This is a genomic window from Pseudoalteromonas sp. A41-2 (assembly GCF_015767615.1).
Taxonomy (GTDB): Bacteria; Pseudomonadota; Gammaproteobacteria; order Enterobacterales; family Alteromonadaceae; genus Pseudoalteromonas; species Pseudoalteromonas lipolytica.
In genome coordinates this window covers 3,293,529-3,351,199 of record NZ_CP065231.1, presented here as the reverse complement: position 1 = coordinate 3,351,199, position 57,671 = coordinate 3,293,529, and the positions used below count along the sequence as shown (strand labels likewise).

Genomic DNA, 57,671 nt, shown 5'->3' with positions numbered 1-57,671 from the left:
ACACTACTCGATTGTTGGTGGGCATTTAATTGCGACCCTAAAAGAGTTATTGCCAGAGCAATTTACCCCTGAGGTTGAATATGCGTGGCGTGAAGCATATGCATTGCTTGCAGATGTATGCATTACAGAAGAAATGGCGCTATATCAAAAAACTAAACAAGCTAAAGGGGGCTGGTTTGGTACTCGTTTGTTTACGATCACTAAAAAACACGTTGAGTCAGATTCTATTACCAGCTTTACCCTCACTCCTTGTGATGGAAAGTCCGTTGTGTCGCACTTACCTGGTCAATACTTAGGCATAAAAGTCCACCCTAAAAAGACTGAGAATACTCAAATTCGCCAGTATTCTATCTCACAAAAAAGTAACGGTGAAAACTATCGGATCAGTGTGAAGCGAGAAGGACTGGTTTCTAATTATTTACATAGTTTAGATGAGGGCGAGCACATAGAGGTCTACCCACCCGCGGGTGATTTTGTTTTACGTGAAAGTAACAGCCCTGTGGTATTCATTTCTGCAGGGGTTGGTCAAACACCCTTGTTGGCCATGCTGCAAAGCTTACTTGACAAGCAACCTAGCCAGCCTATTCATTATTTACATGCCTGTGATAACGCTGCGCAATATGCATTTAAAGATTATTTGCTGTCAGAAGTTAATACACACCAAGGGCTGAGTTGTTTTACATGGTTTAAAGAAGGAGCCGGAGCCGATTTTACTGGTTTGATGGATGTTGCTTTACTGGCTGAAAAGTTACCGCTTAGCGATGGCGCGTTTTATATCTGTGGACCCATTGCTTTTATGGCTTTGATTAAACAGCAACTTGTTAATTTAGGTGTGGCAGCCGAGCGTATTCATTACGAAGTGTTTGGTCCTCATCAAAGCCTATAATAGCGATATCTGACAAGGGTTAATTATTGACAATTGCATGGATAGCAACGCTATTCATCAGAAGCACTAGAAAATGAAAGGCGCAGTAACATACTGCGCCTTTTTTGCTATTTGACTTCGCATTCCACATTGGGCAGTGGAATACGCAACTCTTTTTTAGGGTAGTAAAGTACGCATTGATCAGCGGCTTTTTGCAATATGAACTTTTCAGATGGAATGCTATGTGCCCCCATAATTGGCATACCATCTGGACCTTTACTGGTGCCGTGATCAATCAATAGTTCTGCGCTTTTTGTAAACACATCATCAGCGAGCGTTACTAAGCTCCCACCTTTGGCTGATTGAATCGCTTGTTGCAACTGAGTGATGACACCTGGGTTGACTCGCGTTAGTGTGGCATTTTGTGGTTGTTCGGCTTGGGTACTTTTACACGCCACTAAGCTTGTTAACATAGCGACAGCCAGCACATGTTTTTTACTCATTGCTCTTTCCTTTCGCTGAAACTGGACGAGTTAAATCCATGTTTTCTCTGTAAATAGGACGATTTGGTGAAAGCGATAACCCAGTCTCTTGTTCTGCTTGTGATGCAAAGTTTAGCTGTTTAGTTGCTGATGCTTGCGCCACAACAGGACAGCTATCATTTTCAATATGATAAAGAGCGGCCGCGAGGAGTCCTTCTTGTTGGTCGCCTAAAGAGTGATCAAAGTCATCAGCAACGACACATCCTTTCACATCAGCTGCAAATTGTGGTGTTGGTGTTGGGTTTAAGCCATCGGCGTATTCACCAAAACCTTTAAAGTTGGCACCGGTAAACTGAATTGTGTAATACGTCGTGGCGCAGTTATGCGTTGGGGTAAAGCCATAGGGTTTACCACAGGTTTTACCACCAATTAAAATAACTTCAGCATCAATGCCTTTTAAGCCATTTATAAAAGCTTCTGAGGCAGAACAAGTGCTTTCAGTGCTCAGTACATAGACTTTTGCTAAGTTAAGATCTGGCAGGGTATTATTAGTTACCTCAAAAGTTGAGTAGTCCACTTCAATATCAACGAACGGAAATGGGTTTTCAACAGGTTGTTTGTCGTTTTTAATGGTTTGATAGTAATAGTAACCTTGAGTATTAGCAGGGCCTGCGACCATATAAGCAAGCTGCGATGACAGCGCTAACAAGCCGCCACGGTTATATCTAAAGTCGATTACGAGTTCATCAATATTGTCGGCTTTAAACTGATTGACCGCATCAATAAGTCCTTGCTGAGCAATACTAATATGGCTATTAAATTGCATGTAGCCAACTTTGAAACCGTTTTCGGTAGTGATGGTGCCAACGTTTTGCACCGGCGTTTGGGTGATATTTCCGGCGACGATATTAATCGACTTTTCAGTGCCATCATTGCTGCGCAACTTAAAGTTGTGAGATTCGCCAGCTGTTGGACTAAAAAGTACTTCGTTTAATGTATCGACGCCTGCTGCGGTATTGCTATCAATGCTTACATTGTCAACCGATAGAATAGTATCGCCGCGCTGTAAACCTGCTTTAGCGGCTGGCGAATCATCTTCTAGATAAGCAACGCGCAACTCACGCGGAGGAGTATTCTTAATAAATGCCCAGTTAATTCCGTAGCCAGATACGACACCTGATTGCGCTTCTTTAAAGTAATCTTCGGTCGGTTCGCTAAAGTGGAAGTTATCTTTGTTAGCACCTGAGTCTGTTTTTTGGAACGTTTTTAACTGTGCAAAATAAGCGGCCACTGAATTAAAGTTATCTGGGTTATTATCTTCAATTTCATCGTACCAAAGGTAAGTTTCATTGCTCCAAGAGCGTAACCACATTTTCTCTGTAAATTCAGAGCCTGCTTTATCTGGGTATGGTTGGTTATTGTTGTAAGGATCAGTGCCCGTGCGTGGTATTGCACATTGGTCTTTAAATTCACTCGATGAGGCAAAAGTACCCGCAGTCCATGTTGGTCCAGAATTTGTTGGGGGTGGTGTAGGCGTGCTTGTATCTGGGTTGGTTGGCGTTGATGAACCTCCGCCACCACAGCCAGATAAAGAGAGGCCTGACACTGCAAAAAAGATTGCTACTGCGAGTTTGTTATTTTTAAACATTTGTCTACTTTCCTGTAAATAATTGTTTAAAAAGTATCAACAAGAAAGAGGCAAGGCAATAGAGTAAGGTTGTAGTTTTGTAAACAGGTGTACAAATTTTACAGTGCTTTTCTATTGCTTATTTCGGCTATCTCGAGTTTTTGCCATGACTCAAACAAGGTGCGTTGCTTATCTGATATTTTTAAGTCATAGGTTTTTTGCATATAAAAATAGGTGTCTGCTATACGTTTTCTTGCATAAAGTGGAGGTTCGAATACGCGCTGTTTAAAATCTATTTTCACAGGGCATGCGCCGTAGTTGGCGCTACTCGTTGCAACCATTCCATAGCGAAAATTTGAGCGGTCGGCATTTATTTCACCAATTGCAGGGGCTAGATTATGGATGTCAGCCTCCATTTTACGAAACTTTTCACTGACTTTTCGGCAGTTTTTACGCCCGCCATTTTGCCAACATTGTAATTGGTGCCCAAACTCCCACGCAGGGACTATATGTTCCCATTCAATTCGTTTCGCGCGTGCATTTTCTTTACCAGAGCGAGTGATTTCGTTACGTGGTATGTACCCGCAGACGCTCGGGTCGGGCACCAGTTTTTTTCCTTGGCGTTTAATATCACACCCGCAATATAAGCTTTTAGCGTTTTCGGGTAAGGTTTTAATAAGGTATTTTTTGGCGCTAGAAAAGTTTGAAAACTGTTCCGCAGACGCCGTAAAGCATAACAACAGGCATAAAGTTGCTGATAAAAGTAAACGCATATCCATCACATAAGTGAACTACTGGAAACACTATTGTAAAACGCAGAGCTGAAAAGAAAAAGAGCACGCGCCAAAAGTAAACTATAGTCATTAATAAATACAGTCTATGGGAGTTGAACAATGCGGTTAGGTGCGTTTTCTGTGAGTTTAAATGTACAAGATATCCATGCTTCAAAGCTATTTTACGAGAAGTTGGGGTTTACTCAGTTTGCGGGTGAGATAGAGCATAATTGGTTGATTATGAAAAACGGTGAACATTTAATAGGTTTGTTTCAGGGGATGTTTGATAAAACCATGCTGACTTTTAACCCTGGCTGGGACCAAAGTGCGAGACCTTTAAGTGAGTTTAGTGCTTATGATGAACTAGAGGCGCACTTTAAACAACAGGGGCTGGCGGTACAAAAGGTCGGTGATGCCAGTTTTATTGTCACCGACCCTGATGGTAACCCTATTTTGATTGATCAGCACGTGTAATCGGTTTACGGCGTCTGATACGGACATTTTGTAGTAATAAAATAATGCCCGTAATACAAAATAATACGCTACTTGCGGCAAAGCTAATTAGTAATGGGTTGTTGAAATTTTCTCGTTCATCATAATCCATGATATGCAGCATCCAGAAAAAGTCAAAAATGCGCCACAAGGTGCTACGAACACTAATGACTTTACCGGAGTCGCCTTCTAAATAAACGGTTGTATTTAACCAATCGTTATAGCTCACTTGCCACACATTGGAGCGGTGACCGACTTCTCTCGCTCCTTTTTCTAGTAACTGCGCACCCGCGACATCCGCCTTGATGAGTAAGTGTGCATTTGCATTGGCAATAATTTCAGTTTTAGTTGGTGTGCTCATAGCACGACCTGATTGACCGTCAAAGTTAAACACGCCTTTATTAGTCGTCACTTCGATGATGGGAGTGGTTAAAAAATGACGGTATTGAATGCTATCAATTTGCTGAAATTGTTTGGTTATTTGGTCAAGAGAAGCGGGGTAATCATGCAAGGTAAATGGATTATCTAAGCTACGATTGGCTAAATGTTTACCATGTACTTTTTGAAGGGGTATTGAGCTCATTACTAAGCCCCCTAATAACCAAAAAAAGAGTTGTATGGCGAGTAAGTAACCCAGCCACTTATGCCCTTTACGGGCATATTTAAATACGCGCTTATTCATTGATTACCTCTTATTATTTTTTTATTGGGCAGCGGTATAGACAGAGCGACTCAACGCTCTTGCAGCATTTACTGTATTCTAAATTTGGTTTATGTACAAAACTGAGTTAAAGTTTCAGAGATATCAATAGAGGGTAAAAACGAGAGTATGTCGGAAATTCAATTTTTAAATGTAGATCTGGAACTTGAATCAAAACACGATATGAGTGCGCTGGTAGCTGATTTAAAGAAAAACGCCATGGTTTTACATTACGACCAAGATGAATACCGTCAATTAGCACGTATTGAAGCCGCGGCTGATATCAGCACACCAGATAAAGCTATCAACCAATTATGTGAACTTATAGAGTCGTGCTCACGCAATGCATTAAAGCAATGGTTGTCTTGCTCAAAGCGTACTTTCGATATTGGGTTTGAGTCGGGTGACTCACCTAAATGTTTTAATCAAGCCCTGCACGCAGACACCTTATTACGTATTTCAGCGATTGGCGCAGGGCTCGAAATTACTATTTATCCTGTTGAGCGTTAATCACTAACGCTTGACTACCGCTGCGGTCATTCGTGATACGCAGCATAGTTCACCTGCCGCATTCGTTATTTTAATTTCCCATACAGATGTTCGCTTACCTAAGTGCAGTGGCTTTGCCGTGGCTGTTAAGAGGCCTTTTCGAGAGGCTTTAATGTGATTGGCATTTATTTCTTGGCCAACAGCATAATATGCGGTGAAGTCGACCACAAAATTGGCTGCATAACTTGCTACAGTCTCTGCTAAAACAACATTAGCACCACCATGGACCATCCCCATAGGGTTATGATGCTCTGGAATAGCGGGCATAGTGGCCACTAAATAATCGTCGCCGATTTCGGTTATTTCAATGCCCATTGTTTTCATTAATGTGCCTTGCCCAGTAATACCCTGTTCGAGTTCTTTACATAATTCGAGGGTGAATGGTTGATACCAAATGCTCATTGTGTTTCCTTCGCAAACTAACTTCTTAAGTGAAATATCGGTATACAATATGGTATCTATCCCCACCGTTCAATGCTTGTTTTTTATCATGAGAGGAAGGGGAATTTAAATTTGCGATTTTCAGATAACTGTATATACTCACAGTTAAATGTACTGTATGGAAAACCAGTTGTATGCGCCCATTAACAAAACGCCAATCGCAAATTTTAGAACTTATTAAAGTATTTATTAAAGACACTGGTATGCCACCTACGCGTGCTGAAATAGCGCAAACATTGGGATTTAAAAGTGCCAATGCCGCTGAAGAGCATCTAAAAGCACTGGCAAAAAAAGGCATGATTAAAATGAAGCCTGGAGCAAGCCGAGGCATTCAATTAGTCGAAGAAGACGAGCCAGAACAGCTTGGCTTACCACTGATTGGGCGTGTTGCCGCGGGTGAACCTATTTTGGCGCAAGAGCATGTAGAAAGCCATTGTCAGGTTGACCCTGCATTGTTTAAACCCGCTGCAGACTTCTTATTGCGAGTTAACGGCATGAGTATGAAAGACATTGGTATCATGGATGGTGACTTACTGGCAGTACACAAAACGCAAGTTGCAGAAAATGGCCAAGTTGTTGTGGCACGTGTCGATGACGATGTGACTGTAAAACGTTTAGAAAAAGCAGGACGTAAAGTATTTTTGCATGCTGAAAATGAAGAGTTTGCCCCGATTGAAGTGGACTTAGAGCATGAGTCATTTAATATTGAAGGCTTAGCGGTTGGGGTTATTCGCAACGCTGATTGGATGTAGCTTTTTATATTACGCGTTAATCGTTACAAGCAGAGTAATTCCTTTATCTGCTTTGCTAAACTTTTTTGAAACAACGCACCAAATTGATTCAATTTGGTGCGTTGTTTGTTTTTGACCGTTTACCTAAGATTTGTTAACCCTTACTTTCTACATAAAGCCTTATACGGCGCAGTTTTCCTTTCTTTTTAAGTTTTTATACTTGCCTTAAGTATTAATTAACGCGCTGATTATAGTTGTTATTTTTGCACCAAAATAAACATTTATTACCACGAAAACTTGCTTATTGCTCATTTTTTAACTAATTGGTTAAGTACATTGTATTAACACCTATTTACGAAAAAGACACACAACAAATGTGTAAGGGGGTTAAACAATGAGTGTGTCGTTCACTGCGTCGTGATGATACACAGACCCAAGCTGTTTGCAGATGACACATCAACCATCGATTGGTTTGGGTATTTAAACAATAAAAAAAACGAATGGGCACCAGCTGTAACGCCTTTTCGCTTTGCGTCTTGCAATAGCATTAAAAGGAGCTGTCACATGGGTAAACTGCGTTACACCTTGTGGCTTATATTGGTAGCACTTCCGCAACTTGCTTTGGCAAATAGCCAATTCAATATGCGTAAAGGTGTCACTGATATAAGTAATAATGTTTATGAATTACATATGACGATATTTATTATTTGTTGTGTGATTGGCATCATCGTATTTGCGGTGATGTTTTGGGCTTTGATACATCATCGTAAGTCTAAAGGGGCAAAGCCTGCCCAATTCCATGAAAGCACGAAGGTTGAGATACTTTGGACTGCAATTCCATTTGTGATCTTAATCGCTATGGCGATCCCTGCCACCAAAACGCTTATTGCCATGGAAGATGCTTCAAAAGCAGATATTACAATCAAAGTAACAGGGTCGCAGTGGAAGTGGCACTATGAATACATGGGAGAAGATATTGCTTTCTATTCGATTTTAGCGACACCGAAAGATCAAATAGATAATCAAGCCGAAAAAACAGAGCACTACCTACTCGAAGTCGACAAACCTCTGGTGTTACCAATCAACAAAAAAGTACGTTTTTTAATGACCTCTGATGATGTAATACATTCTTGGTGGGTTCCTGATTTTGCCGTGAAAAAAGATGCCAATCCCGGCTTTATTAATGAAGCATGGACACGCATTAACGAGCCCGGTATGTACCGCGGCCAATGCGCAGAGTTATGTGGCAAAGACCATGGTTTTATGCCGGTGGTTGTTGAGGCATTGCCAGAAGATGAGTTTGCGACTTGGCTTGCAGACGCAAAACAAGCGAAAGAACAAGCCGCTGCTGCAGATGCCGCATTACTTGATCAAACTCTTTCGAAAGATGAATTAGTTGTTTTAGGCGAGCAAGTCTATATGGCCAGCTGCGCAGCCTGCCATCAGCCCACTGGCATGGGATTGCCGGGTGTATTTCCAGCCTTAAAAGGCAGCCCAATCGTGTTGGGCGATGTGAACGATCATATTGATATTGTTTTACATGGTAAGCCAGGTACAGCGATGCAAGCGTTTGATAAACAGCTTTCAATAAAACAACTTGCAGCAGTCATCACTTATAAACGCAATGCGTGGGGTAACAATACCGGTGATGTCATTCAACCGAGTCAGATTCAAGCAGCAATTGATGCAGCAGCGGAGGCGAACTAATGAGTAACGTTATTAATGAGCAAGCCACTGAGCATGCGCATCACGACCACCATCATCCAGCGAAAGGTTTCAAGCGTTGGTTATATACAACCAACCATAAAGACATCGGTAGTTTGTACCTGATCTTCTCGTTGACGATGTTTTTAATTGGCGGCGCCATGGCGATGGTGATCCGTGCTGAATTATTCCAACCAGGTTTACAATTGGTTGATCCTCACTTTTTTAACCAAATGACCACAGTACATGGGTTGATCATGGTATTTGGGGCTGTGATGCCCGCCTTTACAGGGCTTGCGAACTGGATGGTACCTATGATGATAGGTGCGCCAGATATGGCCTTACCACGAATGAACAACTGGAGCTTTTGGATTTTACCTTTTGCCTTCCTTATTTTATTGGCATCGCTGCTTATGCCCGGTGGTGGTCCCGCTTTTGGTTGGACGTTCTATGCACCGCTTTCAACGACTTACAGTAACGATAATACCGCGCTGTTTGTGTTTGCAGTGCATATTATGGGTATTAGCTCAATTATGGGCGCTATCAATGTCATTGTGACAATTGTAAACCTTAGAGCGCCGGGTATGACATGGATGAAACTGCCTCTATTTGTATGGACGTGGCTGATCACGGCTTTCTTACTGATTGCTGTTATGCCCGTGCTGGCAGGTGCCGTGACAATGGTATTGACCGATAAGTACTTTGCGACCAGTTTTTTTGATGCTGCTGGTGGCGGAGATCCGGTGATGTTCCAGCATATTTTCTGGTTCTTTGGTCACCCTGAAGTCTACATTATGATCTTACCGGCGTTCGGTATTATCTCAACGATTGTGCCGACCTTTTCGCGCAAAAAATTATTCGGCTATGCGTCCATGGTGTATGCAACCTCATCAATAGCACTCTTAAGCTTTATTGTTTGGGCACACCACATGTTTACGACAGGTATGCCGGTTGCTGGCGAATTGTTCTTTATGTACGCGACGATGCTGATTTCGGTGCCAACTGGGGTAAAAGTGTTTAACTGGGTGGCAACAATGTGGCGAGGCTCTATTAGCTTTGAAATACCCATGATGTTTGCAATCGCCTTTATTGTGTTATTTACGTTAGGTGGTTTTTCGGGGCTTATGCTTGCTATTACACCGGCCGATTTTCAGTATCATGACACCTACTTTGTGGTTGCCCACTTCCATTATGTATTAGTTACAGGTGCTGTGTTCTCCATTATGGCTGGGGCCTATTATTGGCTGCCGAAGTGGACGGGCAATATGTATAACGAGACCTTGGCTAAATGGCACTTTTGGTTATCGCTTGTTAGCGTTAACGTGCTGTTTTTCCCAATGCACTTTGTGGGGCTTGCAGGTATGCCCCGCCGTATTCCAGATTACGCACTTCAATTTGCTGATTTCAATGCCATCATCAGTATCGGTGGGTTTGCGTTTGGTTTATCGCAACTGCTGTTTGTTTTAGTGGTCTTTAAGTGTGCCAGAGGCGGCGAAAAAGCCCCCGCTAAAGTATGGGATGGCGCTGAAGGATTAGAGTGGGAAGTTGACTCACCAGCACCGTATCACACCTTTGAGACGCCACCGGAGATTAAGTAATGAATCACGCACCTTTGCTTAAAAAGCTGTTGTTAGCATGTTTAGCTATGTTTGCATTTGCCTTCGCATTGGTGCCGCTTTATGACGTGTTTTGTGATGTTACGGGCCTCAATGGTAAACCCTCACTTGAACAAGCCAAAGTCAGTGAGCATGTAAATACTGAACGTCAGGTTGATGTGAGTTTTACAACTCATGCGCAAAGTGGCGCCCCATTCAAAGTGGAGTCTGAGCAGTACAGCGTCGCTGTGCAGCCAGGCGCCATGCGAGAAGTTAAGTTTAGTGCTAAAAATACCAGTAATACTGACAAGGTAATGCAAGCTATCCCAAGTGTTTCACCCGGTAAAGCAGCAAAGTATCTACATAAAATTGCTTGTTTTTGTTTTGATCAACAGCTGTTAAAAGCAGGAGAAGAAGTGGAATTCACTTTACTGTTTTATGTTGATACTGAACTACCCGATGACGTGGAAGAGCTAACATTGTCGTACACCGTGTTTGATATTAGCGGGCAAGTTGTGGCCAAGAACGATTAAGCCGCCAAGCTAATTGCTAATTAGGAGCAAACAAAATGAATCAAAATTACGAAAAATATTATGTGCCAGCCGAGAGTCCTTGGCCAATTGTTGGGGCTGTCGCAATGTTTTTAATTGCAGTAGGCGCAGGCCTCACTGTAATGCAAGTAAACGGCGAAGGAAACAGTGGTCAGTTCGTCTTATATCTTGGTATTGCGATCCTCATATATATGGTTTTTAGTTGGTTTAAAAACGTGATTGAAGAGTCGCACAAAGGGTTATATTCAGCACAAATGGATCGCTCATTCAGACAAGGTATGAGTTGGTTTATTTTTTCTGAAGTGATGTTTTTTATGGCGTTCTTTGGGGCATTATTTTACGCCCGCATGATCTCGGTACCTTGGTTAGGTGGTGCGGGGAATAATGCCATGACCAACGAGGTACTTTGGCCTTCATTTGAGGCCGTATGGCCATTGTTGACAACCCCTGCGGGAGAGACAACACAAGCAATGGGTTGGCAAGGCTTACCGCTGATTAATACCCTTATTCTATTAACTTCATCGGTCACTATCCACTTTGCGCATGTTGCCATAGAAAACAATAAGCGGGGGGCACTCAAAACGTTCTTATCACTCACTGTGTTGCTTGGTGTGGTGTTTTTGGCTCTGCAAGTTTATGAGTATATGCATGCATACCAAGACTTGGGTCTAACCCTTGATGCGGGAGTGTATGGCAATACCTTCTTTTTGCTGACCGGCTTTCACGGCATGCATGTGACCTTAGGGACGATTATTTTATTTGTGGTACTGCTGCGAATTTTTAAAGGTCACTTTACCAGTGAAAAGCATTTTGCCTTTCAAGCTGCGGCTTGGTACTGGCACTTTGTTGATGTGGTGTGGTTGTGTTTATTTGTATTTGTGTACGTGCTGTAGCGTTATGAATTGGCGATGGGTTAGTGTGAATAAAGCCCAGTTTTAATGCCGCAATAATGATGATCAGTACCATGGCAGAGAAAAACACTCGTCGACCTAAATAGTGAGACATAGGTCGCGAGTGTTGCTTAGTAGACATCATCACAAATAGCGCCCGAAACAGATTAAACACGATATATAACAATAACAGTGTAATGATGATTTTTATCATTTTAGGTTTCCTAGATGCAGTTGATTTTAAGGCGTAAACAAAAGCTTAGCTCAATTATTGCAATTTGCGTTGTGTCACTTGCGGTGCTGGTGTGTTTACGGCTGAGTGTGTGGCAGTATCAACGTGGTGAGCAAAAACAACAGCAATTAAGCCAGCTTGAGCAGTCAGAACAGCAAGGTGTAATGGACTGGCAGGCATTTCAATTATTACCTAATCAGGTTGATAAAACAGGTTTAAAGCTGACTTTGAATGGGCTCATCAATACGCAGCGTTATTGGCTGTTAGATAATCAGATTTACCAAGGACAAGTAGGATACGACCTACTTGCTGCTGTAAAAATTAATGATGATATAGCGCCTGTCATTGTTAATTTCGGCTGGTTGAAGGCACCGGTTGATCGTAGTCAACTCCCCACCGTAAATTGGCCTCAACCTTCACACATATCTACCACAGTGCAACTCAAACAAGGTCAGCTGCAAGGCTTTACGCTAGCAGATGAAATTGGCGCTGAAGCTGGCTGGCCTAAGCGTATTCAAGCAATTGATTTAGACATTTTTAGTCGTCAACTAGCGCAACCTCTGCAACCGTTTTTAGCCTACCGCCTTGCAGCTGATGACATAGCGACTCCTCATTACGAAAGTGTGGTGATGGGGCCAGACAAGCATTATGCCTACGCTGTGCAGTGGCTGCTCATTGGTGCGGCCTGTGTTGTTATAGCTTATTTTGCGATGAGAAGGAGACGTAATGAAAGTTAATCCACTTAGTTTATTTGCTCTATGTTGCTTTGTGCCACTGGCGTTAGCGTATACAGCATTGAAACTTGATTGGCTGCCCAGCGGTTCAAGTAATTACGGGGAGCTGTTAGAAACAGAAGTAAAGCTTGCAAATTGGCAGCAGGGCGATCCGAAACCATGGACGATTGCGCTTAACTACCCAAAAAGCTGTTACTCGGTTTGTGAAGCCCAGTTAGCTAGCTTAGACAACCTTCATATTGCCTTGGGTAAGAATCAGCAAAAGGTTGATGTTGCCGTTCTTACAAATCAGCAAGATATAGCCACTAGTTGGCGACAATTAGATGAAAACTCAGCGCTTAAAGCGGGAGATTTATATTTGGTCGATCATATGGGCTTGGTGGTACTGCACTATCCTTACACTGATGAGCCAGAACAAAACAGATTAATTCAAAAAGGGTTACTGAAAGATCTAAAAAAACTACTTAATTATGCGCGTTCAAGTTAAAGCTCAGTAAGGATGCAAAAGATGTATAAAAATTATAAATATTTAGTCTTAATTACGTGTTTTATGTCGGTGTTAGTCGTTGGACTGGGGGCTTATACACGGCTCAGTGATGCAGGTTTAGGCTGCCCGGACTGGCCCGGTTGCTATGGGTTTTTAACGGTGCCAAAGCACGAAACAGCATTACTACATGTTGAACAAAACTACCCAGATATGATGTTTGAAGCGGCAAAAGCGTGGAAAGAAATGATCCATCGTTATTTTGCCGGTGCGCTTGGGTTATTTATTTTGGCTTTGTTTGCTTTGGCTTGGTTAAAACGCCAATACCCAACTACCCCAGTTAAGTTAACGTTACTGCTCCTTTTATTAGTGGTATTTCAAGCCGCGCTAGGTATGTGGACCGTTACCATGAACTTACAACCTTTAGTGGTGATGGGGCATTTGCTTGGGGGGTTCAGTATTTTGTCTTTAGTGTTCTTGTTGTACTTGAGGCTAACCACAAAACCCATTGTGGGTGGGGATGCGGGAGCTCGGCCATATTACCGATTAGCCTTGATTGGCTTAGTCGTTTTGATACTTCAGATTGCCTTAGGAGGGTGGCTTGCGGCTAATTATGCGGCACCGCACTGCAATGGGTTGCCATTGTGCAGTTATGCTCAACCTTTCTCGTTAAAGAGCGTTTTTCAACTGCCACTTGAACACAGTACTTATGAGTATGGTGTTTTATCGCAGCAGGCACGTATGTCTATTCACTTATTACACCGTATTTGGGCCCTTGTTACCTGTGTTGTATTGGCACTCATTATGTGGCGTATCTATTCGCACTCTTATTCTCGAAAAATAAAGCATTGCACGGTCACCGTGTTAATAGCCTTACTGTGTCAAATCTGTTTAGGCCTTGCGGTTGTTCATTGGCATTTCCCTTTAAGCGTAGCGCTTGCTCATAACTTAATGGCAGCCATGTTGTTATTAACAATGGTTAGACTATGTTTCCACTTAAAAGCAAGAACTTAGGAGGCGATAATGGCCTTAACATTACGTACTGAAAAATCAATATTTTCTCATGGTCATGCGTTGTTAAAAGACTATCTTGCGATTAGCAAATTTAAAGTCGTTGCGATGCTTGTTCTCACCGCATGGGTTGGTTTAGCACTTGCTCCTGATATGGGGCGAGGTCTTTTTGTTCAATTGGCAAGTTTGTTGGGTATAGGTTTACTCTCAGCCGCTGCTGCGGTGATTAATCATGTTGTTGATAGTGAAATTGATAGCAAGATGGCGCGTACTCGCCACCGTCCTGTCGCTAAGGGGCGTTTGAGCAAGCAACATGCTTTAAGTTTTGCAGCTGCTATTGGTACTGCAGGCTTTATGATGTTGATCATTTGGGCAAACACCTTAACGGCGATACTGACACTTTTTGCGTTAGTGGGTTATGCATTTATTTACACTTCTTTTTTAAAGCGTGCCACACCGCAAAATATTGTTATAGGGGGGCTGGCCGGTGCTATGCCACCCTTATTAGGGTGGGTGTCTGAAACGGGTCATATGGCGGCAGCGCCTTGGCTACTTGTTATGATTATTTTTACCTGGACTCCGCCTCACTTCTGGGCGTTAGCGATTGCGCGTAAAAGTGACTATGAGCGAGCAAAAATTCCGATGTTACCCGTTACCCATGGTATCGAATTTTGCAAAACATGTGTGGTTGCTTACTCTGTTTTACTGGCATTGGTGTGTGTATTACCTTATTTAATTGGTATGTCAGGGGGCATATACTTAATGGCGGCAAGTGCGTTAAATGCCATTTTCGTTTATAAAGCATTAAAGCTAAAACTGGGTGGGAAAGATGATACCGCGATGGACTTATTTCGTTTTTCAATTGTGCATTTAATGCTACTCTTTATCGCCTTATTTATTGATAAATGGTTGCTTTTATGACGCGTTTTTTAGTGGCACTTTGTTTGGGAGTGGTGTTTTTTTTAACGGGCTGTAGCCCCGAAAAATCACCTCCCGATGTGGATGCGCTGGTGTATCAGCAAGCCAAGCCTGTTAAGTCATTTACATTGATTGATCAGCATGGCGACGCCGCCGATAATAGTCGCTTCAAAGGTCATTGGAATTTAGTCTTTTTAGGTTACACAAGTTGCCCTGATATTTGCCCAATGACGTTGGCTAAATTGACCAGTGTGCAACAGCAGCTGAGCCAAGATTACACGGTACAAGTGTGGTTTGTAGCGGTTGATCCAAAACGAGATACCACCGCAAAACGCAAAGCCTATATTGATTATTTTAACCCTGATTTTTTAGCCGTATCAGGCCCTCATAAACAGCTCTTTCCCTTTGTTAGAGATTTAGGGCTCATTTACGCGATTAATGACAGTGATGAGCAAGAATATGCTGTTGATCACAGTGCGTCAGTCGTGATGGTTGACCCCGATGGCGCGGTACGCGCAATTTTCAAGCCCGAGTTTAAACAGGGCAATGTTCCGCTTATTAACGCCAGTACGTTAACAGAAGAGTTTAAAAAAATTGCAGATTATTATCACTAAGTATCTGTATAGACAAGTGTGATTATTTTCGAGGGAGCGATTGCTCCCTTTTTTGATTTCAACATGTAAGCTACTAAAAAATTTTACAATTTTTTAATTCAATTAATGGCAATTTTAATAACTCGGTCTAAGCTTTTGTTATGAATTGTTTTAAGCAGGGAAAGTGCCAGTAATGTTGAAGCTTCCTACTGAATTAGCCATCACTCAAGTCGAATCACTACATCAAGATTTGTTGCAAGAGTTGTCAGCAAACGATGATATTTGCCTTGATATTAGTGAGGTGACTCGTGCCGATACGGCCTCAATTCAGCTGTTATGTTCATTACAAAAGCATTTGCTTTCAGTCCAACACAAAATTATTTGGGTAGGCGAAAGCAAGCCGTTGCAAGAGGCAATAAATAGTTTGGGCTTAAGTCATTATCTTGTACTTGAGAATACCAATTAAGAGGTTTTTATGAAAAGAATTTTAGCTGTTGATGACTCTGCATCTATGCGACAAATGGTAGGTTTTACGCTAAAAAAAGCAGGCTTTGAAGTCACGGAAGCAAAAGATGGCAGTGAGGCGTTGAACATAGCTAAACAGCAAGGTTTCGATGCCGTTATATCCGATGTGAATATGCCAGTGATGGATGGTATTACGCTCATACGTGAATTACGTAGTTTACCAAACTATAAATTTACCCCTTTATTGATGCTAACGACCGAGTCTGGCCTTGATAAAAAATCCGAAGGAAAAGCAGCGGGGGCAACGGGATGGATTGTTAAACCATTTAATCCTGAGCAATTGTTAGCGGTTTTAAAAAAAGTGATTCGCTAACAATAGGAGCGGGGCATGAGTATAGATCTAAGCCAATTTTATGAAGTGTTTTTCGAAGAAAGCTTTGAAGGACTGGATGCTATGGAGGCTGAGTTATTAAACTTAGTTCCGGGCGAAGAAGACTCAGAAACAATCAACACTATTTTTCGCGCCGCGCATTCTATTAAAGGGGGCAGTGGTACATTTGGCTTTAATTCTGTTGCTGATTTTACCCATGTTTTAGAAACGCTGTTAGACCAAATTCGGGAAGGTTCACGAGATTTAACGGCCGAACATGTAAACTTATTACTAAAATCAGTGGATTGTTTACGAGCTTTACTTAGAGCATTGCAAGCAGAACAGCAACCCGACTTAACCGAAGCGGATGAACTGCGAATCAAATTCGAAGAAATACTCGGTATGCGTGCGGCAAGTAAAGTGGCAGAGCCTGTGCAGGAGCCACTCAGCGAAAACAGTATTAATACTTTCCAAATCGATTTTAAACCACATCATCACCTATTTAAAACCGGCAATGAACCGCTGTATATGATCAGTGAATTAGCTGAGTTAGGTGACTTAGAAACTCAAGCGTTTCAAGATGCTGTTCCTGATGTTACCGACCTCGCCCCCGAAGATTGCTTTTTGTCGTGGCGTTTTTTCTTAACCACAGAAAAAGACCAGAGTTGTATCGAAGAAATTTTCGAATGGGTTGAGGATGACGCCGATATTACGATTACCTTATGCGGCGGTTTATTTGGTGATGAAGTCGCTGTGAGCGCGGCGCCATCAACGCAGGTCGAGACTGACAACAAAAATGAAAAAGCAGCCACCAAGCCCGATGCCGAAGTAAAGAAAGTCCCTGCTGTAAAATCAACAACAACCAACACCGAATCCACCTCAATCCGTGTTGGTATTGATAAAGTTGACTCCTTAATCAACATGGTTGGTGAGTTAGTCATTACGCAAGCTATGCTGACTCAATTAGGTGAGCAAGAAATTACTGAAGCCACGATTGCATCGTTGCAAGAGGGGCTTGCTCAACTTGCACATAACACCCGCGATTTACAAGAAAGTGTTATGCGTATCAGAATGTTGCCTATTAGTTTTGTGTTCAGTCGTTTTCCTCGTTTAGTCCGCGATATTTCGCAAAAACTAGACAAACAAGTCGAACTGAAACTACTTGGTGAGCAAACTGAGTTAGATAAAACGGTGATGGAGAAGATTTCTGACCCGATGGTGCATTTGGTTAGAAACTCGCTTGATCATGGCCTTGAAACGGTCGATAAACGTGTTGCTGCCGGTAAAAATCCGGTTGGTACCGTGACGCTTAATGCCTTTCATCAAGGTGGTAATATTGTCATTGAAATTATGGATGACGGACAAGGCCTCAATACCACCAAAATACGCGAAAAAGCCATTAAAAATGGCTTGATATCAGAAGCAGACGATCTATCTGATAATGAAGTTAACGAACTAATTTTCTTACCCGGCTTTTCAACGGCTGACCAAGTGAGCGACTTGTCGGGTCGCGGTGTTGGTATGGATGTGGTTAGACGAAATATTGAAGCCTTGAGTGGTTCCGTTGAAGTGTCGTCTGCCCCAGGTGTTGGTTCAACGTTCACCATTCGCTTACCACTCACGCTGGCTATATTAGATGGTCAACTTGTTCGTGTGGCTGAGCATACCTACATTATTCCACTTATTTCGATTATTGAATCGTTGCAAATCGATATCACGAAGGTCAGTCGAGTTGGAAAAGATTTGGATGTGTTGCGGCTACGCGATGAATACATCCCGATTTTACGTCTATACAGTATTTTTAATCATCAAGGTGCGATTGAAACACTGGATAAAACCTTACTGGTGGTGGTGGAAAGTGATAACCAAAAAATTGGTTTATTGGTTGATGACTTATTATCCCAGCAACAGGTTGTTATTAAGAGCTTAGAGGCGAATTATCAAAAGGTCGATGGCGTCTCAGGGGCAACAATCTTAGGGGATGGCCGCGTTTCACTGATTGTTGATATTAGTGGCTTAATTAAGTTATCAGGGCTTAGAAAGCCCGGCAGTCAAGAGCTAATAATAGAGTCAAAAGCTAACTTGGAGGCGTCATGATTGCAGCACACGATGACCTACATAATAAGCTGAATATTGAGCAAGACCAAGATGTTAAACAGTTTCTAACCTTCTTTATGGCTGAAGAAGAGTACGGTGTAGATATTTTAACTGTGCAAGAAATACGCAGTTGGGAAGAAATAACGGTTATTCCAAACTCACCCGATTTCGTCAAGGGGGTGATCAACTTACGTGGCACGATAGTGCCTATTGTTGATTTGCGGTTGCGATTTGGTATTCCGGCTATTGAGTATGGGCCACTCACAGTGGTGATTGTACTGAAAGTAGAGTTAGAGAACGCAAGTAAAATTATGGGCATCGTTGTTGATGCTGTTTCGGATGTCTATAGCATTGCTGAGCATGAGGCAAAAGCAGTGCCACATCTATCTGACTCAGATAACGCACAGTACGTTGCGGGGTTAGTAAATGTGGGTGAAAAAATGGTCGCGTTACTCGACCTACAAAAAACAATGGACATTTAATTGGGTAGATTAACAAGAAGGTGAAGGGTATGGGATGGTTTAGCAGTCCTAAAAATGTTGAGTCAAATAATGATTTGGTTGTTGCAGCATTAAATAAATCGCTTGCAGTGATTGAGTTTCAACCGTCTGGGTCGATCATTACTGCCAATGCAAATTTTTTAAATGCCATGGGCTATCGGCTAGAAGAAGTTCAGGGTCAACATCATTCAATGTTTATTGCAGAAGAAGATGCACAAAGTCCCGAATACCAACAGTTTTGGCAGCGCTTGCGCAGCGGTGAATTTATTTCGGATGAATTTAAACGGTTCGGTAAAAACGGCAAAGAAATTTGGATCCAAGCAACCTATAACCCAATTATTGATAGCAATGGTAGCGTAGTCAAAGTGATTAAATTCGCCAGCGATATCACTGCACAGAAGGAGCTTGAAAAACAATCTAAACGTGATGCTGACCTGTCAAATGCACTGCGTGTATGCCAAGCAAATGTGATGATGGCTAACAATGATTTAGAAATAGTGTTTGTAAATGAGCAAGTGAAGCAAATGCTCAAAGCACGTGAAGCCGCATTGAAAACAGTGCTGCCTAGCTTTTCTGTTGAAAATTTAATTGGCACCTGTGTTGATGATTTTCATAAGCATCCTTCACATCAACGTGAATTACTAAAGAATTTATCTGAACCCTATAAAACGACACTGCGCTTAGCGGGTCTTATTTTTAGCTTGATTGCAACCCCTTGGGTTAATTCGTCGGGTAAGCGTTTAGGGACAATTGTTGAATGGCAAGATATCACTGACAGTGTCAATAAAGCAGAAGCCGAAAAGCGTGAAGCTGAAGAGAATCTACGGGTACGTCGCGCGCTTGACCGCGTAGGCACTAACACCATGATTGCCGATGCGAATAACGACATCATCTATATGAACGAAGCGGTGCTCAATATGATGAAAGTGGCAGAGAGCGATCTTCGAAAAGACCTGCCTAACTTTAACAGCAGTAATTTACTCGGTCAGAATATTGATGTGTTCCATAAAAACCCTGCACATCAACGTAATTTATTATCAAAACTGAGTGATACCTACAGCACTGAGATTCAAGTAGGTGGACGTACTTTTGGTTTGGTAGCTAACCCTATTTTTACCCCTGAAAACGAACGAATTGGAACGGTTGTTGAGTGGGAAGATAGAACCGCAGAAGTTGCTATCGAGAAAGAAATCGCTGGTCTGGTAACCGCTGCAGGTAAAGGTGATTTAGAGGCACGAGTTGAAATTGCGGGTAAAACAGGCTTCTTCTTACGTTTAGCACAGGGCCTAAATAGCTTAGTGGGTATTGTAGATGATGCCGTAAAAGACACTGCTAATATGCTTGATGCTATGGCTAATGGTGATTTATCTAAGCGTATTGAACAAGAGTACCAAGGTTCATTTGATAAATTAAAACGCGATGCGAATGCCACGGCTGATAAGTTAACGGAGGTTATTAACCGCATAAATACATCAGCGACATTGGTGGCCAGTGGTGCAGAAGAAATCTCGCAAGGCAATGCAGACTTAAGTCAACGTACTGAAGAGCAGGCATCTTCGCTTGAAGAAACAGCATCAAGTATGGAAGAGATGACCAGTACAGTTCGTCAAAATGCCGATAATGCAAAAGAGGTTAACGAGCTTGCCGAAGAGACTCGTAGCAAGGCACAAAAAGGAGGCGAGGTTGTCAACCGTGCCGTAACGAGTATGTCGGCTATTAATGAATCGAGTAAGAAGATAGCAGATATCATCAGTGTAATTGATGAAATTGCCTTCCAAACTAATCTACTTGCATTAAATGCCGCGGTAGAGGCTGCACGTGCTGGTGAACAAGGGCGTGGCTTTGCGGTTGTTGCGGGTGAAGTGCGTAATCTTGCACAGCGCTCAGCTGCTGCGGCAAAAGAAATTAAAGAGCTTATTCGCGACAGTGTCGGCAAAGTTGAAGATGGCACATTATTGGTGAATGAATCAGGTTCAACGTTACAAGAAATTGTCACAGCGGTACAACGCGTAACGGCCATGATTTCGGATATTGCGCAGGCATCGGAAGAGCAAAGCTCAGGTATTGAGCAAGTAAATAAAGCCATTGCACAAATGGATGAAATGACACAGCAAAATGCGGCGCTTGTTGAGCAGGCATCTGCAGCAGGTGAATCAATGGCAGAACAAGCCAATGATATGCGCCGCTTGCTTAACTTCTTCTCGCTATCGAATCAAGAGGAAACAGACATCACAAGCAGAGTGACAGCGTCACCGATTAAACAATCGAGCCCGTCTGGGCGCTCAGCTCCCAAAGGAAATAACTTTGTTGACCCAGGCGATGAGTGGGAAGAGTTTTAATACGCTTGCCGTTTCACCATAGTGAATGTCAATGGTGTGAACTAACAAAGCTTATTGAGCAAAAAGACACGGCAAGGTGACCAAAGTAAGGGGATCATGAGTAACCGCTTACCTGCAGTGGGTTACCTTACGTATCGGTGCAATCATGCTTAACACGCTTATGATCGTCTCGCTGTTTTTACCCGCGGGACTGATTAACCACTTAAGTTAATGGTTTGACTATAATGCGCGCACTCTTTGAGGCTAGTGGGTCCAGACATGAAAGAGTTTTTACTGACAGACAGTGATTTCAAAAACATTTCGTCACAGGTATATGATGCTTGCGGTATTGTGCTTGCTGAACATAAACGAGAAATGGTGTATTCACGCCTAGCAAGGCGTATACGGCTTCATAAGCTTAAAAGCTTTAAAGAGTACTTAGATTACTTAGAAGAGCATAAAGAGCATGAGTTTAGCGAGTTTATAAATGCAATTACCACCAACTTAACCTCTTTCTTTCGTGAGCCTCATCACTTTAGTTACCTAAAAAATACCATTGTACCTAAGCTGCTCGTTTCTAATGCGAAGAGCAAGCGAGTACGTGTTTGGTCGGCTGGGTGCTCTACAGGTGAAGAGCCTTACACAATTGCAATGACCCTAAGTGATTTATTTCCAAAAGATTGGGATGTGAAAATACTGGCCACCGATCTTGACTCTAATGTGCTTGCGAAAGCACAAGCAGGCACTTACACGGCTGCGAATGTAAATGGCTTAGAAGACAGTCAGCTTAAACGTTGGTTTCTAAAAAGCCACGATGGACAGCTTTATAAAGTGAAACCAGCGCTACAAAAAAACATTTTTTTTAAACGCTTAAACTTACTGCAAAGTTGGCCAATGAAAGGTCCTTTTGATGTGATTTTTTGTCGCAATGTGGTGATTTACTTTGATAAGTCGACCAAAGATACACTCTTTCGACGCTATTATGAGTTACTTAGTAACTCAGGCCATTTATTTTTGGGGCACTCAGAGACACTCGGTAAAGATCACAGAGAATTTAAGAATTTAGGCCAAACGATCTACCAAAAGGTGGTCTATGAACACTCATTATAAAGCAGTTTTACCAGGGTTTGAGCATGTAAAACGCTTTTGGGATAACCGCAGGCAAAAGGTGATAGCGAAAGTATTGCCGGGTGAATTCTATGTTTCAAAATCGGATGAACTCATCACCACGGTGTTAGGGTCTTGTATTGCAGCGTGTATCTACGATGATGGGTTAGGCATTGGTGGCATGAATCACTTTATGTTACCGATTGAAAAAGGCGTTGATCCCGCCAATGCGCATAGCCTTAATTGCCGTTATGGCAACTGGGCTATGGAGTACTTGATCAATGAAATTCTGAAAAATGGAGCCTCAAAACGAAACTTAAAAGTAAAGTTATTCGGCGGGGGTAAAATTATTCGCTCAATGACAGATATCGGGGTGGGTAATATTCGTTTTGCAAATGCTTATGTACTTGAAGAGGGTTTAGATTTAGTATCTCACGATGTAGGTGGACCTTGGCCTCGTAAGATCATCTTTGATCCGCAAACGGGAAAAGCACAGGTGAAAAAGCTACGTGAACTACATACAGATAAACTTGAAGAACGTGAAGTTAAATACTTACACGAAATTGAGCAACAAGATGCAAAAACGGATATTGAGCTATTTTAGGAGAGCATATGATCAAAGTCCTTATTGTTGATGATTCTCCTTTGATACGCGGATTGCTTAAAGAGATTCTTGAGCAAGCAGATGATATTCACGTTGTGGGGTCTGCAGAAGACCCCTACGAAGCGAGAGAACAAATAAAACGCCTCAACCCTGACGTGTTAACGCTTGATATTGAAATGCCCAAAATGGATGGTTTAAGTTTTCTTAAAAACTTAATGCGTCTACGGCCTATGCCGGTGGTAATGATATCAACATTAACACAAAAGGGATCGCCCATTACCCTCGAAGCGCTTGAAACGGGAGCGGTTGATTTTATAGCAAAACCGACCGCTAACGTGTCTCAAAGTTTGCAACGGTATGCGCATTTATTACATCAAAAAATACGTACAGCGGCTGGTGCTCGGGTTCGCACATTCAAGGAGCAGAGCCTAGAAGCCGATAGCGCCTTATCAACCTTACAATTTAAAGCAAATAGTGTGCTGGCGATTGGTGCTTCGACAGGTGGCACCGAGGCAATTAAAGAGGTTTTGGTGCGTATGCCTGAGCAATGTCCACCTATTGTCATTACGCAGCACATTCCGCCAGTATTTAGCACTTCGTTTGCTATGCGTATGGATCGTACCTGTAAAATTAATGTCAAAGAGGCAGAGCACGGTGATAAATTACGCCCCGGTTGGGCTTACATTGCACCGGGCGATCAACATTTAAGTATTGTAAAACAAGGTTCTGCTTTGTATTGCCAACTCGATAGATCTGAATTAGTTAATCGCCATCGACCTGCAGTGGATGTATTGTTTAATTCGTTATTGGTTGCGTGTCCAAAAGCCACGATTGCTGCGTTACTCACAGGCATGGGGAGTGATGGCGCGAAAGGGTTACTGGCATTAAAACAAGCGGGGGCTTATACAATTGCACAAGACGAGTTATCGTCAGTGGTGTGGGGCATGCCAAAAGCCGCTATCGAACTGGATGCGGCTCATGAAATTGTGCGTCTTGATAAAATTACCGCGCAAATGCTTAAGCAGGCCGTTAAGGTGTGATCACCCAAGGTTGTGAAAACCAATAATAGCTGCCTTTTTTCTCAATCGAAGGGGCCGTACAATTAAAACGTGAACGGCCACTTTTCAATTTAGCTGGCGAGATAATTTGCACCGTGTCTTTGCTTGTCCAATTTAAGTCTGCTTGACCAATCCCCGAGACATAGCACGCAAATTGGCTTTTATGAAAGTCTTGCATATCAAATTGAATGCTTAAGCTAGGTGGATTCTCGTTAGTAACACTGTCTGAGTAATTTAACGCTTTGATAGTGAAAGCCTGTGACGCTAATTTTGTCGATAATGTATCAAGTTTGGAGTAAAAGCCTGATGCAGGGAAGCGTGGTAAACGGGTAAAGTCAGAATGAATACCCACCGCACCTGAGTGTTGACCAATACCAACAAAGCCAATTGACTTAACCAGTGCTTGAAGTGAATTATTAAATTCGCCATAGGGATAGGCTACGTATTTATAGTCATGACCAATCTCTTCTTTGATACGCTTTTGTGCTGCGAGAATGTCGTTTTTAGTCCGTGCTTGCCATTGTGCGTCAGTTTCACCCTGTTGCTTTAAATGCATGTAATTATGCGCTTGGGTGTGATTACTAATAAGTGCCCCTTTTTTAGAAAGCGCTTTTAATTGCTGCCATGTCATGACATAGCTTTTACCTTCATCAATCAGTTTTGGATTAACAAAAATAGTGTAGGGGTAGCCGAACTTCTCAAGAATTGGCGCGGCTTGTTCATAATTGTTTTTATAACCATCGTCAAAGGTAATTGCGACGGTTTTATCGGTTAATTCTTTGCCAGATTGCAGTGAACTAATTAGCTCATTTAATGGCACTACAGTAAAGTGATGATCTTTTAAATACTGCATGTGTTTTATAAATGTTTCACTGCTGACACTGGTGACCGCAGGAAGGGTTTCACTCACATGATGATACTGTAAAATAACGGCGCCGTGGGCACGCATTGATAAACCTAACAGGACTGCAAAAATTACATGAAACATTTTCTTAAACGTCATAAGGCACACCATAAAAGTTTGCTGTTATTAGCCGGTCCAATGATCTTATCAAATATTACTGTCCCACTGTTAGGATTAGTTGATACTGCCGTGATTGGTCACTTAGGAAGTGCTCACTACTTGGCGGGGATAGCGTTAGGCTCTACGGTTATTTCGTTACTATTTTGGCTGGCAGGCTTTTTAAGAATGAGTACGACGGGGCTGGTGGCACAAGCTTACGGTAAAAATGACCTTACTTTGCTAGGTGAACTGTTAAAGCGTAGTTTGTTGCTTGCAACTGGGGTTGCGTTGTTATTAATCGCGCTCAGCACACCAATTCAATCCTTAATGGCTTACTTGTCAAATGCCAATCAAGCTGTTTTAGAACAGGCGTATAGCTATTTTTCTGTTCGTATTTTTAGTGCGCCAGCGGCCCTTTGTAATTTGGTGCTATTAGGGTGGATGCTCGGTGTACATTATGGACGAGGTCCATTTTATTTATTATTAATTACCAATATCACAAATATTGTGCTCGATATTTACTTTGTGGTTTTTCTTAATTGGGGAGTGGCGGGCGCGGCTTGGGCCTCGCTTATTGCCGATTATATCGCATTCGGTTTTGCTGTTTTTCTGGTGTTACAACTTGCTAAAAAGCAAGGTATTAATTTGGCCGTTAAAGCATGGTTAAGCGTAGCTAAAATAGGCGAGCTGCTTAATTTAAACCGCGATATTTTCATTCGTTCACTGGCACTGCAATTGTGCTTTAGCTTTATGACTTTTTATGGCGCTAGAATCGGTGAAACAACATTAGCAGCTAATGCCGTATTGCTGAACTTTCTGATGTTGGTGAGTTTTGCTTTAGATGGTATTGCTTATGCGAGCGAAGCAAAAGTAGGCAAAGCCAAAGGGGAGCAGAGTGTTGAACAGATCAAACTTTGGGTGAATTTAAGCTTGTTCTGGGGAGGACTCTTTGCGCTCTTTTATAGCCTGATTTTTTTAGTGTTTGGTGGCGCTATTATTCGCCTTTTAACCGATGTGCCTGAGGTTGTCAGTCTGGCTACACACTACTTACCTTGGGTCATTATATTGCCCATTGCGGCCATGGGGTGCTTTTTATTCGATGGTGTATTTGTTGGTTTAACACGCGCAAAAGACATGCGAAATACCATGCTAATAAGCGCGACATTTGGTTTCTTTGGGTTATTTTGGTTGGTAAGCGACTGGCAAAATCATGGATTATGGTTCGCTATGACAAGCTTTATGTTATTGCGTGGCGTTACGTTATGGCTACGTTATCGCGCAATGGTTAAGCAACAACAGTTGTTAATTTGAGTGGTTATTTCCACAGGTCAAGATCATCATCTTTAGGGGATGTACGCTTAAGCACTTGTGCGAAACGGTTCGCAAAAATACCTAAGTAGCCCCAAAATGCAAAAAACAATGCAACAGCTAAAATGACAAGCCCCACAAGCTGGAAAATTGCGGGTCCATAATAGCCGATAGCAATGAATATCACGGCTAGCACAAACAGTGCTAAGCCGCGAAGAAAGCGTTTTAGGCTTAATTTGGGGTCGCTACCTAAGCGAAAAACCCACTGCTTAAGCATCTTAAGCGCTAATTAGTAGTATGAGTGCTCACCCGGGTTGTGATCAGTAATATCTCTCACCCCTGTGATCTCATCAAATTTAGCGATCATTTCTTTTTCGATGCCTTCTTTTAACGTCACATCGATCATTGAACAACCATTACAGCCACCACCAAATTGCAGTACTGCAATACCATCGGCTGTAATTTCCACAAGGCTTACTTGGCCACCGTGGTTAGCAAGTTGCGGGTTAACTTCGGTTTCAAGCATATGTTGAACACGTTCTTGAAGCGTCGCATCGTCGGTCAGCTTACGTGCTTTTGCATTCGGTGCTTTAAGCGTTAGCTGAGTACCCATTTTGTCAGTCACAAAATCGATTTCAGCTTCTTGTAAGAAAGGAGCACTTTCTGCATCAACAATGGCATCAAAACCATTAAATGGTAAACGAATGTCGCTTGCTTCAACTGCGTCTTCAGGGCAGTAAGAAACACCACACTCAGCTTGCGAAGTACCTGGGTTTACAACAAACACACGAATGTTAGTTTGTTCAGCTTGGTCTGCTAAAAGTTTAGCAAAATGAGATTGTGCAGATTCAGAAATAGAAATCATAAAACGAACTATACTTGACTAAATTACTCGGATACTGCCTATCATACTCCGCTCATCGTGTTGTCGCCAGTGTTGAGCGTAAAAAGTTGCATCTATTTTATCGAATGGTAGCGTGAAAACATCAAACAATAACAGGTGCTATCTATGCGTTTAATAATAACAATATTAACCATGCTAGTGAGTTTTTCAGCATTAGCAAAACCACTTTCCTATTATTTTGAAGAAGATGTGAAATTTGATCCGCTTATTCCAACCCCGCAAGAGGTTTTAGGCTACGAAGTGGGCGAGTGGCATGTACGCCATGATCAACTTGTTCAGTATATGCAAATATTGGCAGACAAAAGTGAGCGTATTAACATTGAAGTAATTGGCCGGACGCACGAGCAGCGACCCTTGGTCATGTTAACGATTACTGCGCCAGATAAATTAGGCCAAGTAGAGCAAATTCGTAAAGCACATTTAGCTCGCTTAAGCGGTGGAAATACTGACTCAAGCAAGCAACCTGCGGTTGTGTGGATGGGTTACAGTGTGCATGGCAATGAGTCTTCAGGTAGCAACGCATCGCTATTAGTTGCTTATTATCTTGCTGCGGCACAAGGGCCTGAAATTGACACCTTATTAAACAACACCGTTATTTTATTAGACCCCTCTTTGAATCCTGATGGCTTAGCGCGTTTTGCGAATTGGGCAAATAGCAATCGAGGCATGAACTTATCATCGGACCCTGAAACACGTGAGCACCGTGAAAGCTGGCCGAGCAGTCGTACTAACCATTATCTTTTTGATTTAAATCGTGACTGGTTGTTACTACAACACCCTGAGTCACGTGCGCGTATTGCCCAGTTCCATCACTGGAAGCCTAATATTTTAACTGACTTTCATGAAATGGGCCCAAATAGCACATTCTTCTTTCAACCGGGAATACCAACGCGTAAACACCCAATTACACCAGAAGAAAATGTGACATTAACGAAAGCAATTGCAAATTATCATGCAAAGACGCTTGATGAGCATAATGCGCTGTATTTTACTGAAGAAAGCTTTGACGATTTTTACTATGGCAAGGGGTCAACCTACCCAGATGTAAATGGTGGCGTGGGTATTTTATTTGAACAAGCCAGTTCTCGTGGGCACTTACAAGAAACAATTAACGGCCCGTTGAGTTTTCCATTTACTATTAAAAATCAACTGTTAACGAGCTTATCTACATTCCAAGCAGCGATTGATAATCGCCAAGACTTACTAGACTATCAAGCTGAGTTTTACACTAAAGCTACGGATCTTGCTGGCGATGAAGATTTTAAAGGCTATGTGGTAAAAGGCGGCGCTGATAATAGCCGTATGGCGTATTTTTTAGACGTGTTAAAGCAACACCAAATCAATGCGTATTTGCTTGAAGAGCCCTTAAAAGTGAATGGTCAGAGCTTTTCTGAAAAAAGCTACTACGTGCCATTAGCACAGCCACAATTTCGTTTAGTAAAAGCGATTTTTAGCGAGCAACAACGCTTTGTTGACAATACTTTTTATGATGTTTCGGGCTGGACATTGGCCCATGCATTTAATTTAGAGTTTGCCAAAGTGAGCAGCAATTGGGGCTTAAACATTGCAAAAATGCCGTGGCAGAAAACGGTTAAATCAAGCTTCGCTGCGTTACCACAAAGCTATGCTTATGCATTTAAGTGGGATGACTACCTTGCTCCTAAAATGTTAAATAACTTACTTAAGCAAGGTGTTCAAGCGCGTGTTGCGCTTAGTTCACTTACAGCAAAAACACCCGCAGGTGAGGTTGCTTTTGAGCCAGGCAGTATTTTATTACCAGCCGGTATTCAAACAGACCCTAATTGGGTGCGTTATTTAAACCAAGCACAAACAGATTTCGGTATTGAAATTGTTCCCATCAGCTCTGGTTTAACAGTGAAAGGGGCTGATTTAGGGTCTCGTTCTATGGCTGTTGTTAAAGCACCTAAGGTACTGCTTATTGGTGGCGAAGGAACCAGCCAGTATGAGTTAGGCGAAGTGTGGTATTACCTTGATCGCTTTGTTGATATTGCCCCGAGTATTATTGAAATGGAGCGTTTAGATAATATTAACCTCGATAAGTACAGCCATATTGTGCTTGCGCATGGTAATTATAATCGCCTTGATGATGCGACTAAAATTGCAATAAAAGCGTGGGTTCGTAAAGGCGGGGTAATCTGGGGCCATAAAGGCGGTGCAAAATTCTTAGCGGATCAGCAACTATTAAAAGCGAATTATTTGTCACGCCGTGATGTTGCAAGTGCATTTGATACAAAAGGCCTTACTTATGCCGATAAAGATGACTTAGCAGGGCGCCAACGCATTGCTGGTGCCATCTTTAATACTCACGTTGACTTATCGCATCCACTGACTTTCTCGCTTGAGCGCAATACCTTACCTGTATTTAAAAATAGCACTTGGTTACTTGAAAAATCGGAGGCACCATTTGTTAATGTACTTACTTATACAGACACGCCATTACTTGCAGGCTTTACCGATGATGTCAATGTGGAGCAGGTAGCCGGTGCTGCAGGTTTAATTGCGCACTCTTACGGAAAAGGCAGTGTGATTGGTATGACTGATAATCCCGTTTTTCGTGGTTACTGGTATGGAACAAGCCGATTACTAAGTAATGCATTGTTCTTTGGTCATGCATTTAGTGCATCGGGTGACTAATTAAGGGGAGTCAAACATGTAAGGATTGCCCATACTTGTTTGGCCCCTGCCTGTTTTAATGCCTCTGTTGCTGCGTTTAATGTAGCACCAGAGGTCATCACATCATCAACAATAGCCACCGATTTCCCTGTCAGATCTTGCTGACATACAAACGCATTTTTTACATTCTTTACCCGTTTTGTTTTACTTAGTTTTGATTGTGGCTGGGTGGCTTTTTGTTTATGAAGAGGCGTAATAACGTCTTGCTGTAAGCCCTCTAGAACCGGTAACCACGTTTGGCTTACTTGGTTATAGCCACGCGATAAAAAACGCCTTTTATGTAACGGCATTATGATAAATACATCAGGCCAGTGTGTGTTTGCTGCAAGGGCATGTTGCAGCTGTTTGGTTATGATTTGCTGTAAAGCCACTTTATAATGCTGTTGATTGTTAAATTTTAACTGTATGAGCCATTGTTTATAGGGTGCTTGATACCACGCACAGGCAATGAGATGATCAAAATGACAGTCAGGAAAAGCGTCACAAATATCGGGGCGATGTAAAAGGTTTGGATGACGTGCTAAGTCAAAAAGTGCAAGGTCATCCATACAGTGTGGGCAGAGTGACTGATTACTTTCAATGTGGCCCCTGCAACCCAAACAAAAATTTGGGAACAGCGCATCTAAAGCGACTTTAAACGCCTGAATTAAGCCCGCCATTGCATTCATTCCTTTAAACGCTATTATGAGCGCTAAGTGTGGTTGAGAGTTTATAAATATGCAAAATGAAATGGTGTTGTTACATGGCTGGGGAATGAATCAAGGTGTGTGGCAAGTCATTATGCCTGAACTTACGTTTTTTCATGATGGCGCAGTTCGCTGCTTAGATTTACCTGGGTTTGGTAACGCACAGTCAATACCAACACCTTACACTTTGCATGCTGCGGCAGAGCAGCTCAGTAGCGAATTAAATGAAGGATCAATACTTGTCGGCTGGTCACTGGGAGGGCTGTTTGCTTTGTATATTGCTGCGCACTGGCCTGACAAAGTGGCCAAAGTTGTGCTGGTAGCATCAACCCCATTTTTTGCCCAGCACGATGATTGGCCTGGTATTAAGCCGGACGTCCTGAATGCGTTTAAAGATCAGTTAGTGAGCCATAGAGAAAAAACCATAGAACGCTTTCTCGCTATTCAAGCTATGGGCAGTGAGTCTGCTCGTGATGATATAAAACAGCTAAAATTATTATTGAATGAATACCCCGCTCCCAAAGAGCAGGCGCTAAGTGCAGGACTCGATATACTACAGCACGATGATTTACGCGCTATGTTTGCACAGTTAACGGTGCCTATAGTCGGCATTTTTGGTCGCTTAGATGCGTTAGTGCCTTATCGTGCTCTTAAGAAAATGCAGGCGCTGCAGCCTAATTTTGACTACGAGGTAATTGATAAAGCATCCCATGCCCCGTTTATTTCTCACAAAGAGGCATTTATAACAGCTCTTAAATCAGTGTGTTAAACAAAACCTAGCTTGAGGCCATAAAAATAGCGGGATTATACTTTATTTTGTTCGTTTTGTGAGCGATAATTACGGTTAGATCTCACTGTTGGAGACCATCATGGCAATCGGTTCTGTTTTTAATAATGCGGTAGAAGGTTATAACCGTGCTAGCCAAGGTATTGAAAAGGCAAGCGCAGAGATTAGCCGTGCCTCAATAGATCAACAAGATGATGCTCAGCTTGCGCAGCAGCGCCAATTACAAGCCGCTCGCCCCGATGAAGCAGTCACGCCTCCAGTATCACAACCCGCGCGTATTGATGAGTCGTTGGTCAACTTAAAAGTAGAAGAGTTTAATGCCAAGGCGAATATCAATAGCATTCAAACCGCGGATGAGGTACTGGGCACTTTAATCGATATTAAAGTATAAATATCATGAACATCGTTACTCCTTATCCGGCCATTAACTTAAACACTGCGAATGTGCATACAGAAAGTGCGCGCCGTGATAACCAGTTGCGCGAGGTAATCCCCGCACCTACGGCAACCAAACCCAGTAACGCTGAAAATAAAACTTTAAACGATGGCGAAAAAGCCAGACAACCAGGCACTGACGCTGGCACTTATGATGCGAAAGGCCGTCTTGATGACAACACCGTAGTTCAAGAACGCCAACAAGGCGATTCTGAGCAATCGGAACAAGAGCAACAAGAAACAAAGCAAGAACAAAAAAAAGAGCAACAAGTTGCTGAACAAGAGCAGCAAGATGCGGAACAAATAAAGGAATTAAAAGCCCGTGATACTGAAGTGCGCATTCACGAGCAAGCACATGCATCTGTCGGTGGGCAATATGCGGGTGCGCCAAGTTATGAGTATCAGCGCGGTCCCGATGGTACTAATTACGCTGTTGGTGGAGAGGTTCAAATCGATGTTGCACAAATCGAGGGGGATCCAAAAGCCACCATTGAAAAAATGCAAACTGTACGAGCAGCAGCGCTTGCTCCACAAGAACCCTCAGGTGCTGACCGTGCTATAGCGGCAGATGCAACGCAAAAACTTGCGGCGGCTCAAGCTGAGTTAGCGACTCAGTCTGATGACGATAAGCAGCAAAATGGGCAAGCGTCATTTAGAATTAACCGTGAATTTGCTAATGATGATAGTTCGCAAGTGAGTGCATCGGAGACTAAAACAGCAAAGCGTGACGTGGAAGTAGATCAACGCGCTCAACGAATTGCTAATTTCTATCAAGCGGCAACCTCTGCTGCGGCTCAAAACCAATTTTCTGCGGTTATTTAACCTCATATTTTCTTACACATCACTTACTATAAATAGGGTTGTTCCTATTGTGGTAAAAAATTAGCTCTGTTAGATTGTCCACGATTTTAAATAAGGATGATTTAACATGAAATATGCTGTACTTATCGGTGCACTTTCACTTGTATCAACAGCTGTTATGGCACAAAACACCACACCTCTTAGCTATGATTATGTTGATGCTGGCTATCAGAAAATGAAAATTGATGATGCTGATGATCTTTCTCTCACGGGCTATGGTATCAACGTCAGTAAACAATTTGCACAAAACTGGTATGTGCAAGGCCACTACTCAAAAGTATCTGATGACTTTACAGAGTTAGATATCTACGACAATGTGACTGTTTATGATATGAACAACAACCCAGTCGGTACGGGGCAGACCGAATATCTTTATCGTACAGAGTTAGATATCACGCGTTATGAGTTAGCTTTAGGCTATATTTACTCTCTGTCTGATGTGACTAAAATTGATTATTCAGCGAAGCTGGGCCAGCTAAAATTTGAAGGTGACGTACTGTACAAGCAAGATATCACTTATCAAGAACAAGTACTCGATACCAACTCTGAGAGATATTCTGATTCAGATACAGCTGATATTTTATCTGTAAATGCACAAATTAGGCACTTATTAACCGATTCAATAGAGCTAAATGCGGGTATCGGTTACGAGCGTCTGCATGATGAAGAAAGCGAAAATAATACCGTGCTTCATGTCGGTGCAAATTATGCGATTACAGCTGATTGGTTAGTGACCGCAGCGTATCGAGATGTAAACGACTATTCAGATCTTACCTTCTCAATTCGTTATAATTTTTAGTTAATTAGCAAGCTAGCGAACCTTTCGCTAGCTTCTTTTTATATATTATTTCTGTTCCTGCAATAGTGTTTTCTACAAAAAGCTACATTTTGTATAAATAATCCGCAACGCTTTATATATCAGCACTCTTATGTTTACATGGTGTTAATTTTGTGTCTGAAATGTATACCTCACAGTTTGACCCTTCATAACGCCGCCTGTATATGTCTGTCTGCTAATAGAATTTAGTGTCTCAGCTTTTGCGTAAGCAAAGCTGTTTTAAATTAAATCAGTGGGAATCATATGCAACCTAGCAATAATAAAATAGCACACTTGAAAAAGAGCTCAGTTGCAGTACTTACAGCATTGTATGTAGGTACTTCAGGTTATGCTGCGGCAGAGCCGGGCTTTAATAAAGTGTCAGACAAAGGCTTTTATCAGCCAACATTTACAGCTGAAGATATCGCAAAGTATCAAGAACAAAAACAAATTGCTGATCATCCAAGCTTATTAAAGGGCAGTGTTGAGCGTTTAAATCAACATTATCAAAATCAACAACCAGAACATGTGTTCCAGCCTCAAGAGGGTGTGACAGGTGTTCAAACTTATATCGTTCAAATGACTGAAGAGCCCGTCGCGAGTTACCAAGGTGACATTCAGGGCTTTACTGCAACAGCGGTTACTGAATCTCGTTCGTTAATGGTTAATGAGCGCTTGGATACATCGGCACATAAGGTGCGTGCTTATCAGGGTTTCTTAAAGCAGCGCCAAACATCTGTATTAGGCAAGGCACGTGCCGTGGGTGCTAGCATTGATGTTAAAAAGCAATTTACGTTAGCAAACAATGCCGTTGTTGTCGAAATGACGCAGGCGGATGCTGAGCTACTGGCTAAGCAATCGGGTGTGAAACGCATCACACCAAACCGTATTTTCGAACTACGTACAGACCGTGGCCCAGAGTTTATTGGCGCAGATCAATTATGGCAAGGCGCTACACCTGCATCATCAGTGGGTGTTAAAGGCGAAGGCATGGTTGTAGGTATTATTGATACAGGTATCAATACTGACCACCCTGCGTTTGCAAGCGATGAAGAGTACAGCAAATCAAATCCATTTGGTGCAGGTAATTTCGTTGGTGATTGTGAAGCTGATCCTACGTTATGTAATGACAAGTTAATTGGTGTTCGCTCTTACCCTGAAATTACGGCTGCGAATTCAGACTATCGATTTGCACGTGCTGATCGTCGTCCAGAGAATGGTGAAGACTACAACGGTCATGGTTCACATACTGCAAGCACAACCGCGGGTAACTACATAGAGAATACGCCACTTCAAGCAGCCACAGGTGAGAAAGTGAGTGATGGTGAAAACTTACCATTTACCTTTGATCACACCAGTGGTGTTGCACCGCGCGCGCACATTATTTCATACCAAGTATGTCACGCGGGCAACTCAGGCGACTTATACGCTGGTTGTCCTGAGTCGGCGATTTTATCTGCTTTTGAAGATGCAATTGAAGATGGCGTTGATGCGATTAACTTCTCAATCGGTGGCGGTGAAAGCTTCCCGTGGGAAGATCCAATGGAAATGGCATTTTTAAGCGCACGTGAGGCCGGTATTTCTGTTGCTGCTGCTGCGGGTAACTCAGGTCCGTACTATATGTCTGCGGATCATACATCACCTTGGGTGACGACAGTGGGGGCATCAACGCATGATCGCGTGATGGAATTAGGTGTTAAAACCATTAACAACTTCCAAGGTACACGTGCACCTTCTGTTGGTGAGTATGCAGGTAAGAGTTTCGCTGGTGGAATTACTGGTGAGGTTGTTTTAGCTGAGAATTACGACGACCCTAATGCTGACGATGGCTATGATGCAGCTAGCTGTAATGCCCCATTCCCTGCGGGTACTTTCACCGCAGACCAAATAGTGGTGTGTTTACGTGGTGATATTGCGCGTGTTGATAAAGCGAAAAACGTAGCTGCGGGTGGCGCAGGTGGTTTTATCCTGCAAAATATTGCTTTTGGTGAGAACGTTGTTGCAGATAACTATGTGATCCCAGGTATTCACTTATCTTCAAGTGCGCGTTTTGCTATTCGCAACTGGGTGAATGCTAACCCTGATGGCGCTGCAATTGCGACTATTGGTGAGCCGCAAAATAACTATTCGTTTGACGAAGAAGCTGGCAACCAGCTCGCTATTTTTAGCTCTATGGGCCCAAGTTATTATATTAACAACCTTGTTCCTGATTTGACGGCACCAGGTGTTGATATTTATGCTGCGAATGCTGATGACCAACCATTCACTGCCAATCCTAGAGCATCAGACTGGACATTCATGAGTGGTACGTCAATGGCTACTCCGCATGTAACCGGCGCCATGACTTTATTGATGCAAATGCACCCAGATTGGACGCCTGCTGAAGTACAATCGGCTCTGATGATGACGGCGAATAAAGTGCGCATTTCTAACGGTGTTACGTTAGTTGACCCTTACTACAACTTCATGACGGGAAGTGGCTCAATTGATGTTGCGCAAGCGGCAAATGCAGGTCTTATCATGGATGAGACAATCGAAAACTATCACAATGCTAACCCGCGTAATGGCGGTTTAGTGGAGTGGTTAAACCTGCCGACATTAGTAAACCAAGACTGTGAACTGACCTGTTCTTGGATGCGCACAGTGAAAGCGGCTAAAGATGGTTCGTGGGATGCAACAGCCTATGGTTGGGGTATTGAAGGCGAGCAAGAAAGTGCGGGTGTCGAAGTGAGTGTTACACCAAGTAACTTCACACTTAAAGCGGGTGAAACACAAGACGTGATGGTAACGATGAATTTACCGAATATCATTCAGTCTAAACTAGACCCAGCAGAACCCGGCGCACCATGGGACAGCATTATAAACAAAAATGCGTGGTTTAACGGTAAAGTACTTTTTAAAAATACCGATGGTAATTCACCTGATGCTCACTTCACATTAGCGGCTAAAAATGTCATTGATGAGCTTCCAGCCATGGTTGATATCGATATGGCTCGTGCCAATGCATCAGAGTCAATCGTTGTGAATACTGACAGCTACAGTGAGTTTACACCAACTTATTATGGCCTTGTAAAACCGACTGAAGTAACAGCCAATATCTTAGGTGTATCACCTTATGTAACGAAAGACCGTGTAGAAAAAGCATGGGATATTCAGGCAATTGAGGTACCTGAAGGTACAAAACGCCTGATGATTAAAGTGGCATCAACAGAGCAAACGACTGATTTATCAGATATCGTTGAACCGCGTTGGCAAATTAAAAAAGCACACTTAGTGGTGGGTTATGATGCGAATGGTAGTGGCTCGTTCATGGTGTCGGATGAAGACATTGCTGAAGATCCAAATGCATTAATTAAAGCACTGAACGAAGAGATGATTTGTTATTCTTCAAGCAGTGTTGAGGATAACTACTGTAATATTATCGATCCTAAGCCTGGTAAATACTGGTTCGCTACCGCAGCGTTAGCTGGTTTACGCGATGTGGGTTATCAAACAGTGACTCACTATGCATTTGTGAAAGAGCAAAATACGGGTGAGTTCAGTGTGTCGGCTCCACAACAACATTCAGGTAATGGCAACTATGAAATTGCGATTAATTGGAACCTACCAGAAGCGCAGCTAAACGATGTGTATTACGGTGGTTTTGAACTGGGTGATTCAGAAGGTGCTGAAGGGACTTTAGGGTTTACATCAGTTAACTTTAAACGTGACGCTGAAGCGTTAACCCTTAATATTGATCAAGACTCAGCACGCGCTATGGATCTTGTAAATGTTAACGTGAAACTCAAAGCTAACTATGAATCTGACGCGCGCGATTACACTTTAGCGTTAACCATTCCTGAGGGCATGGAAGTTTGGCCTGATACATTGACTTCTAACAACGAGTCAGTTGCTGCTTCATTGGAAGTAGAGGGCAACACTTTAACAATTAAAGGGACTCAAGAGGCTACTCGCAATGTGAAGCGTGATTATGTTGTCACGAATAACATCACCAATGAAATGTGTAAAACGCCAATGATCGATGAGTACTCAACAGGTGGCTACATCGATTTATGGGGTGACTTCCGCATTCAACCAGATGCTTCTTGGTATGAAGGTGGCTCAAATGTTTACTTTGATGTACCAATTGATTGGTTATTCTACAAACAAGGCGCTAAGTTTGAAGTTTATAATCAAGCAAACAACAACGAAGTACGTTTACACCCAACAGGTGCTATGCAATTTACACCAATTTGGTGGATGATGAGTGCGCACCGTGGTCCAGGTTTCTTAGTTGAAGCATTAGCCCCGTTCTGGCGTGGTTCATTTGAAATCACTAATCTACGTGATCCAAGCGATCCAACAGGGTTAACAATTGCAAGTCAATATGCAGAAGAACGTCCTGATCTTGGTGACCTTCTGTTCATGGAATTTGATAATGTTACCGACAAGAATACGGGTGATACTTATGATTATGAAGTGATCTTACGCAGTGGTATTGATGACCATGAAGGTAAGTTTGAAGCGATTTTTGCATACGACAATCTAGGTTCTGATATTGATACAGGCACTATCTTTATTGAAGGTGGTGACAGTGTTTATGCTACAACCGCGGGCTACAAAGACGGTGCTCTAAGCAATGTGATCGGTTTCGATGACCTTGGTAAAATCTTACAAGATGACTTAGTCATTTGTTTTGATTACGTGGGCCCTGAGCAAAGTGAAGTTGAATTTAACTTTACAGCGACAATAAAGCCAGAAGCGAAAGGTACCATGCAAGACATCGCGCTTGATTATCTATTAGGTAGTCAAGAGTCAGGTACATTAATGCACTCGATTGGTGTACAAAGCAATCTTAAAATGGCAGATATTGCTGATATGACGGTTGCTGAAAATGGTCGTATTGATGGCATTGAAGTGATGGTTATTGATGCTGATCAATCGCCAAATGAGCTAGTAATCACGGGTGAACATGTGTCAGCTGAGGTGAACGGTATGTCGTTTAACCTGATCCCTGAACCTTATTTCTTCGGTGAAACTTTTGTAACTGTTACAGTGCAAGACAAAGCAAACCCAACAGATAAAGTAAGCAAAGAGTTTTTACTGACTGTTGAGTCTGATGGTGAAGAAGCCCCCGTGATGGTTAACGACATTGAAGATATGACTGTGATGCAAGGCGATATGTTAGAAAGTATTGCTGTTTCTTTATCACGTGAAACAGAAGAAGCGTTCACTCTTACTGTAGACGCTGATAATGCGACATCAATGGTTGATGGCATGACATTTAGCCTTAAACCTGACGCTGACTTCTATGGTGAGATCCCTGTAACAGTGACATTAACGGGCACAGATACTACTATCTCAACTGACTTTATGGTTACAGTAACCGCCGTTGATCTTGCGATTGTTGCGCTAGAAGATATGTCGGTGATGGAAAACGAGTCAGTTGACAATATTATGGTTAGTTTAACGCGTGAGACAGCTGAAGAGTTCACACTGTCTGTTGATGCTGACAATGCGACGACATCAGTCGATGGCATGTCATTCAGCGTAACGCCTGATGCTAACTACTATGGTACAACGACAGTTAAAGTCACTTTAACCAGTGGTGAAAAATCATTGATGGAAGAATTTGCACTTACAGTTGTTTCAGACGGTATTGAATTAGGTTGTACAGATACCGCTGCAACAAACTACGATGCGAATGCTAATACTGATGATGGTAGCTGTGTATACCCAGAAGTAGAAGAAGATGATGACAGTGGTTCATTCGGTCACTTCATCCTGTTACTCCTTCCATTACTTGCACTACGTCGTCGTAAGTAATCGCTTTAAAGGCTCATTTTAGTGAGCCTTTAAAAACAAAAAAACCGCGTAAGCTTAACTTACGCGGTTTTTTATTAGCCTAATATAATGGCTACTTTTTAACTTTAGCGTTGGCAAAGGCATCGGCAAAGGCATTGCCCATGGCTGCATTACCAAAGTCGCGTTTTGGTTTAGAGGTGTTTTTTACCTTTTGAGCCGCGGCAGGTTTGCTTGTAGTTGCCGCTTTATTGCTGGTATCAACATCATCGTCTAAGCGCATGGTAAAGCTAATACGTTTACGAGCAGCATCCACTTCAAGCACTTTTACTTTTACGATGTCACCCGCTTTGACTACTTCACGCGGATCTGAGATAAACTTATTCGTAATAGCAGAAATATGCACCAAACCGTCTTGGTGAACACCTACATCAACGAAGGCACCAAAGTTTGCTACGTTTGACACCACACCTTCTAGAATCATGCCCGGTTTTAAATCGTTAATGGTTTCAACACCGGCTTTAAACTCGGCCGTTTTAAATTCAGGGCGCGGGTCGCGGCCTGGCTTATCAAGTTCTTTAATGATGTCTGTGACGGTTGGTAAACCAAATTTGTCGTCAATATAGTCGTTCGCAACAAGCTTGTTTAGTATATCTGAGTTACCAATTAAGCTATTGACATCCAGGTTGTTCTTTTCGCAAATACGCTTAACAATCGGGTAGGCTTCAGGGTGAACTGATGACTTATCAAGAGGGTCTGTACCATTAGTGATACGTAAGAAGCCCGCGGCTTGTTCAAATGCTTTTGGCCCTAAACGCTCTACTTTTTTAAGCTCAGAACGCTTGCTGAATGAGCCATTCGCATCACGGTAGTTAACAATGTTCTGTGCCAGAGTTTTGTTTAAACCCGATACACGAGTAAGTAACGGCACTGAAGCCATATTTAAATCAACACCGACAGAGTTTACACAGTCTTCAACCACCGAAGTCAAAGTTTGCCCTAACTGACTTTGTGACACATCGTGTTGGTATTGGCCCACACCAATTGACTTAGGTTCAATTTTAACAAGCTCTGCAAGGGGGTCTTGTAAACGACGCGCAATTGAAACAGCACCACGTAACGATACATCGAGATTAGGAAATTCATTCGCAGCAAACTCAGAGGCAGAGTAAACAGATGCTCCAGCTTCACTGACCATAATTTTGTTAAGGTTAAGCTCGCTGTTTGCTTTTATAAGCTCTGCGACGAGTTTGTCTGATTCACGTGATGCGGTGCCATTACCAATAGCGATTAACTCAACTTTATGCTGGCGACATAATTGTTCAAGCGTGCGCAGTGATTTTTCCCAATGATTTTGAGGGGCATGTGGAAAAATAGTTTGTGTCGTTAATAGTTTACCAGTGCTGTCTACAACAGCTATTTTACAGCCTGTGCGTAAACCTGGATCTAGGCCCAATGTTGTACGAGGACCAGCCGGAGCTGCCATTAATAAGTCTTTTAAGTTCTTTGCAAATACGTCAATGGCACCGGTTTCGGCTTTTTCGCGCATCGCCCCTAAAAACTCATTTTCAAGATGTAAGCTTAATTTAATTTTCCACGCCCACTGCACTACGCTCATTAACCATGCACTCGCTGCTGAGTTGCTAACATCTAAGCGATAATGATCGGCAATCATTTGTGCGCAGATTTGTGCAGGATTTTCAGCACTGGGTTCAGGGTTAATATTGAGCTGCAATACGCCTTCATTTCGTGCTCTTAACATGGCTAAAGCACGGTGAGAAGGCACTTTTTTTAGTGGCTCTTGGTGTTCAAAGTAATCACGGTATTTTGCGCCATCATTTTCTTGGCCAGCAATAACGCGGCTCTCAATTTGACCATGTTGACTTATATGACTGCGGAATTTTGCAAGCAACTTAGCATCTTCAGCAAAGCGCTCCATTAAAATGAACTTAGCCCCATCGAGTACGGTTTTCGTATCAGCAAAACCAGCATCGGCATTGATGTAGTCAGTGGCGTGTTGTTCAGGGTCTAAGTTTGGATCATTAAACAGGGCATCAGCAAGTGGTTCAATACCTGCCTCAATTGCAATTTGCCCTTTGGTACGGCGCTTAGGTTTGAAAGGCAGATATAAATCTTCAAGCTCCGTTTTACTGTCCGCGTTATTAATATCCGCACTGAGCTCGGTTGTTAGTTTTCCTTGCTCTTTAATCGTGGCAAGTATAAAGCTACGGCGCTCTTCTAGTTCACGTAAATACGATAGGCGTTGCTCAAGTAAACGCAGTTGCGTGTCGTCTAAGCCACCCGTTACTTCTTTACGATAACGCGCGATAAAAGGTACTGTGGCACCTTCATCAAGTAATTTGATTGCAGCAACAACTTGTGGTTGCTGGGCATTTAGCTCAGTCGCTAAGCGTGCAGAGATATTGCTCATGCATAAACCTTTTTAAAAAATAGAAAATCAGTAAAACTGAAGATTAATTGCCTGAATAATATCACAATAAGAAGGCCTTAAAAGCACTGCTTTTAAGGCCCGCTGAAATAGTTCTTCACAACGCAAATTTTAATACTTAGTGAGGGTGATCGATGTGTTGCATCACTTCACTGAAGCTATTAGCAATGGGGTTGATATTAACAGGAATATGTAACTTTTTAGCAATTTGACGCGCAGAAATTAGCCCACAAATTTCATTCTCTTTACTGGTGACTAGCAAGAACATCATACCTTGATGCTCCATTGTTTGTAGTACATCGCCAATGCATGCGTAACTAATGCTTTGTAAGCTTGCACCCGCTAAATTACTAAGCGGTGTCATTACATCGTGTAATGTAATCTCGTCACGGTGCAGGTTTAAGCGCTGTGCAAGCATCATAATCTTAGAGCTTTGCAGGTCAGCACTTGATGTAATACCCAGTAACTTATCTTCACTATCAATTACTAAGATAAAGTCAGAACAGTGATTGCTAGTTTGTTTCAGAGCATTAACAATCGTTGTGTCGTAATGAGCGCGTAACGGGTCTTTACTGGTGAAGCTATTTAATACTTTAAGCGCCGGAGAGGTTAGGTCTAGGGTTGGCTCAACTTCATTTACAGCATTAGATAATGCGCCATTTGAAATGTCTTGTAGACGTAATTCTTTGAAATTATTCATTTTGATCACCATACATTTTAATAAAACTTTAATTGAAACAATTTTGAGTTAATTAAAAAGCAGGGGGACCTCGCTGATGCGCGCTGAACACAGAAATAACAGAACAAGGATTAACATACACCGCAACACGGCCATCTGGCAGTGGTTGAGCTGCACTGGCAATCAGCGATGGGGTATGTTTGTCAAAGTCAGTATCTGTATTGGCTGGGTCTGTACTGTCGCACGCAATGTAATGTGCGGTTGGCGTAACACTGTCTGAGTGGCTTTCAATGTCATTGGCGTAAGATATCAAACTCGCACTCATTAAAAGCGCGAATACAATGGCATTACTCATGATGCGATGTATTAGGTTTGACATACTTACTACCTTCTAAAACCTCAAGCACTAAATGCGTCTTGAGTCTCTTTAGTTATAGAACACATTTTTAGAGTAGACAATCACTAATTAATGTTTTCTGAATATTTAAAGATAAATTAGGGTGCGTTAGGGTAAGTTATTTCATTGACGAACCATTCTTTTGTGCCTTCGGGTGTGATGACCGAAAATTCGTCATCCACTTCTTTACCTAATAGCGCACGCGCCATAGGTGCGTCGATAGAAATATAATCTTTACGCTCATAAATTTCGTCTGGGCCCACAATACGAAATCGTTTGATGTCGCCTTGTTCATTTTCAATTTCAACCCAAGCGCCAAAAAATACTTTGCCTGCTTGTTGCGGATTGTAGTCAACAATTTTTAGGTCTGGCATACGTTTTCTTAGGTAACGTACGCGGCGATCTATTTGTCGTAAAACACGTTTATTGAATTGATAATCGGCGTTTTCAGAACGGTCACCTAAGCTTGCTGCCCACGTGACAATTTTGGTAATTTCAGGACGCTTCTCATGCCACAAATAGTCATGTTCTTGTTGTAATTGTTGATAACCTTCACGCGTAATTAAATTTGTTTTTGCCATTTTACTTAGCCTCACAAGAAAACCTGCCGCACGGTATAAAAGTCTTTTGTCTTTGTCGAGTAGGATTTTGAAATGTTCCGTAACAATCTAAGCGTGCAATTCGATTTTTATTCTTAAGTTTTTCATTTATATTAACAAGTAACACATTACAACAAGAATGAAAGTTATGGGACACGAAACGACAAAGGTATTAGTTGTTGATGACGATATGCGTTTACGCAGTTTGCTTGAACGTTATTTGGTAGAGCAAGGGTTTATTGTTCGTACAGCAGCAAATTCAGAGCAGATGGATCGCTTACTCGAGCGTGAAAATTTCCACTTAATCGTACTCGATTTAATGTTACCCGGCGAAGACGGTTTATCCATTTGTCGCCGTTTACGACAAAAAGAAAACGATATACCCATTGTGATGTTAACAGCTAAAGGTGACGAAGTAGACCGTATAATAGGTCTTGAGCTCGGTGCTGATGACTATATTCCTAAACCGTTTAACCCACGCGAACTATTGGCACGCATTAAAGCGATTTTACGTCGTCGCGCTAAAGAAGTACCAGGCGCGCCTGCTGCAGAGGAAAACGAAATTAGTTTTGGTGAATTCACACTAAATTTAGCCACGCGTGAGATGACGCAAGGTGATAACACCATGTCATTAACCAGTGGTGAGTTTGCGGTATTAAAAGCGCTTGTCACACACCCGCGTGAACCGTTAAGTCGTGATAAGTTAATGAACCTTGCGCGAGGCCGAGACTACAGCGCACTTGAGCGTAGTATCGACGTACAGGTTTCGCGTTTGCGTCGCATGATTGAGGTTGACGCTGCTAATCCTCGTTATATTCAAACAGTATGGGGCTTAGGCTACGTATTTGTACCAGACGGTGAAAAGTAGCAATAATGGGCATGTTTCCGCGAAGCGCATTTGGACAAACCGTCTTTTTAGTCGCAGCGTTGCTTTTAATCAACCAGATCGTGTCTTATATCACGGTCAGCTTTTATGTTGTAAAGCCAACCATAGAGCAAGTAAATCTGATCCTCGCTAAGCAAATTAAAACAGTGTTTATCGAGTGGGAAGAAGGCGTTGAAGTGAGCAAAGAAGCCTCTGAAAAGTTCTTTGAAATAACAGGGATAGAAGTCATGACTCAGCGCCAAGCAATGCGCGAAGGGCTGGCTGAAACACGTGAGTATTCAATGCTTTCGCGCAGCATGTCTAAAGAGTTAAATGGTTCAGCACGTGTGCGCATTAGTCAAACGGATCCGCTTGTATATTGGGTTGAAGCACCGCAAGCCCCTGGTTATTGGGTGCGCGTACCCTTAACGGGTTTGCAAGAAAACAACCTGAAATTTTTAACTTTTTACTTGTCCAGTATAGGTTTTTTAAGTGTGCTAGGTGGCTGGTTGTTTGCGCGTCACTTGAACCGTCCTTTAAAAGCACTGCAACAAGCTGCTGTAAAAGTGGGGGTGGGCGACTTCTCCACCAAACTCGAAGAGCAGGGCTCAACCGAAGTCATTGAAGTAACGCGTGCTTTTAATCAGATGTCTCGGGGTATTGCGGCATTAGAAAACGACCGTCGTTTACTAATGGCGGGGGTATCTCATGACCTTAGAACGCCGCTTACGCGCATTCGTTTAGCTACAGAAATGATGTCAGATGATGAAGACTACCTTCGCGAAGGGATAATCCATGATATCGAAGATATGAATGCGATTATTGACCAATTTATAGAGTACTTGCGTCATCACAAGCGCGAAGAGCTTGCGCTTGAAGATTTAAATGCGATTGTTGCAGAAGTCGTCGAAGCAGAACAAAAGCATCATCGCAGCATCACCTTTAAAGAAAACCCCAGTATTCATGATGTACCAGTGAGCATGGTGGCAATAAAACGTGTTGTCACTAATATGATTGAAAACGCGATACGTTATTCACAGGGTGATATTGAGGTTGAAACTCGCCTGAGTAGCAATAAAAAATTCGCGATGGTGGTTGTAAATGATCAAGGCCCTGGTATTCCTGAGAGTGAACTTGAAACCGTGTTTGAACCGTTTAAACAAGGTGATGCGGCGCGTGGTAGTGAAGGTAGCGGTTTAGGGCTGGCAATCATCAAACGTATTGTTGATATGCATGGCGGAAAAGTGCAGTTGCTTAATCGCCCCGAAGGTGGCTTAAGTGCACAAATCTATTTACCGTTGTAGATGAAATAACGTGACAGATTAAGACTGATTGCTTAAAAAGTGCGACAGGGGGGTCGCACTTATCTTATTGAACGTTATGACTGTGGTTGGCCGTAAATTTGCTCGGCACGATTAAACAATATCCACGAGGTCAAAATATACTTATCGTTTGAGATTGGCTTATTGCCACGGTGAGTGTGGGTAAAGTAGCCAGGAGCCACCACCATCGTTCCTTTCTTGGGCGATATTTTACGTTGTTGATAGTAAAATTCGGTTTCACCACCTTCCTCTACATCGTTTAAGTAAAACATAAACAACAATACGCGATGAAGCGCTTCGTTATGACCTACTTGCGGGTATACCTCACTGTGCCAGTATGGATAGCCCCCTTTATTGATGTCGTATTTTTGCGCCTGAATGTTACCCATTCTAAAAATTTGCTGGACTAGTAAAGGCAGTTGCGGCTTGCCGACTTCTTCAAAGTTGTCTTGGTTTAAGTCAACGGGTTGACCGGTTTTTGGGTGATAGACTTTTAATCCAAACGCGCCAATCATCATAAAAATATGCTCTTCGAGATACTTAAAGATGTACCCTGCGGTGGTTTGTTGAATATGTTTTAATTGTTCGGCGTATTCTGGGTGATTATTTAGGTATAAATCGCGGCTGTCTTTTTTAGATAAATCAACGCCACCAGAGGTAATGCCTTGTTTTAAATGCGGGCTTTGTTCAAATACCGTGATAAAATTATCGCAAAATTCTTTGCTAAGGGCGTTTTCGTATACGCGAATAAAGTCCGTCATGAGCTACCTTTAGTTTATATTTTTTATAGGGTTACTATGTTTATTGAATCAATCACGCCCCGATTTAGCGAAACGGATGTCTTAGGGCATATCAACAATACCGTACTCCCCGTGTGGTTTGAAGCCGCCCGTGCGCCTATTTTTAGATTTTTTACACCGGATTTAAATCCACATCAGTGGAAATTGATTATAGCTAAGGTTGAAGTAAGCTTTGTCGGAGAGTTGTTTTATGGCCACGATGTTGAGATAAAAACGAGTGTTGAGCATATTGGTTCAAGCTCCTTTGTATTACGTCAAGAAGCGTGGCAGCAAGGCACATGTTGTGCGGTGGGTAAAACGGTCTTGGTACGGTATGATTTTGCCAATAAATGTTCGCAAAAGTTAGATGAGCAAGAAAAAGCAGCACTTTCTGCACACTTATTCGTTTCTGAGTAGCCGTTTTTTGCCGACATTTCTGGGCGCTTGGGGTAAAATGTCGCTTCATTATTTTGACTGAGTAATTTTGGGTTACACGCAATGCTGTTAATGATCGACAACTATGATTCGTTTACCTACAACCTAGTGCAATACTTTCAGCGCTTGGATCAAGAGGTATTGGTTAAACGAAACGATGAGATAAGTGTTGCCGACATCAAGCAATTAAAGCCCGAACATATTGTCATTTCTCCTGGGCCTTGCTCACCAAATGAAGCCGGTATTTCGCTGCAAGTGGTTGAAGAGTTTAAAGGGCAGCTGCCTATTTTAGGTATCTGCTTGGGACATCAAACAATTGCGCAAGCATTGGGAGGTGAGGTCGTACGAGCACGACAGGTTATGCACGGTAAAACCTCCTTAGTGCACCATACAAACCAAGGTGTTTTTAAAGGCTTAGTCAACCCATTGACGGTATGTCGTTACCATTCGCTGGTGGTTGATAAACAGAGTCTTCCCAGTGAGCTCAGTATTACAGCGTGGACCGAACACAATACGCATTTTGATGAAATAATGGGAATAATGCACAAGGATCTCGCACTTGAAGGTGTGCAATTCCATCCTGAAGCAATTTTGACGCAACAAGGGCTTGAATTACTTGCCAACTTTTTAACTCGCTTCTAATCTTAAGCTAATTATTTACAAATATGAACGACAATACTGCTGTGCAAATGACCGATGAAATCCGACAACAAAGGACTGCGATGGTGCTTAATGAGCGTGCGCATGATCTTTTGCTTGGCCACAGTTTTGCACAGCGTCAGATTGGCTATATTCATACTTTAGAAATTGATTATGGCGAGCAAATGGAGCAGCGAACTTTATTAGAAGTTGAAGTTGCAGCGCAAAAGAAACGCCAAAAAAGCAGTACAGCGCACCATAAGTATCGTGCTCAAGCGAGTCAGCAATTACATCAAGTGATTGAAAATGCGATGAACAAGCAGCTGGAAGATATTGATTCAGTGGTACATGAAACCATTGGCATTCAAGACAGTGTGCCCGCTATTTTAGATATTCTTGCGACACGTTCAGCATCGGTAGGTCGCTTAGAGCCGTTAATTAAAGATTTAACCTGGCTTGGGCGTGAGCTCGTCGCGTTTGTTAATTTGCCATACTATCGCCAGCAACGCAGTAAACACACTTCCGTTAAAGTTGATAACCCGTTACTCGCATTGCGTTATATTGGTCTTGATAACCTGAAATTTGTGGTCCCGACATTCGCAGTACGTCACTGGATGCCTCACAGCACAGAACCCTTTCCTTTATTAAAGCGCCGCTTACGAGATAATTCAATGGCATGCGCTATTGCAGCACAAGAAATAGCAAAGCTAAACGGCGTTAATGAAGAACACGCGTTTACTTTAGGCATGTTATTGGATGTAGGGAAAATTGCCTTAGTAAGGCTCTATTTGCGCACTTTTGAGCGAGTGTGGCAACGCAAGGTGGCAATGGCGCGCGAAGAACAAAAGAAAGATTTGCATACTGCATTATTAGAGTTAAAACCCGATCCTTTATTTTTAAGTTCGTTATTAAGCAAATTGTCACTTAAAGTGACAGCCACCGTGATTGAGCAAATGGCATTTCGGTATTTGCCGTTTAACGCCGTTTTGCAGCAATTAACGACACCCCTTGCTAAAAATGATGAATACCTTCCTCTGACCCAAGTGATTTTAAAAGCACGGTGCTATGCGCAGTTTTTAAGCTTGAACGAACATCAGTTAGTTGAGAAAGATGAAGTTCAACGCTGGTTTACGCATTATGGTTTTACACAAAATGAGCTTGATGAACTGGCAAAATGCAACTTTGAGAACTTCCATATCCAAATTAATTAAAATAATTGTTAATTTTTTTGCGACTATTCATTCATTGTAAATGCTGAGCGATAGCAATATTTAGATAACGTGCCCATGCGTGGTTTGCTAGCAGCGCGCCTTTTAAGTGTATTTTGTATAAAAAACACCCCTCAAATAGTTATTCACTATCCATGAAAAAATATCTCAAACCCTTTATTTTCAAGGGCTGCATGAAAGTTTTCTAAGAGACAGATGGATTTTTTTCTGAAATAATGGATGAATGAAAATTGAACCAAAGAGTAATTAAGGTGATTTTACTCTAAGCTCAATTAGCTTAGTAAAATAGCTTAGTTTAGCTTTATAGCGCCGCTTAAGATGGCGTGTGCTTACGATAAAGAGGATATAAAATGACAGTCAATCGCGAATTATTTGATCACGTAATGGTTCCTAACTATGCACCATCAAGTGTTATTCCTGTGCGAGGCGAAGGCTCTCGAGTTTGGGACCAAGAAGGTCGTGAATTTATCGATTTTGCAGGTGGTATTGCTGTTAACTGCCTTGGCCACTGTCACCCTGCCTTAGTAAGTGCATTAAAAGAGCAGGGCGAGAAAATCTGGCATCTATCAAATGTGATGACCAATGAGCCAGCACTGCGTTTAGCTAAAAAGTTAACCGATGCAACGTTCGCAGAAAAAGTTTATTTTGCTAACTCTGGTGCAGAAGCAAACGAAGCTGCATTAAAACTTGCGCGTCGTTTTGCACTTGATAACTTTGGTGAGCAAAAATCACAAATTATCTCATTCAATAAAGGTTTCCACGGTCGTACATTTTTTACTGTAACAGTAGGTGGCCAGGCTGCCTATTCAGACGGCTTCGGTCCTAAGCCGGGCGATATCGTACATTGTGATTACAATGATTTAGCGGCTTTCGAAGCACTGATCAGTGACAATACATGTGCAGTTATGATGGAACCTCTACAAGGTGAAGGCGGGATCATTTCACCAACAAAAGAGTTTGTAAAAGGTGTACGTGAGCTGTGTACTAAGCACAATGCACTGCTAATTTTTGATGAAGTACAAACAGGTGTCGGCCGTACTGGTGAGCTTTATGCGTATCAAGGTTTAAATGTCACGCCTGATATTTTAACCACAGCTAAAGCGTTAGGTGGCGGTTTTCCTATTGGTGCAATGATCACCACAACTGATATTGCTCAGCACTTAAAAGTAGGAACACACGGTTCTACTTATGGTGGTAACCCACTTGCGTGTGCTGTTGCAGAAGCTGCATTTGATACGGTGAATACACCAGAGGTGTTAAGTGGCGTTAAAGAAAAATCGGCTTTATTCCGCGAACTATTAACTGCAATCAACGACAAGTACAACGTATTTAGTGAAATTCGTGGCGAAGGTCTACTACTGGGTGCAGTGGTTACTGAGCAATTCAAAGGCCGTGCAAAAGAGTTTTTAGTGGCAGGGACCGAAGAAGGCGTCATGTCATTAGTAGCGGGTGCAGATGTTGTTCGCTTTACTCCTTCACTTGTTATTCCTGACGCTGATATCCGCGAAGGTATGGCTCGTTTCGAAAAAGCAGTTGCTAAAGTCGTTAACGGCTAATCATTCAACTGACATATCAGGGCAAGCACTGCTTGCCCGCGTTCATAATTTACCGTTATTTATAAGGGAGCAAGCGGACTCATGATGATCCTTCGCCCAATCCAGCAAAGTGATTACCCAGCATTACTTAAAATTGCCCATGAATCAGGGCATGGTTTTACATCTTTGCCTAATAATGAAGAGTTGTTACAAAAGAAAATCGATCATTCACTGAGCTCATTTGCAAAAGTAGCCCAGCAGCCTGGTGATGAAGGTTACCTGTTTGTTCTTGAAGATAGCGAAACAGGCGAAGTAGTGGGTACTTCAGCCATCGAAGCCGCCGTGGGTTTAGATGACGCGTTTTATCATTATCATTTAAGTAAAGCGATTCATTCATCGCGTACACTTAACGTTTATAAAGCCGTTGATATCTTAACGCTATGTAATGATTACACCGGTGCAACAGAGCTATGTACATTGTTTTTGAGAGATGGTTACCGCAAAAATAACAATGGTAAATTACTATCAAAAGCACGTTTTATGTTTATTAATCAACATAAAGAACGTTTTGCTGAAACAGTTATTGCAGAAATGCGTGGTGTGTCAAACGAGAATGGCGAAAGCCCATTTTGGCAATGGCTTGAAGAGCACTTTTTCTCAATGGATTTTCCAACAGCCGATTACCTGACGGGAATAGGTCAAAAAGTATTTATTGCCGAGTTAATGCCTAAATACCCAATTTACGTGAATCTATTAAGCAAAGATGCGCAAGCTGTTATTGGTCATGTGCATGATAATACTCGCCCAGCTATTGAGCTGTTGAAGAGTGAAGGTTTCACTTTTAACGGCTACGTTGACATTTTCGATGCGGGTCCTACGGTTGAAGCTAAAGTGGATAATATCGCTACGATTCGTAATTCAAGAAAGGTGCAGGTCGAAATAGGTCAAAGCCAAGGCGACACCACCGTGATGCTCGCTAATGATAAACTGACTGACTTTAGAGCCACAGTGACACAAATTAATCTACCGTGTGATGTCGATACAATTACCCTTTCAAGTGAGCTTGCAAAAGCCCTTCACTTAGAAGCTGGCGACACCGTATCAGTTGCAAAACTATAGAATTTAGGAGACACAGTAATGACGCATGCAGCGCAATTTATTAATGGTCAATGGCAAGCAGGCCTTGGTCATGCATTCAACTCTGTAAACCCTGCAAATAATGATGTTATTTGGCAAGCAAATACAGCCACGGCTGAGCAAGTAGACAGTGCTGTAAATGCCGCGCGCCAAGCTTTTTATAGTTGGGCGGATAAATCATTTGCAGAACGTTTAGCTATTGTTAAAACGTTCGCTGAAACGCTTAAAGAGCATAGTGAAGAGTTAGCGCTGATCATTGCGCAAGAAACAGGTAAACCGTTGTGGGAAACTCGCACTGAAGCAGGCGCCATGGTGGGTAAAATTGCGATTTCTGAAAAAGCGTTTTTAGAGCGTACCGGCGACGTTGAAAACCCCATGCCACAAGGCCGTGCGATGATCCGTCATAAACCACATGGTGTTGTTGCCGTTTTTGGTCCGTATAACTTCCCGGGTCATTTACCAAATGGGCATATTGTTCCAGCATTACTAGCGGGTAACACGGTTGTATTTAAACCTTCTGAGCTCACTCCCGCTGTTGCAGAGCTGACTTTAAAACTGTGGCAAAAAGCAGGTTTACCTGATGGGGTTATTAACCTTGTTCAAGGTGAAGTTGATACAGGCAAAGCGCTTGCGGCGCATAAAGGCATTGACGGCTTATTCTTTACGGGGTCATCGCGTACAGGTCATATCCTACATGAACAATTTGCAGGTCAACCGGGTAAAATCCTTGCTTTAGAAATGGGGGGGAATAACCCGCTTATCGTGACTGACGTTGCGGATACTAAAGCTGCTATTCACGATATAATTCAATCTGCGTTTATTTCTTCAGGCCAACGTTGTACCTGTGCGCGTAAGTTATTCTTACCTGTGGGCGAGCAAGGTGACGCCATCTTAGCGGGTCTAATAAAAGCAACCAAAGCGATTAAAGTCGGTGAATATGATGCTGATGACCAGCCATTCATGGGCTCTATGATTTCAGCTGCGGCTGCCGCGGGTATGGCTGCAGCACAACAGCAATTAGTAGAACTAGGTGCTGACGTATTAGTTGAGTTAACGCATACAGAAAATACCGGCTTTGTAACGCCAGGCATTTTAGAGTGTACAAACGTGACTAATTTCCCTGATGAAGAGCACTTTGGTCCACTTCTTAAAGTTTTCCGCTTTACTGATTTTGATGCTGCCATTGATAAAGCAAATGACACAAGCTTTGGTTTATCAGCGGGTCTATTAAGTGACAATGCAGCTGATTACGACCACTTCTTACGTCGTATTCGTGCTGGTATTGTTAATTGGAACCGCCCAATTACGGGTGCATCGAGTGCGGCTCCGTTTGGTGGCATTGGTGCGTCTGGTAACCACAGAGCAAGTGCATATTATGCAGCAGACTACTGTGCATACCCTGTTGCGTCAGTTGAGCTTGAAAAAGTGGCTATGCCAGCCACATTAAGCCCTGGCTTAAAAATAGACTAAATCAGTATTAATGATTATAAAAAGCAGCTTCGGCTGCTTTTTTTGTATTGGCTTTATAGCAAAGGTAGCAATTAAAAGCGCTTTCTGCTTAAATCTATAGAGTTAGTCATTTTATTAGGTGTGCAGTCGTATGGTTTTAGATAGGCAAGGGTACGATGATCTTGTCATGTATCTCACTCAAAATTTAGCGCTATTTGAGAAGCCAGGTCAAATAAAGCCAGGAGCTCCAACGGTGCTAGAGCTAATTGAAGACGTGATTGCCGAGAATGTCATGCTGCTTTGCGAACAGCATACAGAATTGAATACCGAACAACGCAGCCAAATCGTTCGCGAAGTCGATGGCATCGTTTATGACTTACAAGAAGTACTAAGCAGTGTCACAAATCAACCTGTTACTGTTGAGCAACACGCCTTTATAGATGAGTTTGCTGGACTTGTAAAAAACTTATTCGATACAGCCGTTGCTGAAAGTGCGTAATCTCCTTTAACACCTAATATCGTTTTTCGATTGCATCTGAGTGTGACTTGCTTACAATCAAGCAAAATAACTTTTAGAGATAAAATAAATGCAAGCGAATGTAAAATGGGTAGAAGGTGATACCTTTATTGGCCTTTCAAATTCAGGTCACAATGTCGTTTTTGATGCGGGTAGTGACAGTGCTGCACCAAGTCCAATGGAAATGGTATTAATGTCGGCAGGGTGTTGTTCATCTGTTGATGTTGTTAGTATTCTTAAAAAAGCGAAGCAATCATTTTCTGACGTGCAAGTAAAGCTCAGTGCTGAGCGTGCTGAATCTGCTCCTCGTGTGTTTACCAAGATTCATCTACATTTTGTGGTTACTGGCGATAACGTGTCTGAAAAACACCTTGCGCGTGCTGTTCAATTGTCTGCAGAAAAGTATTGTTCTGTAGCCTTAATGCTTGATAAAACAGTAGAAATTACACATAGCCATGAAGTTGTGGAAGAACAAGTAAAATAACGCTTTTTCCAAACGCAAAATTCGTATAAAATCCGCGAACTTTTATTTCTGCTGGTGCAGGTTTCACTCGTTTAAAGGTTGGTTTAGCATGAATAAACCCTTCGATAAAATTAAGCTTCATGGCTTTAATAATTTAACTAAGAGCTTAAGCTTCAGTATTTACGATATTTGCTACGCGAAGACTGAACAACAGCGTAAAGAATATATTGAATATATCGACGAACAGTACAGTGCTGATCGCCTTACCGATATTTTAGGTGAAGTAGTGGACATTATTGGTGCAAACATTTTGAATGTTTCTCGCCAAGATTATGATCCGCAAGGTGCCAGTGTAACAATTCTGATCTCAGAAGAGCCAATTGAGCAGCAAACAACGTACGACGTTGATGAAGCGCCGGGTCCACTTCCTGAAACTGTGGTAGCACACTTAGATAAAAGTCATATCTGTGTTCACACGTACCCAGAAGCGCACCCTGATGATGGTATTTGTACTTTCCGTGCTGATATCGAAGTATCAACGTGTGGCATTATTTCGCCACTGAAAGCGTTGAACTTCTTAATTCACAGCCTTGAGTCAGATGTAGTAACAATTGACTACCGTGTTCGTGGTTTCACGCGTGATGTTGATGGTGTGAAACACTATATCGACCATGCGATCAATTCTATTCAGAATTACATGACTGAAGATACAAAAGAAGCGTACCAAATGATGGACGTAAACGTGTATCAAGAAAACTTGTTCCACACTAAAATGATGTTAAAAGAAACCGACTTAAATACCTATTTATTCGGTGTATCTACATCTGATTTGTCAGAAGACGAAGAAGAAGAGATCCGCTCTAAGCTAACACGCGAGATGCAAGAAATCTTCTACGGTCGTAACTTACCTGACACTGAGTAGTCACTGGTAACGTATTAAAAAAACGGCGCATAAAATTATTATGCGCCGTTTTTTATTTTATAAGCAGTAACTCAGTTTGTCTGCCATTTAGATACCACACCCCTGATTTATCGAAAAACGCATCTTCTTCGAGCATAATTCGAATTTCTTTATTCCATTGTTTTATAAAAACGGCGTTGTTTAATTCAATCGAATACGCGGTATTTAAGTGCAGTGGATAGTCGCCATCGCCAGCAACCCCTTGTTGTGAATCCCACATGCCCAGCGTTGTTCCCGCAGCATGGCCATGGTAACCAATAGGGTGGGTGTATATTGTGGGCTTTAACCCTTGAGCAATCGCCTCTGCACGAGACTCTTTTAGTACTTCATTACCCGTTTTACCGGCTGCAAAGTGTGAGGTGAAAATATCTTGTAATTGATTGCCACTTTTTAAGGCATTCACTAAATAGTCTGGTGCCTGCGTTTCGTTTTCTTTTAACACGTAAGCATGTTGTTGAGTGTCAGTGTTCAAGCGCAAATAGGTAATGCCAAAATCAACATGCAGTAGATCACCCGCTTGAATAATGTGCTCATTATCTTTGCTAAAGCTTGTTTCATGATCAAACGTTTTTTTATCGGCACGCTGTATACTGACACTGGGGTGAAACCATGTTTGCAGTTTTAATTCTCTTACCCGCTCTCTAAACCACCAGGCTAAATCGTTTGTGGTTGTTTCACCTACCTTTATCACTTTGCTTGAGAAGCCCTCAGCAATAATTTGATGCGCAATAGCCACTGCCTTTTTATACATGTCTACTTCTTCAGGTAAACGTTGCTCGAGCCACTCAATAGCGAGAGGTTCAGCAGAAATGAGCTTATCAAGGTATTTTTTAGGGAGTGCGCTTTTAAGATTATTAAAATCACCGACGACAAGACCATCGGCATGTGCCCAGTTTTGAGAGGTGTTTAGGGCAATATTTTTAGGTTGGTATGTTTCAATTATGTCATTTAGAGCAAGCCATTGATCAGGTTGCTTTTGTTTATCCCATGACTTTTTGAATACCTTGCCGATTTTATATGGCGCGATAGCGTGCGCATCAACCCCACCTTGTTGGTTTCGAGCAAACACCAAAATGGTGGTGCGTCTGGCTGATAACCAAGTCGCAGGCAGCATTGTTTTTAAAATAGGATCTTCGTTATATTCTCTACTGATTAGCAGCCACATATCAATATTATGTTGCTTCATTAAAGGGGGCAGTAACGTTTTTACTCGTAATTCAGTCATTTTATCAATAAATTCAGCGCGCGCTTTCATTGGTAAAATATCGACCGTATTTGCGCTTAATGGTAGGGCTAATAAGGCACAAAATAATGAAATAACCGTTTTTTTGTTATTAGTCATGGGTTAACTCTTTTTATTGTCAGTGTCTTTAGAACATAGCAATAATAAATAGACAAGACGATAAGATTAAGATGAATAACAGGTTTCTATCTACGGGGTTGCTTGCTACAGTAAATTGATAGATTGCTCAAGAATGACTAAACCAATGATTGAACATCAGTTATTTAAAGCCGAACAAATAAGAACGAATGAAGCCATTGCGGCTAAACGCTGCGGTGTTGAGATGTACACGCTTATGGAACGTGCTGGTCAGGCTGTGTTTATGCATAGCGTGAACTACTTTGCGGACGCGTTGCATTATGTGGTGTTGGTCGGCGTTGGAAACAATGCAGGTGATGGCTACATCGTTGCAAATTTGGCTAAACAAGCAGGAAAAAACGTGACAGTGATAGCCGCTGTACCTGACAAACCCTTGTCAGGAGATGCACTCACCGCACAACAAGCTTGGTTAGATGCCACAGGCGAAATCGTGACAGACTTTGCTGTGCTTGAACAGGCTGATGTTATCGTTGATGGTTTGCTTGGTACGGGTATTCAAAGTGACGTTCGCTCGCCATTTAGTGAGCTGATAAACGCGGCGAATAATAGCCAAGCGCCCATTATAGCTATCGATCTACCCTCTGGTATTCATGCCGATACTGGCGCCGTTCAAGGTATTGCAATTAAAGCGACTGTTACTGTGACCTTTGTGGGTATTAAACAAGGTTTGGTAACGGGGCAAGGGCGCGCGCATGCAGGGCAATGTGAGTTTGCAGATTTAGGCATTGCTGATGCATTTGCGTTGCTGTGCTCACCCTGTGCTTTGCTTATTAATCAGCAAACAATCAACTCACTACCAGCGCGTGATAACAATAGCCACAAAACCAGCCATGGTAAGTTATTGTGCATTGGCGGTAATGCAGGTACAGCAGGTGCTATTCGCTTAACGGCAGAAGCGGCACTGAGAACAGGTGCGGGTATGGTTAAGGTGTATACGCATACCAGCTCAATTCTCAGTGTAAGTATGGGAAGGCCAGAGTTAATGGTCACAGACGCTAATCTAATTGCTTCTCTTGAATGGGCAAGCTGTATTGCCATAGGCCCCGGTTTGGGGCTTGATAGTTGGTCTGAGGCTACCTTTGAAACAGTCATGCAGTACTGTTTCACCAATAATAAACCCTTAGTTATTGACGCCGATGCACTTAATTTAATTGCCCAACATGCGTCGTCATTTCCACTGACAAACACGGTTATCACTCCTCACCCCGGTGAAGCCGCACGGCTGCTTAATTGCAGCACCTCAGACATAGAAACTGACCGTTTTGCAGCGGTCAAACGTTTAGCGCACAGCTATACCACAACCTGCGTACTAAAAGGGGCTGGCACATTAATTAGCAATAACAATAAAACCTGGGTCTGCACAGATGGTAATCCAGCCCTTGCTGTTGGGGGGAGTGGAGATGTACTCACTGGCGTTATTGCAGCCCTAATTGCACAAGGGCTAGATACTCAGCAAGCAGCCTGCCGAGGGGTCTGCTTACATGCAAAAGCGGGTGATATCGCCGCTGAGCGTGATGGTGAGCGTGGTATGTTGCCAAGTGATTTGTTTATGATAGTCAGAGAGTTAGTTAATTCACCTTAACAAGCCATAAATTAAAGGGCCAATTTCATTTATGCCTATTCGCCTCATAAACAGCTCACAATCGTTGAGTATTATTGCGGGTTGTA

56 protein-coding genes (1 of these 56 only partly in view) are annotated in these 57,671 nt (G+C 42.4%); 40 read left to right on the top strand and 16 right to left on the bottom strand.

Annotated elements, in window-relative coordinates; genetic code table 11:
* On the top strand, window positions 1–886 hold the 3' portion of the coding sequence (hmpA, locus tag IT970_RS15100) for an NO-inducible flavohemoprotein (protein ID WP_196857466.1). The gene continues 278 nt to the left of window position 1, outside the view; 886 of the gene's 1,164 nt are visible here — the last part of the coding sequence; its start codon lies beyond the left edge, outside the window; it ends in the stop codon at window positions 884–886.
* A 107-nt stretch (window positions 887–993) separates the two neighbouring features.
* Here the strand turns inward: hmpA and IT970_RS15095 are convergent, their stop codons facing one another.
* From IT970_RS15095 to IT970_RS15085, 3 genes are all read right to left on the bottom strand, one after another.
* Window positions 994–1,368, bottom strand: coding sequence for a hypothetical protein (locus IT970_RS15095; protein WP_036973440.1), 375 nt, complete (start codon window positions 1,366–1,368; stop codon window positions 994–996).
* Entirely contained in the window at window positions 1,361–2,995 is a 1,635-nt protein-coding gene (locus IT970_RS15090; RefSeq protein WP_065979423.1) for a S41 family peptidase, read from the bottom strand. The genes IT970_RS15095 and IT970_RS15090 overlap by 8 nt, the downstream gene beginning before the upstream one ends.
* A 98-nt stretch (window positions 2,996–3,093) precedes the next feature.
* Window positions 3,094–3,753, bottom strand: coding sequence for an endonuclease (locus IT970_RS15085; protein WP_065979422.1), 660 nt, complete (start codon window positions 3,751–3,753; stop codon window positions 3,094–3,096).
* Between the two features lie 114 nt (window positions 3,754–3,867).
* On the opposite strand from IT970_RS15085, the gene IT970_RS15080 reads away from it, so the two are divergent.
* Window positions 3,868–4,221, top strand: coding sequence for a VOC family protein (locus IT970_RS15080; protein ID WP_036973434.1), 354 nt, complete (start codon window positions 3,868–3,870; stop codon window positions 4,219–4,221).
* On the opposite strand, the gene IT970_RS15075 is transcribed toward IT970_RS15080, so the two are convergent.
* Complete coding sequence (locus IT970_RS15075) at window positions 4,196–4,921, bottom strand: hypothetical protein (RefSeq protein WP_118844730.1); 726 nt, start codon at window positions 4,919–4,921, stop codon at window positions 4,196–4,198. The two genes, IT970_RS15080 and IT970_RS15075, sit on opposite strands and share 26 nt — an antisense overlap.
* Window positions 4,922–5,068: 147 nt before the next feature.
* Here IT970_RS15075 and IT970_RS15070 point away from each other — a divergent pair, with 147 nt between their 5' ends.
* Window positions 5,069–5,449: a hypothetical protein gene (locus tag IT970_RS15070; protein ID WP_036973432.1), complete on the top strand. Its 381-nt coding sequence runs from the start codon at window positions 5,069–5,071 to the stop codon at window positions 5,447–5,449.
* A gap of 3 nt (window positions 5,450–5,452) precedes the next feature.
* On the opposite strand, the gene IT970_RS15065 is transcribed toward IT970_RS15070, so the two are convergent.
* A complete protein-coding gene (locus tag IT970_RS15065) occupies window positions 5,453–5,890 on the bottom strand; it encodes a PaaI family thioesterase (protein WP_036973431.1) in 438 nt (145 codons plus the stop codon).
* A 173-nt stretch (window positions 5,891–6,063) separates the two neighbouring features.
* Between IT970_RS15065 and lexA the strand changes: the two genes are divergently transcribed.
* The 5 genes from lexA to IT970_RS15040 all read left to right on the top strand — a co-directional run bounded on the left by lexA (window position 6,064) and on the right by IT970_RS15040 (window position 11,403).
* Entirely contained in the window at window positions 6,064–6,681 is a 618-nt protein-coding gene (gene lexA / locus IT970_RS15060) for a transcriptional repressor LexA (protein ID WP_036973430.1), read from the top strand.
* A gap of 543 nt (window positions 6,682–7,224) precedes the next feature.
* Complete coding sequence (gene coxB, locus IT970_RS15055; protein ID WP_036973429.1) at window positions 7,225–8,367, top strand: cytochrome c oxidase subunit II; 1,143 nt, start codon at window positions 7,225–7,227, stop codon at window positions 8,365–8,367.
* Window positions 8,367–9,962: a cytochrome c oxidase subunit I gene (gene ctaD, locus IT970_RS15050; RefSeq protein ID WP_036973428.1), complete on the top strand. Its 1,596-nt coding sequence runs from the start codon at window positions 8,367–8,369 to the stop codon at window positions 9,960–9,962. The genes coxB and ctaD overlap by 1 nt, the downstream gene beginning before the upstream one ends.
* Entirely contained in the window at window positions 9,962–10,492 is a 531-nt protein-coding gene (locus IT970_RS15045) for a cytochrome c oxidase assembly protein (protein WP_196857465.1), read from the top strand. Before ctaD ends, IT970_RS15045 begins: the two co-directional genes overlap by 1 nt.
* A gap of 35 nt (window positions 10,493–10,527) precedes the next feature.
* Window positions 10,528–11,403 (top strand): cytochrome c oxidase subunit 3, encoded by an 876-nt coding sequence (locus tag IT970_RS15040; protein ID WP_036973425.1) that lies wholly within the window; start codon window positions 10,528–10,530, stop codon window positions 11,401–11,403.
* On the opposite strand, the gene IT970_RS15035 is transcribed toward IT970_RS15040, so the two are convergent.
* Complete coding sequence (locus IT970_RS15035) at window positions 11,303–11,614, bottom strand: DUF2909 domain-containing protein (RefSeq protein ID WP_074989191.1); 312 nt, start codon at window positions 11,612–11,614, stop codon at window positions 11,303–11,305. The genes IT970_RS15040 and IT970_RS15035 overlap by 101 nt on opposite strands.
* A 14-nt stretch (window positions 11,615–11,628) precedes the next feature.
* On the opposite strand from IT970_RS15035, the gene IT970_RS15030 reads away from it, so the two are divergent.
* The 13 genes from IT970_RS15030 to IT970_RS14970 all read left to right on the top strand — a co-directional run bounded on the left by IT970_RS15030 (window position 11,629) and on the right by IT970_RS14970 (window position 23,873).
* Window positions 11,629–12,369 carry an SURF1 family protein gene (locus IT970_RS15030; protein WP_036973424.1) on the top strand — a complete coding sequence of 247 codons (741 nt, stop codon included), beginning with the start codon at window positions 11,629–11,631 and terminating at the stop codon, window positions 12,367–12,369.
* On the top strand, window positions 12,359–12,853 hold the full coding sequence (locus IT970_RS15025; RefSeq protein ID WP_118844729.1) for a transmembrane cytochrome oxidase associated protein: 495 nt from the start codon (window positions 12,359–12,361) through the stop codon (window positions 12,851–12,853). Before IT970_RS15030 ends, IT970_RS15025 begins: the two co-directional genes overlap by 11 nt.
* A gap of 21 nt (window positions 12,854–12,874) precedes the next feature.
* Window positions 12,875–13,864, top strand: a complete 990-nt coding sequence (locus IT970_RS15020) for a COX15/CtaA family protein (protein WP_118844728.1) — start codon at window positions 12,875–12,877, stop codon at window positions 13,862–13,864.
* Between the two features lie 9 nt (window positions 13,865–13,873).
* Window positions 13,874–14,782: a heme o synthase gene (cyoE, locus tag IT970_RS15015; protein WP_036973419.1), complete on the top strand. Its 909-nt coding sequence runs from the start codon at window positions 13,874–13,876 to the stop codon at window positions 14,780–14,782.
* Entirely contained in the window at window positions 14,779–15,393 is a 615-nt protein-coding gene (locus IT970_RS15010) for an SCO family protein (protein WP_118844727.1), read from the top strand. The genes cyoE and IT970_RS15010 overlap by 4 nt, the downstream gene beginning before the upstream one ends.
* 172 nt (window positions 15,394–15,565) lie before the next feature.
* A complete protein-coding gene (locus IT970_RS15005) occupies window positions 15,566–15,838 on the top strand; it encodes an STAS domain-containing protein (protein WP_036973417.1) in 273 nt (90 codons plus the stop codon).
* A gap of 9 nt (window positions 15,839–15,847) precedes the next feature.
* Window positions 15,848–16,210: a response regulator gene (locus tag IT970_RS15000; RefSeq protein WP_036973415.1), complete on the top strand. Its 363-nt coding sequence runs from the start codon at window positions 15,848–15,850 to the stop codon at window positions 16,208–16,210.
* A gap of 15 nt (window positions 16,211–16,225) precedes the next feature.
* Window positions 16,226–18,304 carry a chemotaxis protein CheA gene (locus IT970_RS14995; RefSeq protein WP_118844726.1) on the top strand — a complete coding sequence of 693 codons (2,079 nt, stop codon included), beginning with the start codon at window positions 16,226–16,228 and terminating at the stop codon, window positions 18,302–18,304.
* The gene (locus IT970_RS14990; RefSeq protein WP_065979415.1) at window positions 18,301–18,786 is read left to right on the top strand and encodes a chemotaxis protein CheW; all 486 of its coding nucleotides are present in this window, start codon (window positions 18,301–18,303) and stop codon (window positions 18,784–18,786) included. The genes IT970_RS14995 and IT970_RS14990 overlap by 4 nt, the downstream gene beginning before the upstream one ends.
* 29 nt (window positions 18,787–18,815) lie before the next feature.
* On the top strand, window positions 18,816–21,143 hold the full coding sequence (locus IT970_RS14985) for a methyl-accepting chemotaxis protein (RefSeq protein ID WP_065979414.1): 2,328 nt from the start codon (window positions 18,816–18,818) through the stop codon (window positions 21,141–21,143).
* Window positions 21,144–21,401: 258 nt separating this feature from the next.
* Window positions 21,402–22,232, top strand: coding sequence for a CheR family methyltransferase (locus IT970_RS14980; RefSeq protein ID WP_036973409.1), 831 nt, complete (start codon window positions 21,402–21,404; stop codon window positions 22,230–22,232).
* On the top strand, window positions 22,216–22,833 hold the full coding sequence (gene cheD / locus IT970_RS14975; protein WP_036973407.1) for a chemoreceptor glutamine deamidase CheD: 618 nt from the start codon (window positions 22,216–22,218) through the stop codon (window positions 22,831–22,833). Before IT970_RS14980 ends, cheD begins: the two co-directional genes overlap by 17 nt.
* Before the next feature lie 8 nt (window positions 22,834–22,841).
* Window positions 22,842–23,873 carry a protein-glutamate methylesterase/protein-glutamine glutaminase gene (locus IT970_RS14970; protein WP_196857464.1) on the top strand — a complete coding sequence of 344 codons (1,032 nt, stop codon included), beginning with the start codon at window positions 22,842–22,844 and terminating at the stop codon, window positions 23,871–23,873.
* Here IT970_RS14970 and IT970_RS14965 read toward each other — a convergent pair.
* Window positions 23,863–24,894, bottom strand: coding sequence for a polysaccharide deacetylase family protein (locus tag IT970_RS14965; protein ID WP_036973405.1), 1,032 nt, complete (start codon window positions 24,892–24,894; stop codon window positions 23,863–23,865). The two genes, IT970_RS14970 and IT970_RS14965, sit on opposite strands and share 11 nt — an antisense overlap.
* On the opposite strand from IT970_RS14965, the gene dinF reads away from it, so the two are divergent.
* Entirely contained in the window at window positions 24,871–26,205 is a 1,335-nt protein-coding gene (gene dinF, locus IT970_RS14960) for an MATE family efflux transporter DinF (RefSeq protein ID WP_118844724.1), read from the top strand. The two genes, IT970_RS14965 and dinF, sit on opposite strands and share 24 nt — an antisense overlap.
* 4 nt (window positions 26,206–26,209) lie before the next feature.
* Here the strand turns inward: dinF and IT970_RS14955 are convergent, their stop codons facing one another.
* Both IT970_RS14955 and nfuA read right to left on the bottom strand, forming a co-directional pair.
* The gene (locus IT970_RS14955; RefSeq protein WP_118844723.1) at window positions 26,210–26,479 is read right to left on the bottom strand and encodes a hypothetical protein; all 270 of its coding nucleotides are present in this window, start codon (window positions 26,477–26,479) and stop codon (window positions 26,210–26,212) included.
* A 12-nt stretch (window positions 26,480–26,491) separates the two neighbouring features.
* A complete protein-coding gene (gene nfuA / locus IT970_RS14950; protein ID WP_036973401.1) occupies window positions 26,492–27,067 on the bottom strand; it encodes a Fe-S biogenesis protein NfuA in 576 nt (191 codons plus the stop codon).
* A 144-nt stretch (window positions 27,068–27,211) separates the two neighbouring features.
* Between nfuA and IT970_RS14945 the strand changes: the two genes are divergently transcribed.
* Window positions 27,212–29,761: a M14 metallopeptidase family protein gene (locus IT970_RS14945; RefSeq protein ID WP_065979410.1), complete on the top strand. Its 2,550-nt coding sequence runs from the start codon at window positions 27,212–27,214 to the stop codon at window positions 29,759–29,761.
* Here IT970_RS14945 and IT970_RS14940 read toward each other — a convergent pair.
* Entirely contained in the window at window positions 29,758–30,459 is a 702-nt protein-coding gene (locus tag IT970_RS14940) for a ComF family protein (protein ID WP_074989201.1), read from the bottom strand. The genes IT970_RS14945 and IT970_RS14940 overlap by 4 nt on opposite strands.
* A gap of 58 nt (window positions 30,460–30,517) precedes the next feature.
* Between IT970_RS14940 and bioH the strand changes: the two genes are divergently transcribed.
* From bioH to IT970_RS14915, 5 genes are all read left to right on the top strand, one after another.
* Window positions 30,518–31,255: a pimeloyl-ACP methyl ester esterase BioH gene (gene bioH / locus IT970_RS14935; RefSeq protein ID WP_118844722.1), complete on the top strand. Its 738-nt coding sequence runs from the start codon at window positions 30,518–30,520 to the stop codon at window positions 31,253–31,255.
* Between the two features lie 100 nt (window positions 31,256–31,355).
* Window positions 31,356–31,664 carry a hypothetical protein gene (locus tag IT970_RS14930; RefSeq protein WP_036973397.1) on the top strand — a complete coding sequence of 103 codons (309 nt, stop codon included), beginning with the start codon at window positions 31,356–31,358 and terminating at the stop codon, window positions 31,662–31,664.
* A 5-nt stretch (window positions 31,665–31,669) separates the two neighbouring features.
* Window positions 31,670–32,530: a putative metalloprotease CJM1_0395 family protein gene (locus tag IT970_RS14925; RefSeq protein WP_118844721.1), complete on the top strand. Its 861-nt coding sequence runs from the start codon at window positions 31,670–31,672 to the stop codon at window positions 32,528–32,530.
* 106 nt (window positions 32,531–32,636) lie between these two features.
* Window positions 32,637–33,368: an outer membrane beta-barrel protein gene (locus tag IT970_RS14920; protein WP_065979407.1), complete on the top strand. Its 732-nt coding sequence runs from the start codon at window positions 32,637–32,639 to the stop codon at window positions 33,366–33,368.
* A gap of 282 nt (window positions 33,369–33,650) precedes the next feature.
* On the top strand, window positions 33,651–39,191 hold the full coding sequence (locus tag IT970_RS14915; RefSeq protein WP_118844827.1) for a S8 family serine peptidase: 5,541 nt from the start codon (window positions 33,651–33,653) through the stop codon (window positions 39,189–39,191).
* Between the two features lie 91 nt (window positions 39,192–39,282).
* Here the strand turns inward: IT970_RS14915 and IT970_RS14910 are convergent, their stop codons facing one another.
* The 4 genes from IT970_RS14910 to greB form a co-directional block, all read right to left on the bottom strand.
* Window positions 39,283–41,598, bottom strand: coding sequence for a Tex family protein (locus IT970_RS14910; RefSeq protein WP_065979405.1), 2,316 nt, complete (start codon window positions 41,596–41,598; stop codon window positions 39,283–39,285).
* Between the two features lie 136 nt (window positions 41,599–41,734).
* Complete coding sequence (locus IT970_RS14905) at window positions 41,735–42,316, bottom strand: CBS domain-containing protein (protein ID WP_036973388.1); 582 nt, start codon at window positions 42,314–42,316, stop codon at window positions 41,735–41,737.
* A gap of 52 nt (window positions 42,317–42,368) precedes the next feature.
* Entirely contained in the window at window positions 42,369–42,674 is a 306-nt protein-coding gene (locus tag IT970_RS14900; RefSeq protein WP_036973387.1) for a hypothetical protein, read from the bottom strand.
* A gap of 116 nt (window positions 42,675–42,790) precedes the next feature.
* On the bottom strand, window positions 42,791–43,273 hold the full coding sequence (greB, locus tag IT970_RS14895) for a transcription elongation factor GreB (protein ID WP_036973385.1): 483 nt from the start codon (window positions 43,271–43,273) through the stop codon (window positions 42,791–42,793).
* Between the two features lie 157 nt (window positions 43,274–43,430).
* Here greB and ompR point away from each other — a divergent pair, with 157 nt between their 5' ends.
* Both ompR and envZ read left to right on the top strand, forming a co-directional pair.
* A complete protein-coding gene (gene ompR, locus IT970_RS14890; RefSeq protein WP_193329316.1) occupies window positions 43,431–44,159 on the top strand; it encodes an osmolarity response regulator transcription factor OmpR in 729 nt (242 codons plus the stop codon).
* Window positions 44,160–44,164: 5 nt separating this feature from the next.
* Window positions 44,165–45,460 carry a two-component system sensor histidine kinase EnvZ gene (envZ, locus tag IT970_RS14885; RefSeq protein WP_118844720.1) on the top strand — a complete coding sequence of 432 codons (1,296 nt, stop codon included), beginning with the start codon at window positions 44,165–44,167 and terminating at the stop codon, window positions 45,458–45,460.
* Between the two features lie 74 nt (window positions 45,461–45,534).
* On the opposite strand, the gene IT970_RS14880 is transcribed toward envZ, so the two are convergent.
* Window positions 45,535–46,239 (bottom strand): 2OG-Fe(II) oxygenase, encoded by a 705-nt coding sequence (locus IT970_RS14880; RefSeq protein WP_065979402.1) that lies wholly within the window; start codon window positions 46,237–46,239, stop codon window positions 45,535–45,537.
* A gap of 36 nt (window positions 46,240–46,275) precedes the next feature.
* Here IT970_RS14880 and IT970_RS14875 point away from each other — a divergent pair, with 36 nt between their 5' ends.
* From IT970_RS14875 to speD, 9 genes are all read left to right on the top strand, one after another.
* The gene (locus tag IT970_RS14875; RefSeq protein WP_036973381.1) at window positions 46,276–46,674 is read left to right on the top strand and encodes an acyl-CoA thioesterase; all 399 of its coding nucleotides are present in this window, start codon (window positions 46,276–46,278) and stop codon (window positions 46,672–46,674) included.
* Between the two features lie 81 nt (window positions 46,675–46,755).
* On the top strand, window positions 46,756–47,334 hold the full coding sequence (locus IT970_RS14870; protein WP_118844719.1) for an anthranilate synthase component II: 579 nt from the start codon (window positions 46,756–46,758) through the stop codon (window positions 47,332–47,334).
* A gap of 47 nt (window positions 47,335–47,381) precedes the next feature.
* Window positions 47,382–48,542: an HDOD domain-containing protein gene (locus tag IT970_RS14865; RefSeq protein ID WP_036973752.1), complete on the top strand. Its 1,161-nt coding sequence runs from the start codon at window positions 47,382–47,384 to the stop codon at window positions 48,540–48,542.
* 368 nt (window positions 48,543–48,910) lie between these two features.
* Window positions 48,911–50,116 carry an aspartate aminotransferase family protein gene (locus IT970_RS14860; protein WP_036973379.1) on the top strand — a complete coding sequence of 402 codons (1,206 nt, stop codon included), beginning with the start codon at window positions 48,911–48,913 and terminating at the stop codon, window positions 50,114–50,116.
* An 81-nt stretch (window positions 50,117–50,197) separates the two neighbouring features.
* The gene (gene astA, locus IT970_RS14855) at window positions 50,198–51,214 is read left to right on the top strand and encodes an arginine N-succinyltransferase (RefSeq protein ID WP_036973377.1); all 1,017 of its coding nucleotides are present in this window, start codon (window positions 50,198–50,200) and stop codon (window positions 51,212–51,214) included.
* An 18-nt stretch (window positions 51,215–51,232) separates the two neighbouring features.
* A complete protein-coding gene (gene astD, locus IT970_RS14850) occupies window positions 51,233–52,702 on the top strand; it encodes a succinylglutamate-semialdehyde dehydrogenase (RefSeq protein WP_065979401.1) in 1,470 nt (489 codons plus the stop codon).
* A gap of 130 nt (window positions 52,703–52,832) precedes the next feature.
* A complete protein-coding gene (locus IT970_RS14845; protein ID WP_065979400.1) occupies window positions 52,833–53,180 on the top strand; it encodes a DUF3802 family protein in 348 nt (115 codons plus the stop codon).
* A gap of 88 nt (window positions 53,181–53,268) precedes the next feature.
* The gene (locus tag IT970_RS14840) at window positions 53,269–53,682 is read left to right on the top strand and encodes an OsmC family protein (RefSeq protein WP_036973371.1); all 414 of its coding nucleotides are present in this window, start codon (window positions 53,269–53,271) and stop codon (window positions 53,680–53,682) included.
* A gap of 88 nt (window positions 53,683–53,770) precedes the next feature.
* Entirely contained in the window at window positions 53,771–54,583 is an 813-nt protein-coding gene (speD, locus tag IT970_RS14835) for an adenosylmethionine decarboxylase (protein WP_036973370.1), read from the top strand.
* Between the two features lie 52 nt (window positions 54,584–54,635).
* Here the strand turns inward: speD and IT970_RS14830 are convergent, their stop codons facing one another.
* Window positions 54,636–55,964 carry a M24 family metallopeptidase gene (locus IT970_RS14830; RefSeq protein WP_065979398.1) on the bottom strand — a complete coding sequence of 443 codons (1,329 nt, stop codon included), beginning with the start codon at window positions 55,962–55,964 and terminating at the stop codon, window positions 54,636–54,638.
* Between the two features lie 145 nt (window positions 55,965–56,109).
* Between IT970_RS14830 and IT970_RS14825 the strand changes: the two genes are divergently transcribed.
* Window positions 56,110–57,585, top strand: a complete 1,476-nt coding sequence (locus IT970_RS14825; protein ID WP_118844826.1) for an NAD(P)H-hydrate dehydratase — start codon at window positions 56,110–56,112, stop codon at window positions 57,583–57,585.
* Window positions 57,586–57,671 lie beyond the last annotated feature (86 nt).

Bases quoted from the DNA above. Each gene is read 5' to 3' on its own strand.
- IT970_RS15095 (WP_036973440.1), bottom strand. From the start codon at position 1,368: ATGAGTAAAAAACATGTGCTGGCTGTCGCTATGTTAACAAGCTTAGTG.
- IT970_RS15090 (WP_065979423.1), bottom strand. From the start codon at position 2,995: ATGTTTAAAAATAACAAACTCGCAGTAGCAATCTTTTTTGCAGTGTCA.
- IT970_RS15085 (WP_065979422.1), bottom strand. From the start codon at position 3,753: ATGGATATGCGTTTACTTTTATCAGCAACTTTATGCCTGTTGTTATGC.
- IT970_RS15080 (WP_036973434.1), top strand. From the start codon at position 3,868: ATGCGGTTAGGTGCGTTTTCTGTGAGTTTAAATGTACAAGATATCCAT.
- IT970_RS15075 (WP_118844730.1), bottom strand. From the start codon at position 4,921: ATGAATAAGCGCGTATTTAAATATGCCCGTAAAGGGCATAAGTGGCTG.
- IT970_RS15070 (WP_036973432.1), top strand. From the start codon at position 5,069: ATGTCGGAAATTCAATTTTTAAATGTAGATCTGGAACTTGAATCAAAA.
- IT970_RS15065 (WP_036973431.1), bottom strand. From the start codon at position 5,890: ATGAGCATTTGGTATCAACCATTCACCCTCGAATTATGTAAAGAACTC.
- lexA (WP_036973430.1), top strand. From the start codon at position 6,064: ATGCGCCCATTAACAAAACGCCAATCGCAAATTTTAGAACTTATTAAA.
- coxB (WP_036973429.1), top strand. From the start codon at position 7,225: ATGGGTAAACTGCGTTACACCTTGTGGCTTATATTGGTAGCACTTCCG.
- ctaD (WP_036973428.1), top strand. From the start codon at position 8,367: ATGAGTAACGTTATTAATGAGCAAGCCACTGAGCATGCGCATCACGAC.
- IT970_RS15045 (WP_196857465.1), top strand. From the start codon at position 9,962: ATGAATCACGCACCTTTGCTTAAAAAGCTGTTGTTAGCATGTTTAGCT.
- IT970_RS15040 (WP_036973425.1), top strand. From the start codon at position 10,528: ATGAATCAAAATTACGAAAAATATTATGTGCCAGCCGAGAGTCCTTGG.
- IT970_RS15035 (WP_074989191.1), bottom strand. From the start codon at position 11,614: ATGATAAAAATCATCATTACACTGTTATTGTTATATATCGTGTTTAAT.
- IT970_RS15030 (WP_036973424.1), top strand. From the start codon at position 11,629: ATGCAGTTGATTTTAAGGCGTAAACAAAAGCTTAGCTCAATTATTGCA.
- IT970_RS15025 (WP_118844729.1), top strand. From the start codon at position 12,359: ATGAAAGTTAATCCACTTAGTTTATTTGCTCTATGTTGCTTTGTGCCA.
- IT970_RS15020 (WP_118844728.1), top strand. From the start codon at position 12,875: ATGTATAAAAATTATAAATATTTAGTCTTAATTACGTGTTTTATGTCG.
- cyoE (WP_036973419.1), top strand. From the start codon at position 13,874: ATGGCCTTAACATTACGTACTGAAAAATCAATATTTTCTCATGGTCAT.
- IT970_RS15010 (WP_118844727.1), top strand. From the start codon at position 14,779: ATGACGCGTTTTTTAGTGGCACTTTGTTTGGGAGTGGTGTTTTTTTTA.
- IT970_RS15005 (WP_036973417.1), top strand. From the start codon at position 15,566: ATGTTGAAGCTTCCTACTGAATTAGCCATCACTCAAGTCGAATCACTA.
- IT970_RS15000 (WP_036973415.1), top strand. From the start codon at position 15,848: ATGAAAAGAATTTTAGCTGTTGATGACTCTGCATCTATGCGACAAATG.
- IT970_RS14995 (WP_118844726.1), top strand. From the start codon at position 16,226: ATGAGTATAGATCTAAGCCAATTTTATGAAGTGTTTTTCGAAGAAAGC.
- IT970_RS14990 (WP_065979415.1), top strand. From the start codon at position 18,301: ATGATTGCAGCACACGATGACCTACATAATAAGCTGAATATTGAGCAA.
- IT970_RS14985 (WP_065979414.1), top strand. From the start codon at position 18,816: ATGGGATGGTTTAGCAGTCCTAAAAATGTTGAGTCAAATAATGATTTG.
- IT970_RS14980 (WP_036973409.1), top strand. From the start codon at position 21,402: ATGAAAGAGTTTTTACTGACAGACAGTGATTTCAAAAACATTTCGTCA.
- cheD (WP_036973407.1), top strand. From the start codon at position 22,216: ATGAACACTCATTATAAAGCAGTTTTACCAGGGTTTGAGCATGTAAAA.
- IT970_RS14970 (WP_196857464.1), top strand. From the start codon at position 22,842: ATGATCAAAGTCCTTATTGTTGATGATTCTCCTTTGATACGCGGATTG.
- dinF (WP_118844724.1), top strand. From the start codon at position 24,871: ATGAAACATTTTCTTAAACGTCATAAGGCACACCATAAAAGTTTGCTG.
- IT970_RS14965 (WP_036973405.1), bottom strand. From the start codon at position 24,894: ATGACGTTTAAGAAAATGTTTCATGTAATTTTTGCAGTCCTGTTAGGT.
- IT970_RS14955 (WP_118844723.1), bottom strand. From the start codon at position 26,479: ATGCTTAAGCAGTGGGTTTTTCGCTTAGGTAGCGACCCCAAATTAAGC.
- nfuA (WP_036973401.1), bottom strand. From the start codon at position 27,067: ATGATTTCTATTTCTGAATCTGCACAATCTCATTTTGCTAAACTTTTA.
- IT970_RS14945 (WP_065979410.1), top strand. From the start codon at position 27,212: ATGCGTTTAATAATAACAATATTAACCATGCTAGTGAGTTTTTCAGCA.
- IT970_RS14940 (WP_074989201.1), bottom strand. From the start codon at position 30,459: ATGGCGGGCTTAATTCAGGCGTTTAAAGTCGCTTTAGATGCGCTGTTC.
- bioH (WP_118844722.1), top strand. From the start codon at position 30,518: ATGCAAAATGAAATGGTGTTGTTACATGGCTGGGGAATGAATCAAGGT.
- IT970_RS14930 (WP_036973397.1), top strand. From the start codon at position 31,356: ATGGCAATCGGTTCTGTTTTTAATAATGCGGTAGAAGGTTATAACCGT.
- IT970_RS14925 (WP_118844721.1), top strand. From the start codon at position 31,670: ATGAACATCGTTACTCCTTATCCGGCCATTAACTTAAACACTGCGAAT.
- IT970_RS14920 (WP_065979407.1), top strand. From the start codon at position 32,637: ATGAAATATGCTGTACTTATCGGTGCACTTTCACTTGTATCAACAGCT.
- IT970_RS14915 (WP_118844827.1), top strand. From the start codon at position 33,651: ATGCAACCTAGCAATAATAAAATAGCACACTTGAAAAAGAGCTCAGTT.
- IT970_RS14910 (WP_065979405.1), bottom strand. From the start codon at position 41,598: ATGAGCAATATCTCTGCACGCTTAGCGACTGAGCTAAATGCCCAGCAA.
- IT970_RS14905 (WP_036973388.1), bottom strand. From the start codon at position 42,316: ATGAATAATTTCAAAGAATTACGTCTACAAGACATTTCAAATGGCGCA.
- IT970_RS14900 (WP_036973387.1), bottom strand. From the start codon at position 42,674: ATGTCAAACCTAATACATCGCATCATGAGTAATGCCATTGTATTCGCG.
- greB (WP_036973385.1), bottom strand. From the start codon at position 43,273: ATGGCAAAAACAAATTTAATTACGCGTGAAGGTTATCAACAATTACAA.
- ompR (WP_193329316.1), top strand. From the start codon at position 43,431: ATGAAAGTTATGGGACACGAAACGACAAAGGTATTAGTTGTTGATGAC.
- envZ (WP_118844720.1), top strand. From the start codon at position 44,165: ATGGGCATGTTTCCGCGAAGCGCATTTGGACAAACCGTCTTTTTAGTC.
- IT970_RS14880 (WP_065979402.1), bottom strand. From the start codon at position 46,239: ATGACGGACTTTATTCGCGTATACGAAAACGCCCTTAGCAAAGAATTT.
- IT970_RS14875 (WP_036973381.1), top strand. From the start codon at position 46,276: ATGTTTATTGAATCAATCACGCCCCGATTTAGCGAAACGGATGTCTTA.
- IT970_RS14870 (WP_118844719.1), top strand. From the start codon at position 46,756: ATGCTGTTAATGATCGACAACTATGATTCGTTTACCTACAACCTAGTG.
- IT970_RS14865 (WP_036973752.1), top strand. From the start codon at position 47,382: ATGACCGATGAAATCCGACAACAAAGGACTGCGATGGTGCTTAATGAG.
- IT970_RS14860 (WP_036973379.1), top strand. From the start codon at position 48,911: ATGACAGTCAATCGCGAATTATTTGATCACGTAATGGTTCCTAACTAT.
- astA (WP_036973377.1), top strand. From the start codon at position 50,198: ATGATGATCCTTCGCCCAATCCAGCAAAGTGATTACCCAGCATTACTT.
- astD (WP_065979401.1), top strand. From the start codon at position 51,233: ATGACGCATGCAGCGCAATTTATTAATGGTCAATGGCAAGCAGGCCTT.
- IT970_RS14845 (WP_065979400.1), top strand. From the start codon at position 52,833: ATGGTTTTAGATAGGCAAGGGTACGATGATCTTGTCATGTATCTCACT.
- IT970_RS14840 (WP_036973371.1), top strand. From the start codon at position 53,269: ATGCAAGCGAATGTAAAATGGGTAGAAGGTGATACCTTTATTGGCCTT.
- speD (WP_036973370.1), top strand. From the start codon at position 53,771: ATGAATAAACCCTTCGATAAAATTAAGCTTCATGGCTTTAATAATTTA.
- IT970_RS14830 (WP_065979398.1), bottom strand. From the start codon at position 55,964: ATGACTAATAACAAAAAAACGGTTATTTCATTATTTTGTGCCTTATTA.
- IT970_RS14825 (WP_118844826.1), top strand. From the start codon at position 56,110: ATGATTGAACATCAGTTATTTAAAGCCGAACAAATAAGAACGAATGAA.